Raw genomic sequence first — 57,671 nt, forward strand, 5'->3', positions numbered from 1 at the left:
CAGTACGTCGAACGGGGTGATCTGCCCCAGCGGGCGCTTGCCGCTGAGCCGGACCATGCCCAGCACCACGACATAGACCACCACCGCGCGCAGGATGAACTCCCACCACGGCATGGCCAGTGCGAACAGGTCGGGCATTGTCTTCCCCTGCGGAGCGGTGGCCCAGCGTGGCGCAGGCCACGGCATCTGGCAACGGCACAAATAAAAAGCCCCGCTGACCAGGGGGAGGTCAACGGGGCCGGGGAACGGGCACTTGGGGAGGAGTCCCCGTTCCGAGATCTGCTCCAGGGGATGGGAGAGATCCACAACAGGCGTTGCGCCTGTCGAGAGTTATAGAAGCACTCCGAACACTAACGGTTCGTGAAGGGGCCCAATTTAATGAACCTCCATCAGGGCAACATTCATGATCGAGTCAGAAACCTCTGACGAATGAACGAATTCACGTCGTTTTCGGCCTGAAACACCCTCAGTGCGCTTCGTCCCAGTTGTTGCCGATGCCGGTGTCGACCACCAGCGGCACCCGCAGTTTGGCCGCTTGCGACATGCGCTCGACCACCTGCAAACGCAACTCTTCAACGAAACTGCTTTCGGTTTCGAACACCAGTTCATCGTGCACCTGCAGGATCATCCTTGCCGGCGCGCCGCTGTCACGCAGCCACTGGTCCACGTCCACCATCGCGCGCTTGATGATGTCGGCGGCGGTGCCCTGCATCGGTGCGTTGATCGCGGCACGCTCGGCACCGGCGCGCAGGCCCTGGTTACGTGCATGAATGTCGTTCAGGTACAGGCGGCGGCCAAACAGGGTCTCCACATAGCCCTGGTCCCGGGCCTGCTGCCGCATCCGCTCCATGAAGTCTCGCACGCCCGGGTAGCGGCTGAAGTACAGCGCCACGTAATCCTGCGCCTGGCCACGGTCGATGCCCAGGTTGCGGGCCAGGCCGAAGGCGCTCATGCCGTACATCAGGCCGAAGTTGATCGCCTTGGCAGCGCGGCGCTCGTTCGGGGTCACTTCCTCCAGCGTACGCCCGAACACCTCGGCAGCGGTGGCACGGTGCACGTCGGCGCCCTGCTCGAAGGCACGCACCAGGCCCGGGTCCTCGGACAGGTGAGCCATGATCCGCAGCTCGATCTGCGAGTAGTCGGCCGCCAGCAGCTGGAAGCCCTCCGGAGCGATGAATGCGCGTCGGATGCGGCGGCCATCCTCGGTGCGGATCGGGATGTTCTGCAGGTTCGGGTCCGATGAGGACAGGCGGCCGGTAGCGGCACCGGACTGGTGGTAGCTGGTATGCACGCGGCCGGTATCCGGGTTGACCATCTCCGGCAGCTTGTCGGTGTAGGTGCTGCGCAGCTTGGCCAGCCCGCGATACTCCAGGATCACCCGCGGCAGCTCGTGCTGGTCGGCAATCGCCTCCAGTGCCTCTTCGTTGGTGCTGGGCTGGCCCTTCGGGGTCTTCACCACCGCCGGCAGCTTCAGCTCATCGAACAGCACCGCCTGCAACTGCTTGGGCGAATCCAGGTTGAAGCTGCGCCCGGCCAGTTCGGTGGCCTTCTGCTGCGCGGCCAGCATGCGCGAGGACAGGTCCTGGCTCTGCCGGCGCAGCTCGACGGTATCGATCCGCACGCCATTGGCTTCGATGCTCGTCAGCACCGGCACCAGCGGCATCTCGATGTCGCGGTACACGCTGTCCAGCGCCGGCTCGGCCAGCAACTGCGGTTGCAGCGCGCGGTGCAGGCGCAGGGTGATGTCGGCGTCCTCGGCCGCATAGCGGCTGGCTTCGTCGATGCCTACCTGCGAGAACGGAATCTGCTTGGCGCCCTTGCCGGCCACGTCCTCGAACTTGATGGTGTTGTAGCCCAGATAACGCAGGGCCAGCGAATCCATGTCGTGGCGGGTGGCGGTGGAATTGAGCACGAAGCTCTCGAGCATGGTGTCGTCGTGGTAGCCCTGCACGTGCACGCCGTGGCGGCGCAGCACATGCAGGTCGTACTTGCCGTGCTGGCCCAGCTTCTTCTTCGCCGGGTCCTGCAGCACCGGGCGCAGCGCATCCAGCACCTGCTGCATCGGCAGCTGGGCCGGCGCACCCGGGTAATCGTGGCCGACCGGAATGTAGGCGGCCTTGCCCGGCTCGACCGCCAGGCTGATACCCACCAGGCGCGCACGCATCGCGTCCAGCGCATCGGTTTCGGTATCGAAACTGATCAGGTCCGCCTGCTGCAGGCGCTCGACCCAGGCCTGCAGCTGCTCGGCGGTCAGCACGGTCTCGTATTCACCCGGCGCGGCCAGGGCCGGATCCAGCGTGCCGGCGGCCGGTGCCTCGGCGCTGCCACGGGCGAACCCGGCGGCGGTGCCACGCAGGCTCGGCGTTGCTTCGCTGGCGGCCGTCGGCGCCGGCAGCGGCGCACCCAGCTCCTTCAGCGCCTGGGTGAAGCCATAGCGCGCATACAGCTCGGTCAGCTCCGGCACGTCCTGCTCGCGCAGGGCAAGCGTGGTCGGGCGGGCGTCCAGCTCGACGTCGGTGCGGATGGTCACCAGTTCGCGGTTCAGCGGCAGGCGCTCCAGCGCCGCGCGCAGGTTCTCGCCGATCTTGCCCTTCATGGTCGGCGCGGCCGCCATCACCCCATCCAGGTGCTGGTACTCGGCCAGCCACTTGGCGGCGGTCTTCGGCCCGCACTTCTCCACGCCCGGCACGTTGTCGACGGTGTCGCCCATCAACGCCAGCAGGTCGACGATCTGGTCGGCGCGCACGCCGAACTTCTCCATCACCGCGGCATCGGAATCCATGCGGCTGCCGGTCATGGTGTTGACCAGTTCGATGCCTGGCCGCACCAGCTGGGCGAAGTCCTTGTCGCCGGTGGAAATGGTCACCTTCAGGTCCTGCGCCACGCCCTGCAGTGCCAGCGTGCCGATCACATCGTCGGCTTCCACGCCGGGGATGCGCAGGATGCTGATGCCCAGCGCTTCAACGATGCGGCACATCGGTTCAACCTGGCTGCGCAGCTCGTCGGGCATCGGCGGGCGGTTGGCCTTGTACTGCTCGTACAGGTCATCGCGGAAGGTCTTGCCGGGCGCATCGACCACGAATGCCACGTAGGCCGGGCGCTCCTTCAGCGTCGAGCGCAGCATGTTGACCACGCCGAACAGCGCGCCGGTGGGTTCGCCCTGTGCATTGGACAGGGGCGGCAGCGCGTGGAACGCGCGGTACAGGTAACTGGACCCGTCGATCAGGACTAATCTGCTCATGGGTCGATTCTACGCGCCCGTGCCTGCACTGCGACGACACGGCACAGCCCCGGCGATGGGGCATAATCAAGGCTCTTTCCAGGCAAAGGCCCCCGCCGATGAAGACCCTGATGCTGGCTTCCGTGCTCCTGCTTGCTGGCTGCGCCAGCATGGGTGGTGCCGGCGCTCCCCCGGTGGACGTCAAGGGCGCGGACATTTCCAAGCGCACCATGGACAACGGCGACACCATCGAGGAATACCGCGTGTCCGGCCAGCTGCGCATGGTCAAGGTGACCCCGTCGCGCGGCGCACCGTTCTACATGTACGACAAGAACGGCGATGGCCGTTTCGACAACGACAAGGACGGCGTGTCGCCGGTGTACTGGAAGCTGTACAGCTGGTGATGTGGCCGGGGGGGCAGAGCCCTTTCCTGCGGAAAGGGATCCGACCCCAACAAGGCAATCGCCACGGCCCACAAAAGATGACGCCGGCGCGCATCCTGCGGCCGGCGTCGGGTCCCCTCCCCGGGAACGCTTGTATCAGCGGATGACCAGCACCGGCAGCGTGCTGCGTGCCAGCACTTCGGCGGTCTGGCTGCCCAGCAGCACACGGGTCACGCCACGGCGGCCATGCGAGGTCATCACGATCAGGTCGCTGTTGCGCTCACCCGCCGTCTCGATGATGCCGTCAGCCGCGTAGCGGTCCAATACGTGCACCGGGTTGGCGGTGATGCCCTGCTCGGCCGCCTTGGCCAGCGCCGGCTGCAGCACCTTCTGTGCGCCTTCCTCGCGGTCGGCCTTGTACTCGGGGCTGTTCATGTAGCCCACGCTCCAGCCCATGGCGTCGTACATACCGACGGCCCACGGCTCGGAAACGGTCACGATATCGACCTCGGCATTGAGGTCCTTGGCCAGCTCCAGACCCTTGGCCAGGCCCTTGTCGGCCAGCTCGGATCCGTCGGTGGCAATCAGGATGCGCTTGTACATGGTGGGGCTCCGTGGCGGTCTGCCAGATGGGAACAACACCATTGCACACCGGATGTGCAGGGCGCGCCTTGAGCAGGATCAATCCGGCGCCGCGCAGCGGCGTGTGCGCACCGCCGGCTTGCGTACCCGGACACTGCAGCGCAAGCTGGGTGGGCGGCGCACCGCCGCGCCCAAGGACGACCGATATGCAGGACAACAAGCCGCCCGTCTGGAGTTCACAGAAATCCATCCTGGTCGCCGTGATCGTCGCCTTGGCGGTGCTTTTCGGCGGCTACCAGGTCGGCAAGGATATGGCCTTGCGTGACAATGCCCGCCAAGCAGCGGGCAAATAACACGCCCCTCTTCTGTTTCTGTAGAGCCGAGCATGGGTTATGCCGGTCGTCCTGACCGTTACCCCCACGGGCTGTCGCAGGAGACGTCGGCAGCGGCTCCTGCCGCTACCTTCGGCTCTACATCAAGCCTGCCCTCAGGCGATCTGCACCACGCGCGCGTTCTGGCACAACGGATAACTGCCGACGAATTCAGCGACCGCATCACGCATCGCCTCGAACGATTCGCCGTACATGTACAGCGCGGTCTCCGTCGGGCCCTGCCACCAGCTGCAGATCTCGCCCAGGCCATCGATGCGCTCGGACAGCTGCTCAAACACGTGGTTGGAATCGCACTGCTCGTAGACCTCGTCCGGCAGGGTCAGGCCATCCAGGTAGATGCCCAGGCCCTCGGTCACGCCGAAGCTGCGATCAGCCTCACCCGCACCCTGCAGCTGCGAGCCCTTCGGCGCGCCCAGCTGCTCCAGCAGGTCGATCAGCTTCGGCACGCCCGCAGCGTCCACCAGCGCCACTTCGATATCGCCGTACTCGACTTCGCCCTCGTCGGACATCGCGGTGCCACCGCCGGTGATCCCGCCGACCTCGGCCGCCTGCAGCAGCGCATCGAGCGGATCCTCGAACAGCTCATGGCGATGCTCGGGCTGCAGCTTGGCGTTCAACTTCACGGTGACGTGCAGCGTGGGTTCGGTCATCGGGGCGTTCCTGGAAGAAGTGCCGCCTATTGTAGAGCCGAGCCCATGCCCGGCTGCTCTTTCCCACCAGAAGCAGCCGAGCATGGGCTCGGCTCCACAACAGCCCGTCAACGCAGGAACGGCGCCACCTTGCGCTTGAGCAACTCCACCAGCACCGGGTCCATGTAGTCGTAGTCATCCGGGATATCCAGGCAGATCACCCGCTTGCCCTTCAGCCCTGCCTTATAGCGGCTGGACAGCCGATTGCGGTGGGTCTTCTCCATCACGAACACCAGGTCGGCCCACTGCAGCAGCTCGGGGCTGAGCACTTCCTCGGCGTCGGCCAGCAGCCCGGCCGAGGCTGTTTCGATGCCCGGCCAATCGGCAAACACCTGCTCGGCCGTCGGGCTGCGCAGGCGGTTCTGACTGCAGAGGAAGAGCACGTTGCGGGTCATGAGCGCAGCGTATCGGGGTCGGATCCCTTTTCCAACGGAGGCCGCGATTGCTGTAGAGCCGAGCCCATGCTCGGCTGGGTTTTCCCGCAATGGCGTCAGAGCCCTCCCCGCGGGAGGGATCCGACCCCGGCAGTGATCAGATCACCGTCAGGTTGGCGTAGGCCATCACCAGCCACTTGCTGCCGGCGTCGGCGAACTCGACCTGCACGCGGGCGTGGGCGCCGTTGCCTTCGTAGTCGGTCACCATGCCTTCGCCGAACTTGGGATGGGTGACCAACGCGCCGAGCTTCAGCGGCGGCGCCTCGATCGAGGCATGGCCCATTACCCGGCTCGCGCCCATCGAGGCCGGCCGCGAGACCTGCACCTTCGGGCGCACTTCGTGCAGCAGCTCGCGCGGAATCTCGCGCAGGAAGCGCGACGGCAGACTGTAGTTGTCCTGGCCGTGGATGCGGCGCGACTCGGCGTAGCTCAGCACCAGCTTCTGGCGCGCGCGGGTGATGCCCACGTAGGCCAGGCGGCGCTCTTCTTCCAGCCGCCCGCTTTCCTCCAGCGAACGTGCGCTGGGGAACAGGCCTTCTTCCAGGCCGGCCAGGAACACCAGCGGGAATTCCAGGCCCTTGGCCGAGTGCAGGGTCATCAGCTGCACGCCTTCCTCGCCGGCCTGCGCCTGGCCCTCACCGGCCTCCAGCGCGGCATAGGCCAGGAACGCGACCAGCTCGTCCATGTCCTCGCCCACTTCCTCGATATCGTCGGCGCGGCGCACGAAGCGCGAGGCCACCGAAACCAGTTCGTCGAGGTTGTCGGTGCGCGATTCCGAATCCAGCGCGTTGCGGCTTTCCTTGCTCCAGTGCTCGCGCAGCTGCGAGCGGGCCAGCACGTGGTCCACGCGCTCGGCCAAGGTCATGTGCAGGGTCTGCGCCTGCAGCTCGTTGACCAGCACCAGGAAGCCGGCCAGCGCGTTGCGCGCGCGTGCGGCCAGCGCGCTGCCCTGGGTGACCAGCATGGTCGCTTCCCACAGCGAGATACCCTGCGCGCGCGCCTCGCGGCGCACTTCGTCCAGCGTACGGTCGCCGATGCCACGGGTGGGCGTGTTGACCGCGCGTTCGAAGGCGGCGTCATCGTTGCGGTTGGACAGCAGGCGCAGGTAGGCCAGCGCGTCCTTGATTTCGGCACGCTCGAAGAAGCGCATGCCGCCATACACGCGGTACGGCACCTGCTCGCTCAGCAGTGCTTCTTCCAGCGCGCGCGACTGCGCGTTGCTGCGGTAGAGCACGGCCACTTCGGTGTAGCTGCCACCATCGCGCACCCACTGGCGGGCACGCTCGACGATGTAGCGCGCTTCGTCCATCTCGTTGTACGCCGCGTACAGGTCGATCGGCTCGCCGTCGCCGCTGTCGGTCCACAGTTCCTTGCCGATGCGGTCCGGGTTGTGCGCGATCACCGCGTTGGCGGCGCCTAGGATGTTGGCGGTGGAGCGGTAGTTCTGTTCCAGGCGGATGGTCTGCGCGCCTGGGAAATCGCGCAGGAAGCCCTGCACGTTCTCGACCTTGGCACCGCGCCAGCCGTAGATGGCCTGGTCATCGTCGCCGACCACGAACACGTGGCCGGAATCGCCGGCCAGCACGCGCACGAAGGCGTACTGGATGGCGTTGGTGTCCTGGAACTCGTCCACCAGGATCTCGCGGAAGCGCGCGCGGTAGTGCGACAGCAACGCCGGGTTGTCACGCAGCAGTTCGTGCGCGCGCAGCAGTAGTTCGGCGAAGTCGACCAGGCCGGCGCGGTCGCAACGCGCCTGGTACTCGATGTAGGCCTGACGCATGGTTTCCAGCCACGCATCGTGCGGTTCCGGCTGGATGTGCTGTGGGCGGCGGCCTTCGTCCTTCTGCGCGTTGATCCACCACGCGATCTGCTTGGCCGGGTACTTGCCGTCATCCAGTTCCAGCGCCTGCACCACGCGCTTGACCAGCCGCAGCTGGTCGTCCGAATCCATCACCTGGAAGCCTTCCGGCAGCTTCGCGTCCTGCCAGTGCAGGCGCAGCAGGCGGTTGGCCAGGCCGTGGAAGGTGCCGATCCACATGCCGCGGCTGCCGTTGGGCAACTGTGCGTCGATGCGGTGGCGCATTTCGCCGGCCGCCTTGTTGGTGAAGGTCACCGCGAAAATGCCGTGGGTCGGCACGCCATCGACTTCATGCAGCCAGGCGATGCGGTGGGTAAGTACGCGGGTCTTGCCGGAACCGGCACCGGCCAGCACCAGGTGGTGGCCGGGGGGAGCGGAGACGGCTTCGCGCTGGGCCGGGTTCAGGCCATCAAGCAGGTGGGAGACATCCATGCCCCCATTTTACGGCATCGCCGTCGCGGCTCCTGCGACCACCTGGGTTGCAAGTGCGTGTGCCTGCTGACGCAGTTCAGGCACCGCCAGGCTTTCCCACAGGCTGCCAATGCGCAGGCTGCCGAGCACGCCCAGCCGTGCCTGCGGCTGTCCACCAGCGGCACGCAGGCGGTCGCCCGGCACCGTGCTGTCCAGGCCGAGCCCATGTGGGCCGGGGCGTGCCATGCCGTCGGCCTGCAGCTGCTGCAGCAACGGATTACGCAGTGCGCTGGCGCGGGTTTCCACGCCGGTGGCGTTGATCACTCCGCCAATCGTCCACTGCTGCTCGTTGCCAGTGGCATCGCGGCCGGACAGCTGCAGTGCATCGCCTTCGCGCCAGACACGTTGCAGGCGGGACCGGTGGATACGCAGCTGGCCGCTGTCCTGCAGGGACTGCAGCTGTTCATCGACCTCTTCGGCGATGCGGTGGCGATGCACGTCCCAATAGCGCACCACATGGCGCAGGAAGCGACGCTGGTCGGCCTCATCAAGGCTGCACCACAGCGCCTGGCCGTTTGGGCGGATGCGGTCCATCACACCCTGCCACGGCAGGCCGTCGGCTTGGGCTTGGCGTGCGAACCCGCGCAATGCGCGCAGGCGCTGGCGCAGGTTCATCGGCAGCAACGTAGCCGGATCAAACGTGGGCAGACCCCCGTGCGCATGCGGCAACGGCAGCAGGCCATGGCGCGAGATCACATGCAGCGGGCCAGTGTGGCCGGCAGCGACCAGCGCCAGCACGGTGTCGGCCATGCTCAGGCCGGACCCGACAATGGCGACAGTCTGCTCGCCGGCCAGGGTGCGTACGCCGTCGTAGTCCCAGGCCTCGATCACGTCATCGGCGGGCAACGCCTCGGCACCGGCCACCGGCAGCGGGCGCATGCTGTTGCCGAGGGCCAGTACCGCCTGCGCGGCGTGCAGCGCAGCGCCATCACCCAGCTGCAGCCGGTAACCATGGTCATCCGGCTGCAGGCCCAGCACCGGCTGCGCGATCACCTGCAGCTGCGCGGGGCTGGCTGCGGCAGCTTCCTGCAGCCGCTGCTGCAGGTAGGCGGCAAAGAAGTGGCGGCACACATAGCGCTCGCCCAGCACCTCGCGCGCCTCGCCCGGGTAGGCGTTGGCAGCCATCAGGTAATCGAGGAAATCACCGGGCTGGTCGGCAAATGCACTCATCTTCGCCGCCGGCACGTTCAGCAGATGCTCCGGCCATGGCGTGGCATAGGCGATGCCCTGGGCCAGCTGCGAGGCCGGTTCGATAATGGCCAGCGCCAGCGGCGCGTGGGCCTGGCGCAATACCTGGATCGCCACCAGCACCCCGGCCGCACCACCACCGATGATTGCCAGGTCCAGTTCGCCATTACGCGGTGAATCAGTCATGTGCCGATTGTAGGCCATCGGCGATGACAGGCCGGATTGCCGAAATGGGCGGCCGGCATTGCCTTACATCAACGCATCGGCCAGCCGTGCGATGCCCTCGCGGCTGCGCCGCCACGTGGGGCGGCTGCGCCACTGCTGCAGATCCAGCTGCCGCGACTCACGCAGATAGCCATCCTCGATCTCGCACAACTGCTTCACCAGCGCGCGGTCGTAGCAGATCAGGCCGATTTCGGCGTTCAGCGCGAACGAGCGGATATCCATGTTGATCGAGCCGAGCACGGCGATGTCCTCGTCCACGCTCATGTGCTTGGCGTGCAGGAACTGCGGTTCGTACAGGGCGATGCGCACGCCACAGCGCAGCAGCTCGTCGTAGTACGCCTCCTGCGCCCACGAGGTCAGCCGCTGGTTGTTGCTGGCCGACAGGATCAGCTGCACCTGCACGCCGGACAAGGCCGCAATGCGCAGTGCGCTCAGCGTGGCTTCGTCCGGCACGAAGTACGGCGTGACCATCACCAGCCGCCGCCGCGCCAGGTGGATCAGTGCCGCTACCGCATCACGCGCGTTGCTATAGGGATATGCCGGGCCGCTGGGCAGCAGCTGGGTGGCGATGTCGTCGCTGCATTCGGGCACATCGGCGATCACGTCCAGGCGCTGGCCGGTTTCCATGTACCAGTCGCTGGCGAACACGGCTTCCAGATGCGCCACCGCCGGGCCGCGCACGCGCGCCACCAGCTCGCGGTTCGGGTGGCCGGGTACGAACCCGGGGCCGGCCAGGTTCTGCGAACCGACGTAGGCCACTTCGTTGTCGATCACCGCGATCTTGCGGTGGTTGCGCAGGTCCATGCGCCCGCTGCGCCGCCAGCGCAGGCCGCCGGGCAGCATCGCGCGCACCTCGATGTCACGCGCTTCCAGGCGCTTGCGATAGGCGCGCAGACCGCGCTTGGCACCCACCGCGTCGAGCAGCACGCGGCATTGCACGCCACGTGCTGCGGCACGCTGCAGTGCCTCGACCACCGCCTCGCCCACCGCGTCGTCAAACATCAGGTAGTACAGCAGGTGCACGCGGTCTTCAGCCTGGTCGATGTCTGCGATCAGCGTGTGCAGTGATTCGTCGTAGTCGGTCAGCAGGTCCACCGCGTTGCCGTGCACCGGCATGAAGTCGCCCTGGCGCTGCACCAGCGGTACGATCTCGGCACAGGCGGTATCCGGCCGCGGCGTCCAGCGCAGGCGATGCTGCAGCGCCTGTTCCTCGCGGATGACCTGCGAGGCCTCGGCCTGGCGGCGGATGCGCTCGCGCGACAGCCACGGGTGGCCGAACAGCAGGTACAGCGGCAGGCCCAGCAGCGGCACGAAGCCGACCAGCAGCAGCCAGCTGCGCGCCGCACCCGGCGTGGTGCGGGTGGGGATCCAGCACAGCGCGACCAGCCGGATGAGCCAGTCGATCAACAGCAGGTAGGAACCCAGCAGCCACTCGAACAGCATCGCGTCGCCCGTCGGGAGGTGATGGGTCATTCTGCCCAGCCTTCCGCCAACGTGCCAACCAAGGTTGGCACCTACCGTGTGTTGGAAGAGCGTGCCGACCAACGGTCGGCACCCACCACGGGAACACCGGGCATGAACACCGGGCATGAAAAAACCCGCCACAAGGGCGGGTTTCTTCGGAGGCGATCAGCAATCCTTGCGGATTACTTGATCTTGCCTTCCTTGTACGGGACGTGCTTGCGCACAACCGGATCGTACTTGGAGAATTCCATCTTCCCCGGGGTGTTCTTCTTGTTCTTGTCGGTCGTGTAGAAGTGACCGGTACCAGCGGTCGAAATCATACGGACCTTATCGCGCTTGCCTGCCATGATCGTCTACTCCTCAGACCTTTTCGCCGCGCGCACGCAGCTCAGCCAGAACGGAATCGATACCGTTCTTGTCGATGGTGCGCAGTGCATGCGCGGAAACACGAAGCTTCACCCAGCGGTTTTCGCTGGCAACCCAGAAGCGGCGCTCGTGCAGATTCGGCAGGAAACGACGACGGGTCTTGTTGTTGGCGTGCGAGACGTTGTTACCCGTCTGCACTCGCTTGCCGGAAACCTGGCATACGCGGGACATTGCGCACCTCGATAGTAAGTTGTGTCAGCCCGTAGCCCGGGAGACGGCGGCCTCGATGGTTGCCCACCACACGTCAAGAGAATCAAAGGGTTACGCTGGCGTTGGGCGGCCGGGGACGTGCTCCCGGGGGCGCCGCCCGGTAGAAAACCGGACACAGCGAGCCGCGCATTATGCACGGGTTCAAGCACTTGCGCAAGTTACCCACAGGCTGGGGCTGGACGCGACGGCCGCTCCCCCTGTAAAGCCGGGCCGGGCCGGCTCAGCGCAGGTGCGGAACCACCTGGGCAAGCAGGTGCGCGTCCTTCAACGCGCCATGCAGGCCCCGGTTGCTTGGGATGCGCAGGCGCACAAGCAGGTCGTCCAGCTTGTTGGGCATGCCGGGCCAACGACTACGCGCCAGCTTCAGGCTGCAGGTAATGCGGCAATGCTGGGCCAGACTGGCGGAGATACCGGCCAGGCGCAGCTCGTTGTCCAGGAAGCCCACATCGAAGGTGGCGTTGTGCGCGACCATCTCGCTGCCGCGCAGGAAATCCAGCAGTTCGGCGGCCTTGCTGGAGAACAGCGGCTTGCCCACCAGCATTGCGTCGCTGATGCCGTGAACGCGCTGCGCGCCCCAGTCCACCTTGCGCTGCGGCTGCAGATAGGTGTGGAACTGGCGACCGGTCAGCTGGCCATCGATCAGTTCGACGGCACCGATTTCGATGACCCGGTGCCCCAGGCGGTGGGAGATGCCGGTGGTTTCGGTATCCAGTGCGACGATGCGACTCATGAGTAGCGATGTTTCCTGTTGCGTGCCGTGATGATTTTCGCATGCCTGCCGCAGGAAGCCCCCTAAAGAGCCGAGCCCGCGCTCGGCTCACGCGCGAAGCGCGGGCCCTGAACGTTGCAGCCAGAAGCAGCCGAGCGTGGGCTCGGTTCTACAGATAAGCGGATTTCACCCCAATACCTCCACCACCCAATCGATGAACACCCGCATCCGCTGGCTCATGTGCCGGTTCGGCGGGAACATCACGTGCATCGGCATCGGCGGCAGCTGCCAGTCCTGCAACACCGGCATCAACTCGCCACGCGCCACGTGCGGATCGGCCATGTAGCTGGGCAGCGCGACCACGCCCAGCCCTGCCAATGCAGCCGCCAGATACGCATTGCCGTCGTCGAAACCGACCGTGTAGCGGCCCTGCACCTCGATGCGCTCATCGCCACGCTGGGCGTTGAACACCCGGGCGCGGCCACTGCGCGGGCTGAGGAAGCCGACCATGTGGTGATCCGGGCCTTCCAGCGCGCGCGGGTCGGTCGGCATGCCGAAGCACTGCACGTAGCCGGGGCTGGCATGAAAACCGATCGGCAGTACAGCCAACGGCCGCGCCACCAGCGCCGGATCGGCCGGCGTGCCACCACGAATCACGCAATCGACGTTGTCGGCGATGACATCCACCTCGCGGTCACTCACGCCGATGTCCAGCTGGATCTCCGGGTAGCGTGCCTGGAAGTCCGGCAGCGCCGGCACCAGCCGCAGCCGCGCGTAGGGTCCAGGCACGTCCACGCGCAGGCGCCCACGCGGCCGCGTGGCGGCATCGCCCAGCCCGCCCTCCACCTCTTCCAGCTCGGCCAGCAGGCGAGCGATGCGCGGGTAGTAGGCCGCGCCATCGGCGGTGACGCTGACCCGGCGCGTGGTGCGGTTGAGCAGGCGCAGCCGCAGATGCGCCTCCAGCTGCTGCACCAGCTGGGTGACCGTGGTGCGGCTGACCTGCAGGGTGTGCGCGGCATGGGTGAAGCTGCCGGTTTCCACTACCCGGGCAAACGCCCGCATCGCCTCGAAGCGGTCCATGGTGGGCCATGATTGTTTGGAATTTACAATCAATCTAGGCCGATCATCGCCGTTTATCCAGACAGCGTTGGCGCGGAGGATGGCATCCTCTCCCACGGGATCTTCTCCATGTCACAGCGTGATGTCGTTTTCCCCGCCGGCCGCCAGGCCCTGTACGAGCGCAACCGCTACTCGCCGGCGATCCGATCCAACGGCTTCCTGTTCGTCTCCGGCCAAGTGGGTAGCCGCGAGGACGGCTCGCCCGAGCCGGACTTCGAAGCGCAGGTGCGCCGCGCCTTCGACAACCTCAACGCGGTGTTGGCTACCGCCGGCTGCACGTTCGATGACGTGGTCGACGTGACCGTGTTCCTGGTCGATCCGGAAACCAACTTCGAGAAGGCCTGGGCGATCGTGCCTGAGTATTGGGGCGAGGCGCCGCACCCGACCCTGACCGGCATCGGCGTGACCTGGCTGTATGGGTTCCAGTTCGAGATCAAGGTGATCGCGAAGCTGCCTGCAGACCGGTAGTGCCGGCCGCTGGCCGGCAGCAATGTGCCGGGGTCAGAGCCCGTTCCAGAGGAACGGGATCCGACCCCACGCCCGGCCCACCTGAACGGGAGGTTCCGACGAATTCCCGAGGTAGCCATTGATATTGTATCCGGCGAAAACCGCTTGCTAGCCTCCCCTCCATGCGCCGGATCACCCGCCAACTGCGTACGTACCTGATGATGCTGCTGATGGCGGCATTCGTGGTCGTGCCGGTGGCCGACGCACTGGTGTGTGCGGTGGAACCGCATGCCAGCAGCGCCCATGTCGAATCCCTCGCGGACGACGCAGGCGGTGACAGCGACAGCAAGCACACCGGTGCCTGCACGCATAACCACTGCCACCACTCCACGCTGAGCCTGCCGGCGAACGATTTCGCCGCCTTCGGTACGCCGCTGCCGGCGCGCTGGATGAATGCCGGCGACGTGGCGACCTATGCGGTCGCCCAGGATGAATTGACGCGCCCCCCCCGGGCGTGAGTTGAGCGCGTCCCGCAATCGCGGGCTCCCGTTTCACTCACAACCGGAATCCCCCTATGTCGATCCTGACACCTCGGTCGCCGCGCGCGGCCGGGCTGGTCGTCGCTGTGTTGCTGGGCCTGGCCCCGGCGGCATCGGTGATGGCGCAAGCCGCCCCTTCCTACGACACCCTGCTTGAACGCCTCGACCAGCTGCCCGGCACCCGTGTCGGCGCGGCGCTGGCCGAAGCCGCCGACGCCCGTGCCGACCAGGCCCGTGCGTTGCCCAATCCTTCCCTCTCCTACTCCGCCGAGAACGCGTGGGGCACCGGCTCCTATGGCGGCATGGGCAAGGCCGACACCGTGCTCACCCTGTCCCAGCCCCTGGAGGTATGGGGCCAGCGTGGCGCGCGCGTCCGTGCCGCCCGCGCCGAGGCACAGGCGGCCAACCTGCGTGGCGCCCAAAGCCGCAGCGATGTGGCCAGCCAGTTGGCGGTGGTCTATGCACAGGCGGAAAGTGCACTGCGCCGCTACAGCCTGGCCGAAGAAGCGCTGACGCTCACCCGCGACGACGCCAACGCGGTCAATGCGATGGTCAAGCAGGGCCGCGAACCGCAGTTGCGCGCGGTGCAGGCGCAGAGCGAAGTGGCCAACGCCAGCGCCGCGCTGGATGAGGCGCAGGCGTTCCGCGACGCCGCGTTGGCCCGCCTGGCAGGTGCCGCGCTGCTGGATGCACCGGTGCAGTCGATCAACGACAGCCTGCTCGACCGTGCTCCGCCGCTGCCGCGTGGCACCACCGATGCTGCGCTGGCGGTGCGCATCGCCGAGGCCGAAGCCGATGCAGCAGGCAAGCTTGTCGACGTTGAGCGCAAGCGCGCCCTGCCCGACCTCAGCGTCACTGCCGCACAGACACGCTTCCGCGAAGGCGGCGAGCGCGCCTACAACCTCGGCGTCAGCCTCAGCATCCCGCTGTTCGACCGCAACCGCGGTGGCATCCGCGCCGCCAATGCCGACCAGCGCGCGGCCGAAGCCCGTCTGGACCAGCAACGCCGCGACAGCGAGGCCGCGCGCCTCTCCGCCGTGGCCGGATTGAAGGCGGCCGGCAGCCGCACCCGTGCCTCCGACGAAAGCGTGGTCGCCGCCGAGGAGGCCTATCGGCTTGCCCGGGTCGGCTTCGACGCAGGACGCATCTCGCAGCTGGAACTGCGCAGCACCCGCAGCGCCCTCATCGCCGCCCGCGGCACCGCCGTAGACGCGCGCCTCTCGCGCGTCGGCGCCGAAATCGATCTTGCGCGCCTTGAAGGACGCGCCCCCTTTGTGGAGGCCCCATGACTCTCTCTCGTACTTTTCCGCTGATCGGCGGTGTCCTGTTGGCCGTGTTCCTGGCCGGCTGCGCCGGCAACGCGCAGACGCCGGAAACGGCCGATGCGACCACCGCCAAGGCCGGCACCGACGATGGCCACGGCCATGCTGCCGACAGCAAGGAAGCCAAGGCGGAAACCGCCAAGGCTCCCGCCGACGCCGATGAAGGCGTGGTGCAGCTGACCCCGGAACAGATCAAGGCGTCCGGTATCGAGGTGGTCGCCATCGGCCGTGGTGGCGGTGGCTCCACGCGCCTGTCCGGCCGCGTTGAACCATCGGTGGGCGCACGCGCCTCGGTGGCCTCGACCGTGACCGGCCGCGTCGAACGCGTGCTGGTGGCACCGGGCACGGCGGTGAAGCAGAACCAGGCGCTGGCCATCGTGGTCAGTGGCGAGGCGGCAGTGTTCCGCGCCAATGCGCTGGCCGCATCGGCCGAAGCCGAGGCCGCACGCCTGGCCTACGGCCGCGACAAGGCGCTGGTCGACCAGGGTGTGGTTGCGCGCCAGGAGCTGGAAGCCTCACGCGCGCGTTCGCTGGCGGCACAGGCCCAGGCGGCCGCCGCGCAGGCCCAGGCCGCCGCCAACGGTGCGCCCGATGCCAGTGGCCGCGTGCGCATCACCAGCCCGGTGGCCGGCATCGTCGGCAACGTGCAGGTCACCCCGGGCGGCGTGGTCGCCGCCGGTAGTGCCGTGGCCGACGTCGCCGATCCGAGCATGAACGAACTGGTGTTCACCGCACCGCCAGCGCTGGCCGCGCAGGTCACGCCCGGCATGAAGCTGGAAGTGAGCGTGCCGGGTGGCAGCTTCACCGCCACCGTTACCGGTTCGGCCGCCGATGTCCGCCAGCAGGGCGGCGTCGCGGTGATCCGTGCCACGCCGGTGGACGCCTCCTTGCCGCCGGCCGGTTCACCGGTATCCGCCGTGGTGGTCACCGAAGGCCAGGATGGTTCGCTCAGCGTGCCGGCCGATGCGGTGCAGAACGTCGATGGCAGCAGTGCGGTGTTCATCGCCGTCGAAGGCGGCTTCAAGGCGCAGCCGGTCCTGGCCGGACGCCGTGCCGGTGACCGCATCGAGATCCTCGGTGGGCTGACCGGCAGCGAGCGCATCGTTGGCAGCAACGCCTTCCTGCTCAAGGCCGAACTGGCCAAGGGCGAAGCCGAGCACGGCCACTGAGGAGGCGACCATGTTCAAGCTGATCATTGAAACAGCGGTTCGGCACCGCTGGCTGGTGGTGTTCATGGCGGCACTGATCGCCGCGGTGGGCCTGTTCCAGCTGGGCAAGCTGCCGATCGACGCGGTGCCGGACATCACCAACCGCCAGGTGCAGATCAACACGGTGGCACCGGCGCTGACGCCGGAGCAGATCGAGCGGCAGGTGACCTACCCGCTGGAGACCGCGCTGGCCGGCATTCCCGGCCTGACCACCACCCGTTCGCTGTCGCGCAATGGCTTCTCGCAGGTCACCGCGATCTTCACCGATGCCACCGACATCTACTTCGCCCGCCAGCAGGTGGCCGAACGCATGCGCGAAGCATCGGAAGACCTGCCCGACGGTGCGTCGCCGATGCTGTCGCCGGTCACCACAGGCCTCGGCGAAGTGCTGATGTGGACGGTGGACTTCACCGCGTTCGATCCGGCCAAGCTGGCCAAGCCAGGTGAAGCCGGCTGGCAGGCCGGTGAGGTCTACCGCACGCCCGAAGGCAACCTGCTGCGCACGCCGGAAGAACGTGCGACCTACCTGCGCACCGTGCAGGACTGGATCATCGCGCCGCAGATGCGCTCCAGCCCCGGTCTGGCCGGCGTCGATACAGTCGGCGGCTACGTCAAGGAATACGGCGTACATCCGGACAGTGCAAGGCTGGCCGCGCACGGGCTCGGCCTGGCCGACCTGGTCACTGCCCTGCAACGTTCCAACGTGCAGGCCGGTGCCGGTTTCGTACAGCGTGCCGGCGAAGGCCTGGTGGTACGTGCCGATGGCCTGGCGCTGACCACCGACGATCTGGCGCAGGCCCCGGTGGCCACCCGCAATGGCGTGGTGGTGCGCGTGGCCGATGTGGCCGACGTTGACCTGAGCCGCGCACCGCGCCTGGGTGCGGCCAGCCGCAACGGCCACGAAGCCGTGCTCGGCACCGCGCTGATGATCGCCGGCGGCAACAGCCGCACCGTGGCGCAGGCAGCTGCGGCGCGCCTGGAACAGGTCAACAAGTCGCTGCCGGCGGACATCGTGGCAGCACCGGTGCTGGACCGCAGCGTGCTGGTCAATTCCACCATCAAGACCGTGGCCAAGAACCTCACCGAGGGTGCGCTGCTGGTGGTGGTGGTGCTGTTCCTGCTGCTGGGCAACCTGCGTGCAGCGACGATCACCGCGCTGGTGATTCCGCTGTCGTTCCTGTTTGCAGTGATCGGCATGAACCGCTTCGGCATCAGTGGCAACCTGATGAGCCTGGGTGCGCTGGACTTCGGCATCCTGGTGGATGGTGCGGTGATCGTGATCGAATCGACGCTGCTGATGCTGGGCCAGCGCCGCGCCGAACTGGGCCGTGCATTGACCGCGATGGAACGCCTGCGCGTGGCCGCCGATTCGGCGCGCAAGATGGCACGCCCGGCCGCATTCGGCCAGCTGATCATCCTGCTGGTGTTCGCGCCGATCCTTACCCTGGAAGGCGTGGAGGGCAAGACGTTCCACCCGATGGCGGCCACTTTCATGCTGGCCCTGATCGGTGCTTTCATCTTCTCCTTCACCTTCGTGCCGGCGATGGCCGCGCTGCTTGTGCGGGAACCGAAGCTGAAGGACGGCGATGCGCATGCCGATGATGGCGAGCACGAGACCAAGCTGATCCGCGTGCTGCGCGCGCGCATCGAACCGGTGATCCGCAAGGCCGTGGACCATCCGCGCACGGTGGTGGTAGGCGCGGTGATGATGGTGGTGGTGGGCATCGGTTCGTTCTCGCTGCTGGGCCGCGAGTTCATGCCGACGCTGGACGAAGGCAACGTGGCGATGCAGGCCCTGCGCGTACCGTCGACGTCGCTGGAGCAGTCGCTGGCGATGCAACTGGCGCTGGAAAAGGCGATTGCCAAGCAACCGGAAGTGGAGACCGTGTTCTCGCGCACCGGTACCGCCGAGGCGGCGATCGATCCGATGCCGACCAACATCTCCGACAGCGTGATCGTGCTCAAGCCACGCAAGGACTGGCCGGATCCGAAGCTGGGCAAGGATGCACTGGTGGCACGCTTCGAAAAGCTGGCCGGGCAGCAACTGGGCAACAGCTTCGAGTTCAGCCAGCCGATCGAGCTGCGCTTCAACGAGCTGATCTCCGGCGTGCGTACCGACCTGGCGGTGATGATCTTCGGCGATGATTTCAGCCAGCTGCAGAAGGTGGCCGACCAGGTGGCGCTGAAGCTGCGTGCGGTGAACGGCGCGGCCGACGTGCGGGTGGAACAGATCTCCGGCCTGCCCACGCTCAACGTGGCCATCGACCACGTGGCGGCGGCGCAGTACGGCCTGACCGCGGCCGATGTAAGTGACGCGCTGGCCACCGGCATCGGTGGTACCGCCGCCGGCAAGATCTTCGAAGGCGATCGTCGTTTCAACGTGGTGGTGCGCCTGGACGATGCCTCGCGCAACGATCCAGACCAGCTGGCCTCGCTGCCGATCGCCACGCCCGCGGGGCTGGTGATTCCGCTGTCGTCGGTCGCGCGCATCACAGTCAGCGAAGGACCCAACCAGATCAGCCGCAACAACGGTAGCCGCCGCGTGGTGGTGCAGGCCAACGTGCGTGGGCGTGACCTCGGCGGCTTCGTCGGCGAGGCGCAGGCAGCAGTGGCCGACGTGGCGCTGCCACCGGGTGCCTACCTGACCTGGGGTGGCCAGTTCGAGAACCTGCAGCGCGCGGAGAAGCGGCTGGCAACGGTGGTGCCGGTGGTGTTCCTGCTGATCGGCAGCCTGCTGTTCATGGCCCTGCGCAGCGGCAAGGAAGCCGTGCTGGTGTTCAGCTGCGTACCGTTGGCGCTGGTCGGCGGCATTCTCGCGCTGCTGCTGCGGGGCATGCCGTTCTCGGTGTCGGCGGCGGTCGGCTTCATCGCCGTCTCCGGCGTGGCCACGTTGAACGGCCTGGTGCTGATGCAGGCGATCCGCGAGCGCCTGGATGCCGGTGACCTACCGATGATGGCGGCGATCAACGGTGCGTCCAGCCGCATCCGCGCGGTGCTGACCACCGCACTGGTGGCGATCGTCGGCTTCATTCCGATGGCGATTGCCAGCGGTTCCGGCGCGGAGGTGCAGAAGCCGCTGGCCACGGTGGTGATCGGCGGGTTGATCACCGCCACCGTGCTGACTCTGCTGGTGCTGCCGACCTTCGCTGCGCGGGTGGCCAAGCCAAGGGCGGTGGGGTGAAACATGACGGGGTCGGATCCTGCGATCCGACCCCGTTTTCCGATCCCCGGTAGTGCCGGCCGCTGGCCGGCAATGTCGAACGATTGCAGTGCGTGCAGGTTGCCGGCCAGCGGCCGGCACTACCTTGGAACGGTCAGGCCTTCTTGCGTTCGGCGATGTAGGCCTGGATCTGCTGTTCCAGCACCGGCAGCGGCACCGAGCCCTGCTTGAGCAGGGTGTCGTGGAAGCCCTTGATGTCGAACTTGTCGCCCAGTTCCTTCTCGGCCTGCGCGCGTAGGCGCACGATGGCGATCTCACCCAGCTTGTAGCTCAGCGCCTGGCCCGGCCAGGAGATGTAGCGGTCCACTTCGGTGGTCACTTCATGCTCGCTCAGCGCGGTGTGGTCGCGCAGGTAGGCCAGCGCCTGCTCGCGGGTCCAGCCCTTGCTGTGCACGCCGGTGTCGATCACCAGACGCGTGGCGCGCCACATTTCGTAGGTCAAGCGGCCGAAATCCTCGTACGGGGTTTCGTAGATACCCATCTCCACGCCCAGCTTCTCGCAGTACAGCGCCCAGCCTTCGCCGTAGGCGGAGATGTAGGCGTTGCGGCGGAACTCGGGCAGGTTCTTCTGCTCGGCGGCGATGGCACCTTGCAGCGCGTGGCCCGGATCGGATTCATGAAGGGTCAGCGCCGGCAGGTTGTACAGCGGGCGCGACGGCAGGTTGTAGGTGTTGAGCCAATAGGTGCCCATGCCACCGCGGCCGGCGGTCCAGAACGGTGCGATGTCCGGCGGCACCGGCACGATGGTGAAGCGCGCGCGCGGTAGGGTCATGTACTTGCCCAGCTGACCGTCTGCCCGCTTGGAGATCCATGCGGCGCGCGACAGCAGTTCTTCCGGCGTCTTGGCATAGAACTGCGGGTCGGTACGCAGGAAGGTCAGGAACTCGGCAAAGCTGCCCTTGAACTTCACCTGTTTGATGATGTCGTTCATTTCCTTCTGGATGCGTGCCACTTCATCCAGGCCGATGCGGTGGATCTCGTCCGGCGACAGGTCCAGCGTGGTGTATTCGTGGATCTGCTGCTTGTAGTACGCCTTGCCGCCCGGCATCGCTTCGGCGGCCAGCGTGGTGCGCGCCTGCGGCACGTACTCGTTGACGAAGAAGGTGCGCAGCTGCTGGAAGGCCGGCACCACCTTGCCACTGATCGCTTCACGCGCCTGCGCCTGCAGCTTGGCCTGCTCGGTGGCCGGGATGCTGTTGGGCAGCTTCTTGAACGGCGCGTACAGCGGCGATTCGGTCGGGTCTTTCAGCTCGGCGACGGTGGCGATGGACACTTCGCGGCCATCGAGCACCGCGCGCGGCACGCTGAAACCGCGCTTCAGGCCGGCGCGCATGTTCTCGGTCTGCTGGCCGAAGTAGCGCGGCACATCATTCAGGCGGGCGATGTAGTTCTGGTAGTCCTGCACGGTCTTCATCTCGCGCCGGGCCATGAAGGACAGGTTGGACCAGAACGACGAGTCGGCGTTGAACGGCATCTCGTAGCCACGCAGACGCGTCTCTTCGGCCAGGTTGAACACCTGGTCACGGTAGATCGCGTAGTTGACCTGGTTGTCGGCCGACAGGGTCTTCGGGTCGATCTTCCTCAGCGCGGCGAGGGTCTCGTCCCACACCTTCAGGCGCGCCTGCTGCGCGGCCGGGCCGACGTCGGGCATGCGCGTGGCATTGGCCGGAGCGTCCTCGTCCTCACTGGCCTCGCCGCCGCCCTGCTGGCGCCACTTCCATTCCTTTTCGTACAACGCGCGGAAGGCGGCGTCAGCGGGCGATTCGGTGGCCACGCTGGCCGGAGCCATAGTGGCGGGAGGTGCGGCCAAGGCCACGGCGGGGGCGGACAGAGCGAGCAGCAGGGCGACGGCAAGACGGGTTTTCACGAGCACAGGTTCCCGGGAAGGCAGACCCCGATCATCGCACCGCCCATCGCCCGTGGCATGGGACGAAGGTCCTGCCTGAGCCGTGTCCTGGTAGCTGCCAACCTTGGTTGGCAGACGGGGAGACCCAGCGCCGAAGGCGCGTGGTAGCGCGGGGCCATGCCCCGCGAGCGCGCAGCGCGGCCGACGGATACAGCCGCCGGGCATGGCCCGGCGCTACCGATGCACGGCCGCTCTGGTAGCTGCCAACCTTGGTTGGCACCCGTAGAATCCCAGCGCCAACCAAGGTTGGCATCTACCGAAGACCTAGTGGCTGGCCTTGTCCCGCTTCCAGCCGCGGTGCTTGATGTCCAGCTGCAGGCTGTACAGCGCGGTGAACGCCGGGAACAGGTTCTGCAGCACGCCCACCGAGTCCTGCTTGGCCGAGAACAGGAAGTAGCTCAGCGTCATCAGGCTGCCGACCACGCTCATGTACCAGAACAGGCGCGGGATGACCGGCTTGCCGGCGCGCTTGGAGGCAACGAACTGGACCAGCCAGCGGCCGCCGAACATCAGCGCACCGGTGTAGCCGATCAGCTTCCAGCCGGTCACATGCAGGCCGGTCCAGTACAGCCAGGTCAGCGGCTGGTCGAGCCAGTGCAGTGCCAGTGCCATCATCGCTCTTCCACCGCGGTGCGCTTGCTGCGGGTGATCAGCCAGGCCACGCCACGCAGGTCACGGATGCCGACCAGCGCGCGGCCCAGGTTGTTGTACTTGGACACGCCGGCCGTACGGTGGCGATGGTTGACCGGCACGCTGGTGGTCTTCCAGCCGGCACGCTGCATCAGCGCCGGCAGGTAGCGATGCATGTGGTCGAAGTACGGCAGATCGAGGAAGGCGTTGCGCTCGAACAGCTTGATACCGCAGCCGGTATCGGGAGTGTCATCGCGCAGCATGCGTGCGCGGATGGCGTTGGCCCACTTGCTGGCCCAGCGCTTGCTGCCGCTGTCCTGGCGGTTGACGCGCCAGCCGGCGAACAGCTTTACCTGCGCCGCTGCGGCGTCACGGGCAGCCAGCAGCTTGGGAATGTCGGCCGGATCATTCTGGCCATCGCCATCGAGGGTGGCGATCCACGGCGCACGAGCGTGCTTGACGCCGGTGCGCACAGCCGTGCTCTGCCCACTCTGGTTCACGTGGTGCAGCACCCGCAGTTCCGGGGTGGTGGCCTTCAGGCCCTGCAGCACCGCCAGAGTGTCATCGCGCGAGTGGTCATCGATGTAGACGATCTCGAACGGCAACCGGCCACGCAGGGCAGCGGTGATCTCGGCCACCAGCGGTGCGACGTTGTCGCGCTCGTTGAATACCGGGACGACGACGGAAAGCTCGGGTTGGCTCATGGGGGACTCGGCCAAGAGGGAACAAAGACCGCGCATTCTCCGAAACCAAGGTTATCCGAAGATGAATCCGGTTGTGTGAGGATCCACTCTCAGGCGCGGTCGCCAAAATACTCGCGGCACCACTGCACGACGGGCGGCAGCCCCGCTTCGATCGGGGTCACCGCATCGAAGCCGAATGCGTCATGTGCACGCCGGGTATCCGCCATCGTGCGCACCATGTCGCCCGGCTGCATCGGCTTGTAGACCTTCTGCGCAGGGCGGCCGGCAGCCTGTTCGATCACGCTGATGAAGCGCTCCAGCTCGACCGGCGTATGGTTGCCGAGGTTGAACACCCGGTGCGGCACCGGACCATCGGCCGGATGCGCGAGCGCGCCGAGGATACCGGCCACGATGTCGGAGACATGTGTGAAATCGCGCTGCATGCGGCCTTCGTTGAACACATCGATCGGCCGTCCGGCCAACACCGCGCGCGAGAACAGCAGCGGTGCCATGTCCGGCCGGCCCCACGGCCCGTACACGGTGAAGAAGCGCAGGCCGGTGGCATGCAGACCGTAAAGCTGGGCGTAGGTGTAGGCCATCAGCTCGTTGGCCGCCTTGGTCGCCGCGTACAGCGAGCGCGGCTGGTCCACGCGCTGGTCTTCGGAAAACGGCGGCGTGGCCGAATCACCGTAGACCGAGCTGCTCGACGCATACACCAGGTGCTGCACGCCACGATGGCGGCACAGCTCGAGGATGTTGACGAAGCCGACCAGGTTGCTGTCGACGTAGGCCTGCGGGTTTTCCAGCGAATAGCGCACGCCCGCCTGTGCAGCCAGATGGATCACCGCCGTCGGCTTCACCTCGTCGAACAGCGCGGCCAGGCCCTGCTGGTCGGTCAGGTCGAGGGTGCGCAGGTCCAGCGTCGGGCACAGTGCGGCCACGCGGTCGCGCTTGATCTGCGGGTCGTAGTAGTCGTTGAAGTTGTCCAGGCCGACCACGGGCCGACCCGCCTCCAGCAGCGCGCGGGCGGTGTAGGCACCGATGAAGCCGGCAGCGCCGGTAAGCAGGATGGTCATGGCAGGAGCCCGGAAGCAGAAATTCAGACCCCTGATGTTACCGGTCTCAGAACAAACCGAAACGCTTCCTGGCCACGTTGACGCGCCCGGGCTCGATCACGTCCTGGATGTTCTTCGCATCGAAGCGGTCAAGCAGCGCTTCGGCGCCCTTCTTCAGCTTCAGGTCCATTTCTTCCGGATACAGCGGGATGATGGTCATGAAACTGATGACCTTGCCGTCCTCCAGCGCCAGCTCGGCGAAGTCTTCCGGGGGGGTTACCGGCGGCAGCACGATGGCGCCATCGAAACCCACGCCCGGTGCGTAGGGCTCGCTGGGATGGCCATTGGGAATGGTGTGGCCGAAACCCAGCCAGGTGTCGTACTCGTGCGGCAGCCGTGCCAGTCCCTTCAACAGGCGCACCGGCCAGTAGTTGCGCTCATCCTCGAAGGCGTCCTGCGAGATCGGCCAGTCGGCCGGCAGGGTCACCATCAGTTCCATGTAGCGCGGCACGTCCGCGTCCACCTCGTCGGGCACGGTCATCGGCAGGTCGCTCATGCCCGAGGTCACCAGCCGCAGATACGGAAACTGCTCAGTGGCCGGCACCACGTGCACGTCGATGTGCACCAGGTCGGAGATGATTTCGTGGAAGACACCGGACACCGGGCCGAGATGGCGCTCGATGTGCGCGCCGATCGCCTCGATGTGCTCTTCGCCCTGCGGCGGAGTGAAGTCCTTCTCGCGGCTGTGCACCATGATCGGGCTGCCGCCCGGGCTGACGTCGTCGAAGGCGTTGCTCATGTCCTGCTCCCTGGATGAGACCACGGGCCGGAGAGCAGTGCATCCCACGGCGCGCGCGGCGGTGCGTTCCCTGTCAATTGCAGGACGCGGCAGGAACAGGCCGCGCCCCCCCGTCGCGACGCCGGACTCAGGCCTGGCGGGCGCGCAGCTTTTCCAGCACGCCGTCCAGGGTATCCAGGTCGGTGTAATGGATGATCAGCTTGCCCTTGCCACCGCGGCCGTGGCTGATCGCCACCTTGGCACCCAGCGATTCGGACAGCTCGGTTTCCAGCGAAGCGATATCGGCCTGCTGCACCTTCGGCGTGGCCACCGGACGGTTGCTCGGCACCTTGCCGGCGGCGAAGGCCTGCGCACGGCGCTCGACCTCACGCACCGACCAGCCTTCATCGGCCGCTTCCTGCGCCAGCTTGCCGGCCAGTTCGGGGGCCAGGGTCAGCAGTGCACGGGCGTGGCCCATTTCCAGGCGGCGGGTTTCCAGCAGCAGGCGGATCGCCACCGGCAGCTCCAGCAGGCGCAGCAGGTTGGACACCGCCGCGCGCGAGCGGCCGACGGCCTCGGCGGCCTCGGCATGGGTCAGGGTGAATTCGCTGATCAGGCGCTGCAGCGCCTCGGCTTCTTCCAGCGGGTTGAGGTCTTCGCGCTGGATGTTCTCGATCAGCGCCATCGCGATGACGGTGCGGTCTTCCAGCTCGCGCACCACCACCGGCACTTCGTCCAGGCCGGCCAGCTGCGATGCACGCCAGCGGCGTTCACCGGCGACGATTTCGTAGTTGCCTGCCGGCAGCTGGCGCACCAGGATCGGCTGGATCACGCCCTGCGACTTGATCGAGTCGGCCAGCTCGGACAGCTTGCCCTCGTCCATCTCGCGGCGCGGCTGGTACTTGCCCGGCTGCAACTGGCCCACGGCCAGCTTGCGCAGCACTTCACCCGGCAACGGTTCGATCACCGCGGTGCTGGCCTGCACCTGGCTGACCGCACCCTTGGGACCCAGCAGGGCATCCAGGCCACGGCCGAGGCCTCGCTTCTTGGCTGCCGGCTTGCTGCTGGTCATCAGACGATCTCCACGGCCTTGCCGGCCTTGTTGCGTTCGTTGTTGCGGCGGATGATCTCGCCGGCCAGGCCCAGGTAGGCGACGCCACCGCGCGAGGCGCGGTCGTAGCCGACGATGCTCTGGCCATGGCTGGGCGCCTCGGCCAGGCGCACGTTGCGCGGCACGATGGTGCGGAACACGCGGTCGCCGAAGTGCTCGGTCAGCTCGGCCGAGACCGCGTTGGCCAGGTTGTTGCGCACATCGAACATGGTGCGCAGCACGCCTTCGATCTCCAGCGCCGGGTTGAGGTTGGCACGCAGCGCCTCGATGGTTTCCACCAGCGCGCTCAGGCCTTCCAGTGCGTAGTACTCGCACTGCATCGGCACGATCACCGAGTCGGCGGCGGCCAGCGCGTTGAGCGTCAGCAGCGACAGCGCCGGCGGGCAGTCGATCAGGATGTAGTCGTACTCGTCGCGGATCGGCGCCAGCGCACGCTTCAGGCGCTGCTCGCGCTCGCTCTGCGCCATCAGCTGGATCTCGGCCGCGGTCAGGTCGATGTTGCCCGGCAGCAGGTCGTAGCCTTCGGCGGTCTGCACGCGCACGTCGGCGGCGCTGGACTCGCCCAGCAGCAGGTCGTAGGTGGAGGAGACCAGCTCGCGCTTGTCCACGCCACTGCCCATGGTCGCGTTGCCCTGCGAATCCAGGTCGACCAATAGCACGCGCTTGGGTGCGTTGGCCAGGGAAGCGGCCAGGTTGACGGCGGTCGTGGTCTTGCCGACGCCACCCTTCTGGTTGGCGATGGCGATGATGCGGGCCATGCGGGTGTGCCTCGTCGACGTGTGCTGGGACCGGTCATTATGCGTACAACCGGCCCCTTGCGGAAATCGTGAATCGCCAACCCGTTGTTCCACAAGGGGCTGGCGACGGGAATCAGGGACCTGTAACGGTGACCAGGTGGCGTTCGCCGGCCAGGCCGGGCACGCTCAACGGGGTCACCTCACGCACCTGCCAGCCAGCCGGCAGGTCCGCGATCTCCTCATGCGGGTAGACGCCCTTCATGGCCAGCAGCACGCCACCGGGGCGCAGCAGGTGGCCACCAACGCGGACGATGCCGGCCAGGGTGTCCATCGCGCGCGCGGTCAGCTGGTCGTAGTGGCCAGCTTCGTCCAGCGCCTCGGCGCGCGATTCGGCCACGCGGGCATTGCCCAGACCGAGCTGGCGCACGGCCTCGCGCATGAAGCGCGCCTTCTTGCCGTTGCTCTCCACCAGGGTGACCTGCAGGCCCGGGCAGGCGATCGCCAGCGGGATGCCGGGCAAGCCGGGACCGGTACCGAGGTCGGCCAGGCTGCCATCAGCCACGAACGGCTGCATCGCCAGCGAGTCGAGCAGGTGGCGGGTGACCATCTCCTGCGGGTCGCGGATGGCGGTGAGGTTGTAGGTGCCGTTCCAGCGGTGCAGCAGGGCCAGGTATCGCAGCAGCGGCGGCGCCAGCGCGGCGTCCAGGCCCATGCTGGCCAGGCCCTGTTCCAGCGTGGCAGCCACGCTGGCGGGAAGTGGGTGTTCGCTCATGCCGACATTATCGCCGGTTTTGCGCGCTGATTCCCCGCTTCAGTGCGGATACCAGGCCAGAGCAGCGCGGAATTGCCCGGTGGCCTGCCATTCGTGCAGATGCCAGCGCGCGGCCACGCCCAGTTCCGGGTCGCACCAGCGCAGGTGCAGGGCGCCATCGGCCCCCGGGGCCAGCTGCAGGCGGTGCAGGCCGAACGAGATGCCCTGCCCGTGTGCCTTCAGCATGGCTTCCTTGGCGCACCACACGCGGAAGAACCAGTGCTCGCGCCCGGCCTCGTCCAGGCTTTCCAGCCAGGCCACTTCCTCGGGGTGGAAGAAGCGCTGCACGATCTCCAGCAGGCGGGCCCGCGGCCGCAGCAGCTCCAGGTCGACGCCCAACCGCACGCCCTCGCCCAGTGCCACCAGCAGCACCTCGCCACTGTGGCTCCAGCCAGTGCCGTAGTGGGCCAGCGCGCCGCTCAGCTCCGGCCGGCCCTTGTCATCGCGAACCAGTGGCAGCGTCTCCGGGTCGGTGCCCAGCGCCTGCGCCAGTACCTGTCGCGCCTGCGGTTCGCCGCGGTGGCCCGGCACGTGCGGGCGCCGCCAGACCGTTACCGGGCCGAAGCGCCACGGGCCGTCAAGGGTGGCTGGCAGGCTCATCCGCACGCGCCCATCACGCAATTGCACGACGGGTTCACAGCCATGCGCGTCAACTGGTCACAGTTCCCCACCGGAGGTTCGATCATGGGCATCATCGTTTGGCTGATCGTCGGCGGCATCGTAGGCTGGCTGGCCAGCATCATCATGAAGCGCGATGCCCAGCAGGGCATCATCCTCAACATCGTGGTCGGCATCGTCGGCGCGCTGATTTCCGGCTGGCTGTTCGGCGGCGGCATCAACGAAGCGATCACCATCCGCACCTTCCTGTTCTCGCTGATCGGTGCGGTGATCCTGCTGGCGATCGTCAACCTGTTCACCCGCAAGAGCATACGCTGACGCGGCGGTCGTGCCGGCCGCTGGCCGGCAGACGCACCACAACGGGCCCGGCATTTGTCGGGCCCCGTTCGTTCAACCGATCTGCACCCACGCTGGCGCATGATCGCTGGGGCGTTCCCAGGTACGCGGCTCGCGGTCGATGCCCGAAGCCACCGCACTGCCCTTCAGCGCGTCGGAGACCAGGGTCAGGTCGATGCGCAGGCCCAGGTCGCGGCGGAAACCGGCGGCACGGTAATCCCACCAGCTGAACACACCGGCCTCGTCGTTGTGCAGGCGGAAGCCATCGTGCAGGCCCAGCTGCAGCAGCTTGTTCAATGCACCGCGCTCGGCGGTGGAGGTGAGGATGTGGTTTTCGTTCCACACCTCCGGGTCGTGCACATCGCGCGCATCCGGGGCGATGTTGAAGTCGCCCATCACGATCAGTTTCGGGTGCCGCTGCAGTTCTTCGGCGATCCACGCATGCACCGCTTCCAGCCAGCGCAGCTTGTAGTCGTACTTGTCGGTGCCGATGTCCTGGCCGTTGACCACGTACAGGTTGATCACCCGCAGGTCGCCGAAGGTACCGGCGATGACCCGCTTCTGCTCGTCCTCGAAGCCGGGAATGCCGATCTGCACGTCCTGCGCCGGCTCACGCGACACCAGCGCGACGCCGTTGTAGGTCTTCTGCCCGGCGAACACGCTGCGGTAGCCCGCGGCGATCAGCGCCGAATCGGGGAACTTGTGGTCCTCCAGCTTGGTTTCCTGGATACCGACGATGTCCGGGCCGAAGTCCTTGAGCCACTGCTCCAGGTGCGGCAGGCGGACGTTGAGCGAATTGACGTTCCACGAGGCGATCTTCATGCGGGCATTCTACCCGGGTGGGCTTTGGTAGAGGCCGACCTTGGTCGGCACCATGCTTCCCGCTGTTGCCTTGGTAGAGGCCGACCTTGGTCGGCGCTTGGGGTTCACGCGTGCCAACCAAGGTTGGCACCTACCGGAACCGGCCGCGCGGGTTGGCCCCTACCGGTAGTGCCGGCCGCTGGCCGGCAACCCGATAACCCTTCCGGCAAGACCCTGCACCTGCCGGCCAGCGGCCGGCACTACCACTGGATGCACGCCCTGCCTGGATTCATCGCAGCAGCAGTTTCAACAACCCCGCAATCTTCGAATACGGCGGCCGCAGCCGGTCACTGGCCGCCCAGCGCGACTGCCACAGCACCGGCAGCCGCTTGCTCATCGCATCGAACCCGGCCCTGCCGTGGTACGCGCCCATGCCGCTGGCCCCTACCCCGCCAAACGGCAGGCCATCGGCCGCGAAGTGCAGCAGGGTGTCATTGACTGTCACCCCGCCGGCCACCACCTGGCCGAGGATGCGCTCCACCGTCGCCCTGTCGTGGCTGAAGGGATACAGCGCCAGCGGCCGGTCGCGGGACAGCACGTCGGCCAGCGCAGCATCCAGATCCGGGTACGCCCGCACCGGGAGGATCGGCCCGAAGATCTCCTCGCGCATCAGGTCCAGGTCGTCCGGCGGGTCCAGCACCACGGTGGGCACCAGCAGACGCTCGCGGTCGGCGCGCGCATCGTCCACCTGAGCCAAAGGAATCACCGGCACGCCGCGTTCGCGCGCCTGCGCCAGATAGCCCTGCAGGCGCCGGTACTGGGCCTCATTGATGATGCGCGTGTAATCGTCGGCATCGCTGAAATCGCCGTAGCGTTCGCGCACCTGCTGCTGCAGCGTCTGCACGAACTCGCGCTGGCGCGCGGTATCGATCAGCACGTAATCAGGCGCGATGCAGGTCTGGCCAGCGTTGAACCACTTGCCGGTGGCCAGCCGCGCTGCGGCTTTGTCCAGTGGGAAATCGCGGCAGACGATGGCCGGCGACTTGCCGCCCAGTTCCAGCGTGACCGGCACCAGATGCTCGGCGGCGGCCGCCATTACCTTGCGGCCCACCGCGGTGGAGCCGGTGAACAGCAGATGGTCCAGCGGCAGCGATGACACCGCCGCGGCCACGTCCGCCCCACCCTGCACCACCGCCACCCGATTGGGCGGGAACACGCTGGCCAGCAGATCGGCCAGGAATGCACTGGTGCGCGGCGTGTGTTCGGAGGGTTTGAGCAGCACGTGGTTGCCGGCGGCAATCGCGGTGGCCAGCGGTACCAGTGCCAACGTGACCGGGTAGTTCCAGGGCGAGATCACCCCGACCACGCCCAGCGGCGTCGGCCGCAGCTGCGCGCGCGCCGGCCACAGCCGCCAACCGGCGCCCACCCGCTGCGACTTCGACCAGCGCCGCAGGTGACGGCGCAGGTGGTCGATGGCCGACAGCACGCTCATGCCATCGGCCAGCTTGGATTCGACGTGGGCGCGATGGCCGAAGTCCTCGGCGATGGCCTGGGCCATTTCGTCCAGACGCGGCTTCAACGCATCGCGCAGGCGGCGCAGGTCAGCTTCGCGCTGATCGAGCGTGGGCCGCTGCGACTGCCAGGCGCTGCGCAGGGTGTGCAGGATGGCGGGAAGGTCGGCTGGGACGGTGGTGGTCATGGGCCGACTATACGGGTGCGACACGTCTCGATGGGGTCAGATCCCTTTCGCAAGCGAAAAGGATCTGACCCCAAAAACAGGGAAACAAAAAGGCCGCGGTCTGCACCGCGGCCCCTGAAACCCGGTGGGTGCCGACCGTTGGTCGGCACACCGGTTATTTGGTGATATCCACGTCCTTGGTTTCGCGCAGGAACAGGCCGCCGATCACCACCGACATCAGCGCGATGATGATGGGGTACCACAGGCCGTAGTACAGGTTGCCGGTGCCGGCCACCAGCGCGAACGAGATCGCCGGCAGGAAGCCACCGAACCAGCCGTTGCCGATGTGGTACGGCAGCGACATCGAGGTGTAGCGGATGCGGGTCGGGAACAGTTCGACCAGGTAGGCGGCGATCGGGCCGTAGACCATGGTCACGTACAGCACCAGCAGCCACAGCATGAAGATGGTGCCGGCGATGTTGATGCGTGCGCCGTCGGCCTTGGCCGGGTAACCAGCAGTGGCCAGGGCGGTCTTCAGCTCCGCACCGAACGCATCGGCCTTGGCTTTGCCGTCTTCCTTGGTCAGGCCGGCGGCTTCGTACGAGGTCACGCTGGCGCTGCCCACGTTCACCATCGCCAGCGAACCAGCGGCGGCGGGCTGCACGTCGTACGGCACACCGGCCTTGGTCAGCGCGGCGGTGGCCACGTCGCAGGAGCTGGTGAACTTGCGCAGGCCGACCGGATCGAACTGGAACGAACAGGTGTTCGGATCGGCAACCACCAGCGCCGGCGAATTGGTGCGGGCTTCTTCGATGGCCGGGTTGGCGAAGTGGGTCAGGCCCTTGAAGATCGGGATGTAGGTGACGGCGGCCAGCAGGCAGCCGGCCAGGATGATCTTCTTGCGGCCGATACGGTCGGACAGCCAGCCGAAGAAGATGAAGAACGGCACGCCCAGCGCCAGCGCGGCGGCGATCAGCAGGTAGGAAGTGGTGGCGTCGACCTTCAGCATGCTGCTGAGGAAGAACAGCGCGTAGAACTGACCGCCGTACCACACCACCGCCTGACCGGCCGCAGCACCCAGCAGAACCAGCAGCATCAGCTTCAGGTTGCCGCCCTTCAGGCTGTCACGGAACGGCGTCTTGGAACCCTTGCCCTCCGACTTCATCTGCTGGAACAGCGGCGACTCGCTCAGCTGCAGGCGGATCCACACCGACACGCCCAGCAGCACGATCGAGACCAGGAACGGAATGCGCCAGCCCCAGGCTTCGAAGGCTTCGTTGCCGAGGAAGTAGCGGCAGGCCAGGATGATCAGCAGCGACATGAACAGACCGAGCGTGGCCGTGCACTGGATGAAGCTGGTGTACAGGCCACGCTTGTCGTCCGGCGCATGCTCGGCCACGTAGGTGGCGGCACCGCCGTACTCGCCGCCCATCGCCAGGCCCTGGGCCAGGCGCAGGATGATCAGGATCACCGGTGCGGCGAAACCGATCGAAGCGTAGTTGGGCAGCACACCGACCAGGAAGGTCGAGATGCCCATGATCAGGATGGTGACCAGGAAGGTGTACTTGCGGCCGATGCGATCGCCGAGGCTGCCGAAGAAGGCCGCGCCGAACGGGCGCACGAAGAAGCCGGCCGCGAAGGCCAGCAGGGCAAAGATCATGCCCGTGGTTTCATTGACACCACTGAAGAACTGCTTGGCGATGATCGCCGCAAGCGAGCCGTACAGGAAGAAGTCATACCACTCGAACACCGTGCCGAGGCTCGACGCGAAAATGACCTTCTTGTGGCCCTGGGTCAGGGTGCCCGCTTTGTGTGCGGTGCTGGGTGTGCTGGACATGGGACGCTTTCCCTCTGTAGATGCCGACCGTTGGTCGACACGCAATTCGGTAGGTGCCGGCCGTTGGCCGGCACGCTCTTAGAAGCTGTACTTCGTGGTGAACTGCAACCGGGTGATGTCACCCTTGTTGCCGTTCTCCACTTCGCGACGGCCATACATCAGCTCTGCACCGATATCGACCTTGGGCAGCGGCGAGTAGAAGATGTTGCCGCGGATGCTCTGCACGCTCTTGGTCACCAGCGGGCCGAGGATGCTGTCGTTGTCGTAGTCGCTGCGCGCGTAGATCAGGTTGGTGCGCAGCTTCGGCGAGAACGCGTGCCGCCAGCCCACGTAGCCGGCAAGCACGCCGGTCGGGTTGAGCTCGTCGCGGGCCACGTCGTAGGCACTGTCGGCGGTGATGCCCAGGCCGATGTAGCGGGCGATGCCTTCGCCGCCGGTCAGCTGGTAGTGCAGCGAATCGCTGTCACCCATCACCCACTTGCCGCCCAGGGTCAGGCCGCCGGCCACCTTGTCGGCCTTGGCGCCGGTGGCCTGGTTGTCGACCTTCAGCTGACGGACGATGCCGCCGACGCCGAAGGTGCCCCAGTTGCCCTTCCAGCCGTAACGCATCGTCAGATCAGGCAGGCTGCCACGATCGGAGTTGGCGCTGGCATTGGTCCACGCACCGGTAACCGGGTTGCGGGTACCGGTGAGGGTGGTGGTTTCCGGGTTTTCCAGCGCGACGCTGAAGCCGCCCTGGGTGTAGCGCACCTGCGCCTGACGCACGAAGATCACGCCGTCGGTGGGGCCGACGAAGTCGACCGCTTCCGGCAGTGCGGCCGCGTCCATGAAGTTGGACCAGGTCTGGCCCGCCATCCAGTTGTTCCAGTACATGTAGGCGTGGCGCAGGGTCACACCGTAGGTATTGGTCGCGGTCTGGTTGCCCAGCGAATTGCCGAAGAAGTCCATCTCGAAGAACGCACCGGCCTTGTTGCCCGATTCGCTCACGTTGTCGATGCCCAGGTTGAAGCGCGAGAACTTGGCATGGGCGTTGAAGTCAGTGCCCGAACGCTTGCCGCTGCCGCCGGCGCCTTCCACCGGCGTCTGGCCCGGCAGATACAGCGAGCGGCCGGTGGCGTCGTCGGCCAGCTGGCCATCGCTGGTCTGGGTGGCGAGGAAGTCGGCCTTGATGAAGCCGCCGATCTTGACCGTGGTGCCCGGCGCGGCGCCTGGGGTGATGGTGGTGACCTGGATCGGCTGCTTGCCGGTCGGCACCGAGGCGACCGGCTTCTGCTCGGCCTGCACGGTGCGGACTTCGGTTACGGCCTGCTGGGTCTGGCTGATCTGGGTCTGCTGTTGCTGTTGCGAAGACAGCAGCGCCTGGACCTGGCGTTCCAGTTCGGCAACGCGTGCTTCCAGCGCTTTCTCTTTGGCGGTCTCTGCGAACGCCATGCCCGGTGCGACCAGGGCGACCAACAGGCAGGCCGCCAAAGGTTTGCGCACGGCTTTCAACGTACGGTGGCTCATGTTGCCCTCTCTCCCAAGTGGCAAGGTGATGCCGCGCGTGGGGCACGGTCGAGCCGAGACTGCGGGGCGTTCACGCACACCGGCTATTCGCCATTGGTCGAACCCGGCCCTGCAGGACGCTCACTTTCGACCATGGTCTAAGCAAGGTGGTGACGCGGGCGGGGGTGGATGGGGCAAACTGAGGGGGATCGGTCGCTGCGATGCTGCGACCGCACATACAAAGTCAACGTGCAAGTGAGGGTGCCATGGCTGATATCTACCCCGTCGATCCGCAGTTCGCCGCCAAGGCACGCATCGACAAGACGTCCTATGAACAGCAGTACCAGGCTTCGGTGACCGACCCGGATGGTTTCTGGGGCAAGGCCGCCGAGCGCCTGGAGTGGATGCGCAAGCCGACGAAGATCAAGAACGTCAACTACGACCTGTCCGACTTCCACATCAAGTGGTTCGAGGATGGCGAGCTCAATGCCAGCGTGAACTGCCTGGACCGCCAGCTGGAGAAGCGTGGCGACAAGACCGCCCTGCTGTTCGAGCCGGACGGTCCGGACGCACCGGCACAGCACGTGACCTATCGCGAGCTGTACGAGCGCACCTGCCGCCTCGGCAACGCGCTGCGCAACCTCGGCGTCAAGAAGGGCGACAGGGTCACCATCTACCTGCCGATGATCGTCGACGCCGCCGTGGCCATGCTGGCCTGCGCGCGCATCGGTGCAATCCACTCAGTGGTGTTCGGTGGCTTCGCACCGAACTCGATCGCCGACCGCGTCAGCGACTGCCAGAGCAAGCTGATCATCACCGCCGACGAGGGCCTGCGCGGTGGTCGCAGGATTCCGCTGAAGGCCAATGTTGATGCCGCGCTGAAGCTGCCCGGCACCAATACCGTCGAAACCGTGCTGGTGGTGCGTCACACCGGCGGCGCGGTGGACATGCAGGCACCGCGCGACCGCTGGTTCCACGACGTGGTGGACAGCCAGCCGGCCAGCTGCGAGCCGGAACGCATGAACGCGGAAGACCCGCTGTTCATCCTCTACACCTCCGGTTCCACCGGCAAGCCGAAAGGCGTTCTGCACACGACCGGTGGCTACCTGCTGTATGCGGCCTACACCCATGAAGCGGTGTTCGACCTGCGCGAGGACGACATCTACTGGTGCACCGCCGACGTCGGCTGGGTCACCGGCCACAGCTACATCGTGTACGGCCCGCTGGCCAACGGCGCGACCTCGCTGATGTTCGAAGGCGTGCCGAACTATCCGGATACCTCGCGCTTCTGGAACGTGATCGACAAGCACAAGGTGTCGATCTTCTACACCGCGCCGACCGCCATCCGTGCACTGATGCGCGAAGGCGAGGAGCCGGTGAAGAAGACTTCGCGTGCCTCGCTGCGCCTGCTGGGCAGCGTCGGCGAGCCGATCAACCCGGAAGCCTGGCGCTGGTACTACGAAGTGGTCGGCGACAGCCGCTGCCCGATCGTCGATACCTGGTGGCAGACCGAGACCGGCGGCATCCTGATTTCGCCGCTGGCCGGCGCGATGGACCTCAAGCCGGGTTCGGCCACCCTGCCCTTCTTCGGCGTGCAACCGGCGCTGGTCAATGCCGATGGCGAGATCAAGGACGGCCCGACCGAGGGCAACCTGATCATCCGTGATTCCTGGCCGGGCCAGATGCGCACGGTGTACGGCGACCACCAGCGTTTCATCGATACGTATTTCCGCACCTACCCGGGCAGCTACTTCACCGGTGACGGTTGCCGCCGCGATGAAGACGGCTACTACTGGATCACTGGCCGCGTGGACGATGTGATCAACGTCTCCGGCCACCGCATCGGTACTGCCGAAGTGGAAAGCGCGCTGGTCTCGCACCCGAAGGTGGCCGAAGCCGCCGTGGTCGGGTTCCCCCACGACGTGAAGGGCCAGGGCATCTATGCGTACGTGACGCTGGTGGCCGAAGAGGCGCCAACCGATGAGCTGCACAAGGAGCTGATTGCGTGGGTGCGCAAGGAAATCGGCCCGATCGCCACGCCGGACCACCTGCAGTGGGCGCCGGGCCTGCCCAAGACCCGCTCGGGCAAGATCATGCGCCGCATCCTGCGCAAGATCGCCGAGAACGCACCGGACCAGCTCGGCGACACCTCGACCCTGGCCGATCCGTCGGTGGTGGCGTCGCTGGTGGACGAGCGCAAGGTGCGATGATGCATCACCCGGGGTCAGAGCCCTTTCCGCCGGGAAAGGGCTCTGGCCCCATGTAGCTTCCCCCACGGTTCCCCCCGACCATGACCACCCTCCTGATTGCCGATGACCACCCGCTGTTCCGCGAAGCCCTGCGAGGGGCTGTACAGCGGGTCATCCCCGGCGTGCAGCTGTTCGAAGCCGACAGCGTGGAAGCGCTGTACGCGCTGGCCGACCAGCACAACGATGCCGACCTGGTCCTGATGGACCTCAACATGCCCGGTGCACAGGGTTTCAACGCACTGGTGCACATGCGCTCGTTGCATCCCCACCTGCCGGTGGTGGTGGTGTCCGCGCGCGAAGAAGCGACGGTGATGCGCCGCGCGCTCGACCACGGTGCGCTGGGCTTCATTCCGAAATCCGCCGATTCGGACACCATCGGCCATGCGCTCGGCACCATCCTCGATGGTGAGACCTGGGCACCGCCGGAAGCGCACAACGTGCCGCCCACCGGCAGCGAGGAACGCGAAGTCGGCCACCGCCTGCGCGAACTGACCCCTCAGCAGTTCCGCGTGCTGCAGATGCTCGGCGCCGGTCGCTTGAACAAGCAGATTGCCTACGACCTCAACGTCTCCGAGGCGACGATCAAGGCACATGTCACCGCGATCCTGCGCAAACTGGGCGTGACCAACCGCACCCAGGCCGTGCTGATGGCCGGCAAGCTGGCCATCGACGACGACGCTATCGTGCTGCCGCCGGAAGAAGACTGAAGGTAGTGCCGGCCGCTGGCCGGCAATCGCCTGAAACGCGTGAAATCGCTCTGGTAGGTGCCAAGCTTGCTTGGCGCGCTCTCGGCGTTGCGCATGCCGGCCAGCGGCCGGCACTACCAGGCACCGCTGCGCTCTCGATATAGCCATCGCTATACAAACCAGCCCTGCCTGCGCGTTTCGCTGGAAATGTGCCACGCGCGAATCGCGATGCTAAGCTTCGCGTCCCCTTGGGGAGTAGCCGGATTCCTTCGCAGGAATCGTCCACGTCAACATACTCGGCCAGTGCGCCGTGGCGTGGACAACCATGATGGTTGGCGAGACCAGCGGCCCGCGCGCGCAACGTCAGGTTGGGCGCGAGCGCAGGCCGTGCGTCCGCCCTAGCCCGACCTCAGCCGCCGCCCATGTCCCCCATTTCGATCCTCCTGATCGGCTTTGCCATGTCCACCGATGCCTTCGCCGCGGCGATCGGCAAGGGTGCGGCCATGCGCAAGCCGGTGTTCCGCGACGCACTGCGTGCCGGCATCATCTTCGGCGTCATCGAGGCGATCACGCCCATCATCGGCTGGCTGCTCGGCCGCGCCGCGCTGCAGTACGTCGAAGCCTTCGACCACTGGATCGCCTTCGGCCTGCTCGGCGCGCTGGGCATCCACATGATCTACAACGGCCTTCGCCCGGACAATGCCGAGGATGACGAAGACCCCTCGCAGCAGCACGGCTTCTGGAAGCTGGCGCTGACCGGTTTCGCCACCAGCATCGACGCAATGGCGGTGGGTATCGGCCTGGCCTTCATGGATGTGCATATCGGCGTGATGGCTGCGGTCATCGGCCTGTGCACGCTGACCATGGTCACCGTCGGCATCATGCTCGGCCGCGTGCTGGGCAGCATGGTCGGCAAGCGCGCCGAGATCATCGGCGGCGTGATCCTGGTGATCATCGGCGCGACGATCCTGTACGAACACCTGCATGGCGTGGGGTAACGCACCCGCGATTACGTGGTTGCCGGCCAGCGGCCGGCACTACCAGGCATCACATCCACGCATGGCGTGGATCTACTGCCAGGCCGATGAAGCTTTGGTAGATGCCAGGCTTGGCTGGCATGGTTTCACGTTACGGTTGCCGGCCAGCGGCCGGCATTACTGCGCATCACGCAGCGCGCCCAGGAAGGCGCGCAGCGAGGCCGGCTTGATCGGCTTGGTCAGCACGCGGTATCCCCGTTCGCGTGCCATCCGCTTCAGCTCGTCGCGACCATCGGCAGTCAGCAGCGCGCCGGGCAGTGGGTAGCCGGCCGCCTCGCGCAGCGCCACCAGCGCATCCAAGCCATCCATGCGGTCGTGCAGGTGGTAATCGACCAGCATCACCTGCGGGCGCTCGGCGATCTTCTCCAGTGCCTGGTCGACGGTGGCGGCGGTGATCACCTGCACCTGCCAACGGCCCAGCAACGCGCGCATGCCGTCGAGGATCTCTTCGTCGTTGTCCACGCACAGCACGCGCAGGCCCGCCAGCGAATCGCTGCGCACTGGCGCGGCTACGGTCTGTGCAGGTGTGGCCAGCTCGGTATAGCCCGGCAGCGGTGCCACCCGCGGCAGGATGATCGAGAACATCGAACCACTACCCACGCGGCTGCGTGCGTTCAACCGATGATCAAGCAGGCGCGAGATGCGCTGGCAGATCGACAGGCCCAACCCCAGCCCCTGCTCACCCCAGTCGAACGGTTGCTGGTAGCGATGGAACTCGTCGAAGATCTGCCGCATGTGGTGCTCGGGAATACCCGGGCCGGTGTCCCACACCTGCAGTTCCACTTCGTCGCCGCGGTGACGCACCGCCAGCACGATGCGTCCCTGGCGCGTGTAGCGCAGCGCATTGGCGAGGAAGTTCTGCAGCACGCGGCGCAGCAGGCGCCGGTCACTACGAACCCACGCCGGGCGTGCGAACAGGTCCAGGCGCAGGCCACGGCCAGCGGCGACCGGGGTGTACTGCGCGGCCAGCTCGCGCATCAGCGCGCTCACATCGAACTCGCCGATCACCGGGTGCAGGCCACCGGCATCCAGACGTGACACGTCCAGCAGGCCATCAAGCAGTTCCTCGGCCGCACGCAGCGAAGCATCCACGCGCTCGGCCAGATGCTTCTGCTCGTCACTCACATGGTCGCTGTCGCGTAGCGCCGACGCAAACAGCCGCGCGGCATTCAGCGGCTGCAGCACGTCATGGCTGATCGCGGCCAGGAAACGGGTCTTCGACTGCTGCGCGACCTCGGCTTCATGCGAACGCTCGGCCACGCGCTGTTCCAGCGTTTCATTGGCTTCCAGCAGCGCGCGCTCGGCATGCTTGTAGTCGGTGATGTCGTTGTAGCTGGTCACGTAACCGCCGCCGGGCAGCGCCTGGCCACGCATCTCGATCACCTTGCCGTCGCTGCGGGTGCGTTCGAACACGTGCGGTGAACCGGCCCGCATGTAGCCGATACGGCGGTTGATCTGGATTTCGATATCGCCCTCGCCCAGCTCACCACGTTCGGCGTTGTAGCGGATCAGGTCAGCCACCGGCCGGCCGACGTAGAGCATGCCGTCGGGGTAGCCGAACATGTCCTGGTAACGGCGGTTCCATGCAGTCAGGCGCATGTCCGGGTCGACCACGCTGACCCCGGCGCTGATGTTCTCCAGTGTGGTCGAGAGGATCTCGCGGTTGAAGCGCAGCTCCTGCCCGGCTTCATCCAGCACCGCCACCACTTCGCCCAGGTCCATGCCCGAACCACGCAGCAGGCTGGTCAGCAACAGGCGTGCCGATGCCGCGCCGATCGAGGCAGCCAGCAGGCGCTCGGTGAACTGCACCCACGGCCGGTCGGCCGGTGCCGAGGATTGCAGCTCACGGCCCAGTGACTGCGCCTGTTCGAAGAACGAGCGCCGTGCATGGCGTTCACCCACGACGCGCGAGGCCAGCGCCAGCAGGTCGCCCACATGCACGTGACCGGGCCAGCCACCGGCCACCGACGGGCGTTCGGCATACGGGTCGAGGAACGGTGCAGCGCGCAGGCGCTCGTCCACGCCGGGACGCCAGCGCGCGGACACCAGCATCATCGTCGCCGCGTTGACCAGCAGCGACCAGAACGTGCCGTGGGTCAGCGGATCCCAGCCGGTCATGCCGAACAACTGCTGCGGGCGCAGCCAGGCAATACCGAACGGGCCGTTCTGCACCCAGCCGTCGTCCATCCAGCCGGCGATGGTCATCGCCGGCAGCAGCAGGGTGTAGAGCCAGGTGGCGAAGCCCAGCAGCATGCCGGTCTCGACACCGCGACGGCTGGCACCGCGCCAGTACAGGCCACCGATCAGGCCCGGCGCGAACTGGGCCACCGCGGCGAAGGCCATCAGGCCGTACGAGGCCAGCGTGCTGTCGTTGCTGCTGCTGCGGTAGTAGCTGTAAGCCATCAACGCCAGCAGCAGGATCGCCAGGCGGCGGATCCACAACACCCGTGAAGCGACGTCGGCCGCTTCCTGGTGATCACCACTGCGGCGCAGCAGCACCGGCATCACCAGGTCGTTGCTGACCATGGTGGCCAGCGCGATCGAAGACACGATGACCATGCCGGTAGCGGCGGAGAATCCGCCGACGTAGGCGATCAGCGCCAGGGCGTTGCGCCCCTCGGCCAGCGGCAACGCCAGCACCATCGAATCATCGGCGACGCTGCTGCCGGTGCCGAACAGGCTGACACCCGCGGTAGCGATCGGCAGCACCATTGCCGAAATCAGCACCAGGTAACCACCAAACATCCAGCGCGCGCGGCGCACATCGCGCACGTCACCGCATTCAACCACGGCCACGTGGAACTGGCGCGGCAGGCAGATGATGGCGAGGAAACTGAGCAGGGTCTGCGAGATGAAGCCTACCGGCGGCAGCCCGGTGAACAGCGTATGCACCGACTCCACCACCGCCTCGTTGCGGTCGCTGAGCCACACATAGGCGAACACGCCCACCGCCACCATCGCCACCAGCTTGATCACCGATTCCAGCGCGATGGCCAGCATCATGCCGTGGTGGTGCTCGGTGGCATCGACCTGGCGGGTGCCGAACAGGGTGGCGAACAGCGCCATCAACAGCGCCACGTACAGCGCCGGATCGCTGAAGAACCCGGTCGGGCCGGTGTTGCCGGTCAGTACCTGCAGGCTCATTGCCACCGCTTTGTACTGCAGGGCCAGGTACGGAATGATGCCGATCAGCGCAATGATCGCCACCAGCGCCGCCAGCCGCCGTGAGCGGCCGAAACGCGAGGAGATGAAGTCGGCGATCGAGACCACGTTCTGGCTGCGCGCGATCAGCGCCAGGCGTTCGATGATGCGCCAGCCGAACAACAACAACAGCAACGGGCCGATATAGATCGGCAGATAACCCACGCCGTTGCGCACGGCGGTGCCGACTGCGCCGTAGAAGGTCCACGACGAGCAGTACACGGCCAGCGCAAGGCTGTAGACCACTGGCCGCAGCCAGGGTCTATCCGGATACATCGGCCGACGGTCGCCCCACCACGCCACGCCGAACAGCAGCGCAGCATAGGCAACCGAGACCAGCAGCAGGATCCAGCTGGAGACCACGCGCGCGTTTCCGTCGGAAGAACCCGCAGTGTAGGCCAGGCGTGGCCGGGTGTACGGGCTCGTTGGGGGCAACCACCCCCACCAAGGTGGGGGCTTACGCGGTGCGGGCCACAACCGTTGGTCGTGGCCGGCTTCTTATTGGGCCGGAACGCCCATTTCCTTCAGCAGTTCCGGCGCCGGGTAGACCTTGGCCAGCAGCCAGCGCAGGTAGCGCATGTCCACGTGCACGGCGCGCTTGTAGCGCGGGTCGAACCACCAGCTGGCGCTGACCGACTCCCAGTTGCTGTCGAAGTTCAGGCCGATCAGTTCGCCCTTGGCGTTGAGCACCGGCGAGCCGGAGTTGCCACCGGTGGTATCCAGGTTGGTCAGGAAATTGACGGTCTGGGTCTTCAGTGCCGGATCGGCGGTGCTGCCGAAGTCACCCTTGGCGATGGCCGCCAGCAGCGGCTTGGGTGCGTCGAACGGATAGGCGTTGGTGTTCTTCTCGACGATGCCGGCCACGGTGGTCACCGGCGAGTAGGTCACGCCATCGCGCGGGTGCAGCGCCTCGACCTTGCCGTAGCTGATGCGCAGGGTGCGGTTTGCATCCGGGTACACCGCGCGGCCCTGCTTGGCACGCCAGGCGAACAAGGCCTGCATGTAGGCCGGGCGCAGGCGCAGCTGCTCGCCTTCGCGGGTCTTGCTCTCGTTCTCGATGCGCAGCTGCGCGGCCACCAACGGGCCGGCCACGGCGATCAGCGGATCGGCGGCCAATGCCTTGCCTTCGCGCGCAGCAGCGAAGCGCGACAGGCGCTGCGCCTCGTCACCCAGCTGGGTGCCGGCGTACAGGGTGTCCAGTGCCTTGGCCAGCTGCTCCGGGGTACGGCCGAAAGCGGTGTCGAACTCTGCCACGCGCTGCGCGTCCGGCAGCTGCTGGTAGCGGGTCAGCAGGGTGGTCAGCAGCGCCTTCTCGACCTCGGGCGCGTAACGTCGCTGGACCTGCTTGAGCACGCCTTCGATCATCGCCTGGTCGCGCTGCTGGAAACCGCTCTCGCGCTGCGCGTCCGGCTTGGCCGATTCGATGCGCAGGCGTTCCAGCAGCAGCGCCGAGCGCAGCAGCTGGCTCTGTGCGGCCATCTGCTCCAGCAGCAGGTCACGCTCGCCCACCGCCGCGCCCTGCGACAGGTTGGTCAGCAGCGCCTTGATGTCGCCCTGGTACTTGCGGTCGGTGGCCGCCAGCATCGCCGTCTCGTCGGCGGCACGCTGGGCCTTGGCGTCGCTGCGCAGCAGGCCTTCCAGCTCACCCGCGGCGCGCTTGCGGTTGTTCTTCAGCGACTGCAGCTGCGAGGCGTAGCGGGTGCGCGCCTGCGCGTCCTTGGCGCTGGCGGCCTCGATGGTGTCGATCATCTGCTGGAACACCGACACGCGGCGCGGCAGCACGGTATCGATCTGGCCGGCGAATTCGGCGGCGGTGCGATGGCGATAGGTGATGCCCGGGTAACCGGCCAGCATCGCGTAGTCGCCCTCCTTCGGGCCTTCCACCGACATCTGCAGGTGCGCCGGGGCCTGGTAGGGCACGTTGTCCTTGCTGTAGGCGGCCGGCTTGCCGTCCTTGCCCACGTAGGCACGCAGCAGGGTGAAGTCGCCGGTGTGGCGCGGCCACATGAAGTTGTCGATCTCGTCGCCGTAGTTGCCGATCGCACGCGGTGGCGCATAGACCAGGCGCACGTCGCTCAGCTCAAGCTGGGCGATGCGGTAGAAGTCGGTGCCGTAGTACATGTTGGCCACCGAGCAGCGCACGCTGCCGTCCTTCTCGCACTCGGCCACGATCTGCTTGCTGGCCGCATCCACGGCATCGAAGTAGGCACGACCGGTCTTGCCCTTGGCCTGTGCCAGCACCTGGTCGGTCACCTTGTCGAAGCCGACGGTGACCAGTACGCGGAAGTCCGGGTTGGCCGGGCGCTCGTCGGCGCGGCCCTTGGCGATGAAGCCGCCGTTGATCAGGTCGTGCTCGGGCGAGCTGTTGTACTGGATCACGCCCATCGCCACGTGGTGGTTGGTCAGCAGCAGGCCGTCAGCAGACACGAACGAACCGGTGCCGCCACCGGCACGCACCACGGCGCTCAGCGGCGGCGCGGTGACGTTGGCCAGATCGGCCGGATTGCCCTTGAAACCTGCTGCCTGCAGCGGCTTGGCCAGTTCCGGCAGCTGCGTCGGCATCCACATGCCTTCATCGGCGTGGGCGCCGGCGGCGAGGGTCAGGCCCAGGGCCAGGGCGGTGGGAAGGGCTTTGCGTGGTGACATGTGGCAATCCGGTACGACAGAACAGCCCGGGACCATAGCCGCTGGGGGCGGATGGGGCAACGGCCGATGGTTGGGTCGACGTGCACGGTAGTGCCGGCCGCTGGCCGGCAACCCACGCAACTCCGGAGATACGGTGCAGTTGCCGGCCAGCGACCGGCACTACTGCATCGTTACTTCTCCCGCCGCCAGTTGATCGATCCACGGTTTTCCACCGTGCTCGATTCCACTTCCACGTCGAAGCCACGACGCAGCAGGTACTTCAGCGTGATCACCGAGCCGGCACCCACCAGCGACACGCCGTAGCCCACGTACAACTTGGGCGAAATGTACTTGCCCACACCGATCACCGAGCCACCCAGCGCGCGCGACTGGCTCACGCCGGCATCGTCCAGGCCCAGTTTGGCACCGAGCTGCGACGCCAACAGGCCACTGCCTGCCGACAGCGCCGCCGAGGCGGCGTTGACCTGCTGCGTCTGGTCACTGCTGGCGCCGGTCAGGCTGCGCCCCAGCACCAGGTAACCCAGTGCCTCGGACTGCGACATCGCCGGCTCGGACCACACATCCGCACGCGGCTGCTGCGCCCGCCCGGTCACGTCGATGCCCGCGGTGACATCACCGATCCGGCGCTCGGCGCGGATGTTGATGCGCGGGTCGGACACCGCGTTGTAGTTCCAGGTGAGGTTGCCGCGGGTGATGGTCAGATCCTGGCCATAGGCCTTGTAGCGACCGCTCACTTCCAGCCCGCCATTGGCGGTCATCTCGCGGCCGGGCTTGGCCCAGACCTGCATCTTGCCAGTCAGCGCGCCCTTCAGGCCGAAGCCCGTCATCTTCACCTTGTCGCCGAGGCTGACGGTCAGGTCCATGTCCAGCGGCGAGGTGCGCGACTCTTCCGGATCGGCCGGATCCAGCACCACCACGTCTTCAGACACCGAGGTGCCGCGGTCCAGGCGCTCCAGATCGATGTCGGCCTCGGGTACATGCACCGTTCCGCGCAGTTCCATCGCGGCCTTGGCCAGGGTGAAGTCGAGATTGGGATTGGCGACGATGCGCAGCTCGCTGGTGTTGGACAGCAGCACGTTGTCGCCGTGGATCTTCAGCTGCAGCGGCTGCGCATCGCCGAACCAGGACAGGCCGCCGTCGACATACAGCGTGCCCTTGCCCGAATTAGCCTGTGCGGTGATCTTGGCCGACCCATCGGGCTGGGCGACGAAGCTGCCCTTGCCCTGGTCGAAGGTCAGGCCCAGCGCCGGGAATTCGCCCTTGAAATTGCTCAGCTGTGCGTCGCCGCCCAACGACGGCTGGCCACGGGTGCCGCGCAGGCTGACGTGGCCTTCGATCAGGCCGGTCGGGCGCACGATGTCCGGCGAGAACAGCTCCAGCCAGTACAGCCGCGACATGTTGAGGTAGAGCTCGCCATTCAATGGCGCGCTGGCTTCCCAGCCGGTCTGCATCTTCGCATCGACGAAGCCGTTGCCCTGGAAGCCCATGCCCAGGTAGCCCTTGATGCTGGCCGGGGTCATGTCCAGCTTGAGCGAGAACTGGTCGTAGCGCACCAGTTCGCCACGCGTGGTGTCCCCCGCCGTGTTGCGGTTCTCGCCCAGGCGCACGCCGCCTTCCTTCGAGCGCACTTCCACATGGCCTTCCCAGGCGTTGCCGCGCGGTCGGATCTGCGCGTCCAGGCTGACATCGCCGCGCAGGTAGATGCGACGGCCGGACTGCGGCGGCAGCCACGGCTGCACCAGCGCCAGCGGCAGCGCATCACTGCGCACCACCAGGCCCTCGCGCGGCCAGTTGGCCTGTGCGCACAGTGCGCCGCTGCTGGCAGCAGCCAGGCAGGCTTCGCCCAGCGTGTAGGTGCTGCCGTTGATCGCAAACGCCGCCGGTGCACGCAACGACCAGGCATCGCCCTTCACCGGTGCGATGCGCAGCGATGCCAGCTCGCCACGCCACTGCGCGCCCTGCTGGCGGACGCTGCCCTGCAGTTCGACCGCGCCCAGCTCGTTGCGGGTCTGCGCGGCCAGGCGCAGGTTGGAGACACTGCCCTGCGCGTCGATGTTCAGCCGCTCCAGCAGCATGCCGGCATTGACCTGCTGGCCCTGGATCGCCAGCGTGCCGCTGTCGCCGCGCCACGGCAGGCGGCCCTTGATGCTCACGCTCTCGGCGCCGTAGCCATCCCAGTTGAGGTTGTTGCCGACCAGGTCGGCGGTGATGTCCGGCGCATCGCGCGGGCCCTTCACCTGTACCTGGCCACGCAGGCCACCATCGGCGCCCGGCAGCAGGTCACTCAGCTGCAGCGGTTCGAAGCGCGCGTCGATGTCGAGGCGATCGCCAACCTTGCCCGAAGCGGTCACCCGGCTGCTGCCCAGCGACAGTTTCAGGTCGCCCTGGCCCTGCTCACCCTGCAGCGCGAACTTGCCCTGCGCATCGAGATTGCGCTGGCGCAGGATGCCTTTCAGCGACGGCAGATCCACCGTGGCTTCCAGCGTGCCGGCGGTGCCCGGCGGCGCATTGGCCGGCGCCGGCAGCTGGCGGCCCTTGGAAGCCAGATTGCCCGACAGGCGCCCGTCCCAGCCTGGCGCGAAGTAGCCGGGATCGAAATCCTTCAACGTGGCCTTCGCGTCCCAGTCCAGCTGCGGTGCCCAGGCCACCTTGCCTTCCACCTGCAGCTGCCCGCCCGGGGTCTGCGCCTGCAGTTCGCGGATCTCAGCGGCCTGGTCATTGCCACGCACGTCGAAGCGCAGCTGCGCTTTCTGCTTTTCGCGCTCGACATCGGCACGGCCGATCGCCGCCCAGGCCTTCAGGGTACCGGCCAGGCCGAAGCGTGCTTCCTTCAGGGTCACCGGTACCGGCGCACTGCCGGCCGTGTTCGGATCCGCTGCCGGCACGTAGGTCAGGTCATGCGCGACCACCGAGAAGTTGAGCTTCTGCTGGTCTTCCTGGCTGAAATCGGCGGTGCCTTCCAGGCGCGCTTCGCCGCCGAAGCCCTTCACCAGCAGCGGCGAGACCTTCAGCACCTGGTCCTGCAGCGATACCACCGACGGCGCCAGCTCCAGTTCCTGGTCGCCCTGCTTCACCTTGCCGCGCAGGTTGGCATTGCCACCCTTGCCGGCGGCGGTGAAATCCAGCGCCAGCGGGGCGATTGCCGAGCTCGCCAGTGCCGGTGACAACAGCGCCAGATCCAGCTCGTCGCTGCGCACGCTGGCGCTCCAGCTCGGATCGGTGCGGCCATCGAACACCAGCATCGCGTGCAGCGGCTTCGGCGCACGCCCGGCCACCGCCACCTCCATGTGCGACAGGTCACCGCGCGCGACCAGGCCCAGGGTAGCGGCGGTGCGGCCACGTGGCGCCGGCAGCACCGCAGTGACGGTCACATCGGTGTCGTAGTCCTTGGCCGGGATGTAGCGGCCCTGGGCAGTGAAATTGCCCATGTCGCTGTCCACTACCAGCTTGTGTGCCTGGAACTCGCCATTGGCGATCTCGATGCCGCCGCGCACGCGGCTGATGTCGATCACCGGCTCGTTGGCCTGGCTGATGCGGAAACCGTCGATGGCGATGGCATCGGCCTGGATCGCCAGCGGCATTTCGATCTGCGGCAGCGAATCGGGCCACGACGGCAGCTTGAACGGCTCGTCGCTCTTGGCCAGGTTCAACGTCGCGTTGGTCAGTTCCAGCTTGTCCAGCAGCAGCTTGCGGCCCAGCAGCGGGCGCAGGTCCGGCTCCAGGTGTGCACGCTCGGCATGGAAATGGATGTCGTCGTAGCGGAAGTCGACGTTGTACAGGGTCAGCGGGCCGGCCACCGGACCGTCCACCTTGTCCCAGGTGAAGCTGGCGCCCACCGGCAGCCGTGCCACCACCTGTGCCAGCAGCACATCGCGTCCGGCCACGGTCTGCAGCAGCCAGTACACCGCCAGCAGGGCCAGCAGCACCAGGCCGACCACGCCGGCGCCGGACCACGCCCAGAAGCGGCGGCGGCGATAGAAGCGCACGCGCCGCGGCGGCGTGTTCGGGGTCGGTGCGGGCGTGCTCACAGGTCCGCTCCGATGTTCAGGTACAGCTGGAACTGCGAATCCGGGTTGTTCAGGCCATGCGCGATATCCACGCGCACCGGCCCCACCGGCGACTTCCAGCGCACGCCGAAGCCAACGCCGGTATGCAGGTCAATGGTGTTGTCGAACGCGCTGCCGGTGTCAACGAACACCGCCGCGCCCCACGGACCGCCATTGAAGTAGTGCTCGTACTCGGCCGAACCGATCACCAGGTTCTTGGCACCCAGCGCGTACTTGTCCGGCGCCGGGGTCCGCGGGCCGACCTCGCGATAGGCGTAGCCGCGGATGCTGCGGTCGCCACCGGCGAAGTAGCGCAGGCTGGGCGGCATCGCCACCAGATCGCTGGTCCAGGTGGTGCCGCCTTCGCCGCGCAGGATCAGGCGGTTGCTTTCACCCACCGGGATGTACCAGCGCAGCACGGCGTTGGCCTGCACGAAGCTGGTGTCCGAACCCACGCCTTCAATGCCGGTACGCATCGTCGCGGTGCCGCTGATGCCCTTGCGCGGGAACATCTCGTCGTCGACGTTGACGTAGTCGGCCACCAGCTGCGGGTAGACCAGCGTCGAGGTGTTGTAGACCGCGTCGGTGAACTCGGTACCCGAGGCATAGCGCCAGCGCTCACGCAGCGCGTTGATCGAGGCGATCGCGGTCCAGTGCTCGTTGATCTCGCCGCTGCGGCTGGCGATCAGCTTGAAGTTGCGCAGGTCGATGTAATCGGTCTGCTCGTCGTAGGCACTGGCGGCGAAGGTGTACCAGCCATCAAGCCACTTGAAGGCGGGAATACGGTAGCTGGTGACCAGGCTCTTGCGCCTCTGTGCATAGTCCAGCTGCGTGTTCATCTTGTGGCCGCGGTTGTTCAGCCACCGCCGCTCAATGCCACCGCGCACACCCGGGCCACTCTCGCTGCCGTAGCTCAGGCCGGCGGTGTAAATGGTGCGCTTGGCGCGGGTGAGCTTCACGTCCACCGGCACTTCGCCGTTCTCATCGGCCTGGTCCGGCCGCGGCTGGATGTCGATCACGCTGAAGTAATCCAGCTTGGTCAGCGACTCGCGCAGCCGGTCCAGCTTGCCCTCGTGGAAGTAGCTGCCCTGGTCCCAGTACACCAGCGGGTCGAACAGCTTGTCGACGAAGTAGTCCTGCTCGAAACGCACCGGGCCCATGTTGTAGCGGCGGCCGCTGTCCCAGGTCAGGTCGATGTCGGCAGCGTTGTCGGCGCGGGTGATCTGCACCTGGCGCTGGGTGTAGTCGGCGTCGAAGTAACCGCGCTCGGCCAGGCGGCGGGTGACGGTGATCTTGCTGGCCTCGTACTGGGTATGCACGAAGCGCTGGCCCTTGCGCGGCTTGAACTTGGCCAGGTCGTCCTGCAGGTACTGGTCGTACATCGCCGGGCCGGTGATGTCGATGTGCTCGCGGCGCACGGTCACCGGGGTGCCCTTGTCGACGTGGATCAGCACGCGCACGTGCTCGTCCTCGCGCGGCGCCTCGACCTTGATCACCGGGTTGTAGTACCCGAACGGCTCCAGCGCCTGGCGGGTCTGCCGCTCGGCCTGGGACAGCAGGTACTCCAGGCGCGATTCGCCCTGTTCCTTGCCGATCGTGTCGTACAGCGACAGCGATTCCTGGATGTTCTCGATGATTGCGGCGTCGTCGCCCTTGTCCAATCCCTTGATGTCCACCTTGTCGATGGTGCCGCGCGCATGGGCCACGGAGGTGGCGGCCAGCGTCAGGACCATCAGCGGCAGGGCGTATTTCTTTGGCTGCATGCGGCACAGCATACCGACCGGAGGTGACGATGCGAAATGCATCACGTCATTGGGGATCGGTTGTTAAGTGGCGGTCAAAATACGCGCCTTTGTGGCGATCATCGCAATTGAAGGCGAGGATGCCGGCATCGTGCGCGATGCCGGCAATGACCCCGATGGACATCCGCCGGCGATGTTCCAGTAGTGCCGGCCGCTGGCCGGCAACCCACACATCGATTCGAAACGCGGTGGCAACGCCGGCCAGCGGCCGGCACTACCGATACGGGCGTCAGCTCGACAGATGCTCGATCGCCGCGACCTTGCCCAGGCGCTCGCCCAGCATCGTCAGCAGCGCCAGGCGGTTGCCACGCAGGGCCGGATCTTCCGCATTGACCATCACGCCATCGAAGAAGGCATCGACCTGCGGGCGCAGGCGCGCCAGGCGCGCCAGCACGGCCACGTAGTCCTTCTGCTGCAGGCTGGTGCTGGTGTCGTCGATGGCCGCGGTGACCGCTTCGGCCAGCGCGCGCTCGGCGTCTTCCTGCAGCAGCGCCGGGTCGATCTGGCCCGGGATGGCGCCTTCTGCCTTGCGCAGGATGTTGCGGATGCGCTTGTTGGCCGCAGCCAGCGCCTCGGCTTCCGGCAGCGCGGCGAAGGTGCCGATCGCATCCAGTCGGCGGTCGAAGTCGTACAGCGAGGCCGGCTTCAGCTCGGCTACGGCGTTGAAGTGCGTGGCCGGCACGCCCTTGTCAGCGTAGTAGCCCTTCAGGCGGTCGAGGATGAAGTCGTACAGTTCGCCAACGTCGGCCTGCACGTTGCGCGCAGCCAGGCCGGCGTTGGCACTGGCCAGCAGCGCGCGCAGGTCCAGCTCGAAACCGCTTTCGATGATGGTACGGGCCAGGCCCAGCGCGTTGCGGCGCAGGGCGAACGGGTCCTTGTTGCCGGTCGGCTTCAGACCCGCGGCGAAACCACCGGCCAGCGTGTCCACGCGTTCAGCAATGGCCAGCACCTTGCCCAGCGGCGACAGTGCGATGTCATCGCCACCGAAGCGCGGCTGGTAGGCCTCGTCGATGGCCAGCGCCACATCCTCCGCTTCGCCACCGGCCACGGCGTAGTGGCGGCCGGCGATGCCCTGCAGTTCCGGGAACTCGTTGACCATGCGCGACTGCAGGTCGTTCTTGGCCAGCTCGGCGGCACGCCGGGCCTGTGCGGCGTCGGCGCCGACCTGCGGTGCGATCACCTCGGCCAGGGCCGCCACGCGCGCCACCTTGTCGGCCACGCTGCCCAGCTTGGCCTGGTAGGTCACTGTCTTCAGGCCGTCACCCATCGACACCAGGCCCTGCTTCAGGTCCTCGTCGAAGAAGAACTTGGCATCGGCGAAGCGCGGGCGGATCACGCGCTCGTAGCCCTTGGCCACTTCAGCCACGTCCTTCGATTCGATGTTGGCGATGCCGATGAACTTCTCGGTCAGCGTGCCACTGTCATCCAGCACCGGGAAGAACTTCTGGTTGATCTCCATCGTTTCGATCAGCGCTTCCTGCGGTACCGCCAGGAACGCGCGCTCGAAGCTGCACAGCACCGCCGACGGCCACTCGACCAGGTTCACCACCTGCTCCAGGTTGTCTTCGGTGATGCGCGCACTGCCACCGGCCTTGGCCGCGGCGGCCTCGACCTCGGCGACGATGCGCGCGCGGCGCTCACTCGGGTCGACCAGCACGAAGGCGGCGCGCAGGGCTTCAACATAGTCCTGCGGCTGTGCCAGCGACACCGCCTGGTCGTGGTGGAAGCGATGGCCACGGCTGACGCGGCCGGCCTGCAGGCCGAACAGCTCGGCTTCAACCACGTTGGCACCGTGCAGCAGCACCAGCCAGTGGGCCGGGCGCGCGAAGCCCCAGGCGTGATCGCCCCAGCGCATCGGCTTGGGAATCGGCATCGCCGCAATTGCCTCGCGCAGGATCTCCGGCAGCAGGCTGGCGGTGCTCGCGCCCGGCGTCACCGCGCGGTGCACGAAACGCTCACCCTTGTTGTCGGTGGTCTTCTCCAGCGCAGTCCAGTCGATCCCGGCCTTGGCGGCGAAGCCCTGCAGGGCCTTGGTCGGCTGGCCTTCGGCGTCCAGCGCGATGTTCAGGTACGGGCCCAGCACTTCGCTGTGCTGTTCCGGCTGCTCCAGGCCGACGCCCGGCAGCAGCACGGCCAGGCGGCGCGGGGTCGACAGCGGGCGTGCATCGCCCAGTTCCAGCGCGACGCCGCGCTTGCGCAGGCCGTCGACAACGCCATCGAAGAAGGCCTGGGCCAGGCCCGGCAGCGCCTTGACCGGTAGCTCTTCGGTGCCCAGTTCGATCAGCAGGGGGGACAATTGGCTCATCGTTTCAATCCTGTGGTGGGGGCGCAGCGCGCGACGCGTCCGGCGCCCCGGAGTAAGGGGGAGAGCGGCCGTCAGGCCTTCTTCGCGCCCGGGAAGCCCAGCTTCTCGCGCTGCTCGTAGTACGCCTTGGCCACCGCCTGGGCCAGCGCGCGCACGCGCAGGATGTAGCGCTGGCGCTCGGTCACGCTGATCGCGCGGCGTGCATCGAGCAGGTTGAAGGTATGGCTGGCCTTCATCACCTGTTCGTAGGCCGGCAGCGGCAGGTTCACTTCCACCAGCTTCTGCGCTTCACGCTCGCAGGCATCGAAGCGGTGGAACATTTCTTCCACGTCGGCGTATTCGAAGTTGTAGGTACTCTGCTCTACCTCGTTCTGGTGGTACACATCGCCGTAGGTCACCGGCTGGCCGTCCGGACCGTAGGTCCACACCAGGTCGTAGACGTTGTCGCAGTTCTGCAGGTACATGCACAGGCGTTCGAGACCATAGGTGATCTCGCCCAGCACCGGGCGGCACTCCAGGCCACCGGCCTGCTGGAAGTAGGTGAACTGGGTCACTTCCATGCCGTTGAGCCAGACTTCCCAGCCCAGACCCCAGGCGCCCAGCGTCGGCGATTCCCAGTTGTCCTCGACGAAGCGCAGGTCGTGCACCAGCGGATCGATGCCCAGCGCCTTCAGCGAATCCAGGTACAGCTGCTGGATGTTGTCCGGCGCCGGCTTCATCGCCACCTGGTACTGGTAATAGCGCTGCAGGCGGTTCGGGTTCTCGCCGTAGCGGCCGTCGGTCGGGCGGCGCGAGGGCTGCACGTAGGCCGCGTTCCAGCTTTCCGGACCGATCGCACGCAGGAAGGTGGCCGGGTGGAAGGTACCGGCGCCCACCTCCAGGTCGAGCGGCTGGATGAGCACGCAGCCCTGCTGGGCCCAGAACTGGTTCAGGGTCTGGATCAGGCCCTGGAAAGTGATCGGAACGGTCGGGGTCGCGGACATGCGGACGAGTCTTGGCCGGCAAGGGGGTGCGCTAGTATAACGGCCGACCTGCGGGGCATTCCGTACCCGGGAGGAGCAGGCAGATGGAACATCGGCTGCCGGTGGGCACGCCCGGCGAGGCTGGCGGCGTACCGCTGCCGTGGGGTCGCCTGCAGTTCGAACAGGTGGGCGCGGCCCTGATCGCCGATGGCCTGGTGGCCGAGCAGGACCGGGAACGCATGCGGTTTTCCGCACAGGGCGCGCGCAATGCCAGCGAAGTGCACCCGCTGGTGCTGCTGTCCAACCTCAAGCTGGCGGCCAGTGGCGGCGGCGAGCTGACCCTGGAGCGCCTCACCGAGTGGCTGGCGCGGCGCACCAGCAGCCGCTACCTGCGTATCGATCCGACCCGGGTCGACGTTGCCGCCGTCACCGCACTGGTCTCCCACGCCTACGCCCGCCGCCACCGCTTCCTGCCGCTGGCGGTGGATGCCGAGCGCGTACTGGTGGCCACCAGCGAGCCGCTGGTGCAGGAATGGCGCCGTGACCTGCAGCACCTGACCCGGCGCCGGATCGAGCTGGCGGTAGTCAATCCGCTGGACCTGCACCGCTACACCATGGAGTTCTACGGGGTGACCCGCTCGGTGCGCGGGGCCCGTGGCGACGTGCGCGGCGAGGCCAACACCACCCTGCCCAGCTTCGAGCAGCTGGTCGAGTTGGGCCGCACCGGCGACGTCAACGCCGACGACCAGCACATCGTGCATATCGTCGACTGGCTGCTGCAGTACGCCTACGAGCAGCGCGCGTCGGACATCCACCTGGAGCCGCGCCGCGAGATGGGGCGCATGCGCTTCCGCATCGACGGCGTGCTGCACAAGGTGTTCGAGGTGCCGCCGGCGGTGATGACCGCCGTGGTCAGCCGCATCAAGGTGCTTGGCCGCATGGATCTGGCCGAACGCCGGCGCCCGCAGGATGGTCGCATCAAGACCCGTTCGCCCGGCGGCCGCGAGGTCGAGATGCGCCTGTCGACCATGCCCACCGCCTTCGGCGAGAAGTGCGTGATGCGCATCTTCGACCCCGATGCCGCCTTCAAGAGCATCGACCAGCTCGGTTTCAGCCCGCAGGAGGCCGCTGGCTGGAATGCGCTGGTGGAGCGTCCGCACGGCATCGTGCTGGTCACCGGCCCGACCGGCTCGGGCAAGACCACCACCCTGTATTCGACGCTGAAGCGCCTGGCCACGCCGGACGTGAACGTGTGCACGGTGGAGGACCCGATCGAGATGATCGCGCCCGAGTTCAACCAGATGCAGGTGCAGACCAACATCGACCTGGACTTCGCCAGCGGCGTGCGCACCCTGCTGCGGCAGGACCCGGACATCATCATGATCGGTGAGATCCGCGACCTGGAAACCGCGCAGATGGCGGTGCAGGCTTCGTTGACCGGCCACCTGGTGCTGTCCACCCTGCACACCAACGACGCGCCCTCGGCGGTCACCCGCCTGCTCGACCTGGGCGTGCCGCACTACCTGCTGGCCAGCACCCTCAACGGCATCCTTGCCCAGCGCCTGGTACGCACGCTGTGCCCGCACTGCAAGCAGCCACACAGTCTCGGCGCGGCCGATTGGGCGGTTCTGGCTGATAGCCATGCTGCATATCCAGATGCCGCCACGCCCTGTCGGCCGGTCGGTTGCCTGGAGTGCCGGCGCACCGGATTCCTGGGCCGCATCGGCCTGTATGAGTTGCTGCCATTGGGCTCGCGGCTGCGCGGGCAGATCCGCGCCGACATGGATCTGGCCGGTTTCACCCGCGCCGCGCGGGCTGAAGGGCTGCGAACCCTGCGCCAGGCCGGGCTTGAAAAGGTGGCGCAGGGGCTGACTACAATCGAGGAAGTCCTGTCAGTCCTGCCGCCCCCGGATGAACCCAGCCCCATTCCTGATCCTTGAAACCGGCCGCCCGGTTCCGTCGCTGCGCCGCTACGGGCGCTTCCCGCACTGGATCCGCGTTGCCGCCGGGCTGGAAGATCACGAGACGGTGGTGGTCGATGTCGAACACGGTGGCGCCCTGCCCGACCCGCATGCCTTCGCCGGCGTGCTGGTGACCGGCTCGGCTGCCTTCGTCACCGACCATGCCGAATGGAGCGAACGCAGTGCGGCGTGGCTGCGCCAGACCGCCCACGACGACCTGCCGGTGTTCGGCATCTGCTACGGCCACCAGCTGCTGGCGCACGCGCTGGGTGGCGAGGTGGGCTACAACCCGGCCGGCCGTGAGTCCGGCACGATCGAGCTGGAACTGCAGCCGCAGGCCGCGCAGGACCCGTTGTTCCAGGGCCTGCCGCAGCATTTCGCCGCCCATGCCACTCACCTGCAGACGGTGCTGCGCGCGCCGGACGGTGCCGAGGTGCTGGCGCGCTCTCCGCTGGACGGCTGCCACGCCTTCCGCTGGGGGCGCCAGGCCTGGGGCGTGCAGTTCCATCCCGAGTTCGCCACCCACCACATGCGCGGCTACGTACGTGCCCGCGCCGACTGCATCGGCCGCCACGGCGGCTGCGCCCGCAGCATCGAGCGTGCTGTCAGTGCCGCGCCGCTGGCCCGCCAGCTGTTGCGCCGCTTCGTCCGCCAGGCGCGGCTGTCTTCAGCCCAGCCGGCGACAAAACAGGGATAATCGGCGGCACGGGTGACTGCCCGGCCCCCTTTCTGTCCCTCCCGGATGTCCATGAAAGAGATTCGCAAGCTGCCGGCCTCGGCGGGTGCTCAATGGTTGCTGGATACGTTCTCCCTGTACCGGCGTGCGCCGCTGCAGCTGGCCCGGATCGGCCTGACCTGGCTGCTGGTGAGCTGGGTGGTGACCCTGCTGTCGACGCTGATTCCCGGTGCCGCCGGCATGGCCGTGCAGCTGATGACCCTGGCCATTTCGCCGATCATGTTCGGCGGCATGCTGTATGCCGTGGGCGAGATCGACGAAGGCCGCCCGGGCCTGGCTTCGCACCTGCTGCAGCCGATCCGCGACCACCGCGTCAGCCACCTGCTGGTGCCGCTGGCGATCCAGGTGCTGGCGGTGCTGCTGCTGGGCGCGCTGCTGTTCATGATGATCGGCCGCGAGGGCTTCACCGCCTTCAGCGAGGTCATGACCAAGATGGAAGAGATCAGCCGTAGCGGCCAGCAGATCAAGCCGGATGACGCAGCCGCACTGGTCGCCAACCTGCCGGCCAAGCGCATCGCGCTGTGGATGCTGCTGGTGTTCCTGAGCGCGGTGGCGCTGTCGCTGGCGATGTTCACCCAGCCGGCGCTGGTGGTGTTCGACAAGCAGAGCGGCATGCATGCGCTGCGCCTGAGTCTGCAGGGCTGCATCGAGAACATCGGCGCGATGATCGTGTTCGCCGTACTCGGGCTGATCGCCGCGTTCTGCATGTACATCCTGTTCGTGATCGTGATCCAGATCGCGATGCTGATCGGTGGCCCGCTGGCGGCGGCCTTCATCGCCCAGCTGGTACTGACCACGGTACTGATGCCGCTGTATGTCGGCGCGGTCTATGCCGCGTGGAAGCAGATGTTCGTGCACCGCGGCAGCCGCGCGGCCCCGCCGATTCCGAGCACGCCGACCTCGAGCGACGTGTTCCACGCCTGACCGGCGCTCAACGGTAGCGCCGGGCCATGCCCGGCGGCCGACATCGCATCGAGAACCAAGACACGCCGGGCATGGCCCGGCGCTACCGCATCATGCGGCGGGTTTCTTCACCACCGACGACGGCACCAGCCAGCGTGCGGCGTGGATGCCCAGCTCGTACAGCAGGCACATCGGGATCGCCAGCATCAGCTGCGAGACTACATCCGGCGGGGTCAGCACCGCCGCCACCACGAAGATGCCGACGATCGCGTAACCGCGGCCTTCCTTGAACTGCTGCGGCGTCACCCAGCCCAGCAGCACCAGGATCACCATCGCCACTGGCAGTTCGAAACTGCCGCCGAAAGCGAAGAAGATCGCCAGCACGAAGTCCAGGTAGGCGTTCGCATCCGGGGTGATCGCGATCACGTCCGGGCTGAAGGTGGTGAGGAAGTGGAACACCGCCGGCAGCACCAGGAAGTAGGCGAAGGCGCAGCCGGCGTAGAACAGCAGCACCGACGACACCAGCAACGGCACCGCCAGGCGCTTCTCGCGCGCATACAGGCCC

Annotated in this window: 46 protein-coding genes and 1 riboswitch (2 of these 47 only partly in view); of the genes, 14 read left to right on the forward strand and 32 right to left on the reverse strand. The window is 67.1% G+C overall.

Going from position 1 to position 57,671, the window contains the following annotated elements:
* Together V9K93_RS08635 and polA are read right to left on the reverse strand one after the other, a co-directional pair.
* Positions 1 to 138, reverse strand: partial view of a DUF421 domain-containing protein gene (locus V9K93_RS08635; protein ID WP_046983458.1) — the beginning only. It extends 342 nt beyond the left edge of the window; only the first 138 of its 480 coding nucleotides appear in the window; its start codon is at positions 136 to 138; the stop codon falls past the left edge of the window.
* 328 nt (positions 139 to 466) lie between these two features.
* A complete protein-coding gene (polA, locus tag V9K93_RS08640; protein WP_136639783.1) occupies positions 467 to 3,241 on the reverse strand; it encodes a DNA polymerase I in 2,775 nt (924 codons plus the stop codon).
* Between the two features lie 98 nt (positions 3,242 to 3,339).
* On the opposite strand from polA, the gene V9K93_RS08645 reads away from it, so the two are divergent.
* Positions 3,340 to 3,624, forward strand: coding sequence for a DUF2782 domain-containing protein (locus V9K93_RS08645; protein WP_046983456.1), 285 nt, complete (start codon positions 3,340 to 3,342; stop codon positions 3,622 to 3,624).
* A gap of 135 nt (positions 3,625 to 3,759) precedes the next feature.
* On the opposite strand, the gene V9K93_RS08650 is transcribed toward V9K93_RS08645, so the two are convergent.
* A complete protein-coding gene (locus tag V9K93_RS08650) occupies positions 3,760 to 4,206 on the reverse strand; it encodes a universal stress protein (protein WP_005411629.1) in 447 nt (148 codons plus the stop codon).
* A gap of 185 nt (positions 4,207 to 4,391) precedes the next feature.
* Here V9K93_RS08650 and V9K93_RS08655 point away from each other — a divergent pair, with 185 nt between their 5' ends.
* The gene (locus tag V9K93_RS08655; RefSeq protein WP_253078564.1) at positions 4,392 to 4,538 is read left to right on the forward strand and encodes a hypothetical protein; all 147 of its coding nucleotides are present in this window, start codon (positions 4,392 to 4,394) and stop codon (positions 4,536 to 4,538) included.
* A gap of 134 nt (positions 4,539 to 4,672) precedes the next feature.
* Here V9K93_RS08655 and V9K93_RS08660 read toward each other — a convergent pair whose 3' ends face one another.
* The 9 genes from V9K93_RS08660 to V9K93_RS08700 all read right to left on the reverse strand — a co-directional run bounded on the left by V9K93_RS08660 (position 4,673) and on the right by V9K93_RS08700 (position 13,331).
* Positions 4,673 to 5,227, reverse strand: a complete 555-nt coding sequence (locus V9K93_RS08660) for a hypothetical protein (RefSeq protein WP_337302388.1) — start codon at positions 5,225 to 5,227, stop codon at positions 4,673 to 4,675.
* 107 nt (positions 5,228 to 5,334) lie between these two features.
* On the reverse strand, positions 5,335 to 5,661 hold the full coding sequence (locus V9K93_RS08665) for a low molecular weight protein tyrosine phosphatase family protein (protein ID WP_046983454.1): 327 nt from the start codon (positions 5,659 to 5,661) through the stop codon (positions 5,335 to 5,337).
* 136 nt (positions 5,662 to 5,797) lie between these two features.
* Positions 5,798 to 7,990 carry a DNA helicase II gene (uvrD, locus tag V9K93_RS08670; RefSeq protein ID WP_006402493.1) on the reverse strand — a complete coding sequence of 731 codons (2,193 nt, stop codon included), beginning with the start codon at positions 7,988 to 7,990 and terminating at the stop codon, positions 5,798 to 5,800.
* 9 nt (positions 7,991 to 7,999) lie between these two features.
* Positions 8,000 to 9,421, reverse strand: coding sequence for an FAD/NAD(P)-binding protein (locus tag V9K93_RS08675; protein WP_337302389.1), 1,422 nt, complete (start codon positions 9,419 to 9,421; stop codon positions 8,000 to 8,002).
* Between the two features lie 45 nt (positions 9,422 to 9,466).
* On the reverse strand, positions 9,467 to 10,885 hold the full coding sequence (cls, locus tag V9K93_RS08680) for a cardiolipin synthase (protein ID WP_337302405.1): 1,419 nt from the start codon (positions 10,883 to 10,885) through the stop codon (positions 9,467 to 9,469).
* 203 nt (positions 10,886 to 11,088) lie between these two features.
* Positions 11,089 to 11,256: a 50S ribosomal protein L33 gene (gene rpmG / locus V9K93_RS08685; RefSeq protein ID WP_170272460.1), complete on the reverse strand. Its 168-nt coding sequence runs from the start codon at positions 11,254 to 11,256 to the stop codon at positions 11,089 to 11,091.
* Between the two features lie 10 nt (positions 11,257 to 11,266).
* Positions 11,267 to 11,503 carry a 50S ribosomal protein L28 gene (gene rpmB / locus V9K93_RS08690; RefSeq protein WP_005411638.1) on the reverse strand — a complete coding sequence of 79 codons (237 nt, stop codon included), beginning with the start codon at positions 11,501 to 11,503 and terminating at the stop codon, positions 11,267 to 11,269.
* Positions 11,504 to 11,762: 259 nt separating this feature from the next.
* Complete coding sequence (gene dnaQ, locus V9K93_RS08695) at positions 11,763 to 12,272, reverse strand: DNA polymerase III subunit epsilon (RefSeq protein WP_046983451.1); 510 nt, start codon at positions 12,270 to 12,272, stop codon at positions 11,763 to 11,765.
* 165 nt (positions 12,273 to 12,437) lie between these two features.
* Positions 12,438 to 13,331, reverse strand: a complete 894-nt coding sequence (locus tag V9K93_RS08700) for a LysR family transcriptional regulator (protein ID WP_337302390.1) — start codon at positions 13,329 to 13,331, stop codon at positions 12,438 to 12,440.
* Between the two features lie 108 nt (positions 13,332 to 13,439).
* Here V9K93_RS08700 and V9K93_RS08705 point away from each other — a divergent pair, with 108 nt between their 5' ends.
* The 5 genes from V9K93_RS08705 to V9K93_RS08725 all read left to right on the forward strand — a co-directional run bounded on the left by V9K93_RS08705 (position 13,440) and on the right by V9K93_RS08725 (position 20,067).
* Positions 13,440 to 13,838, forward strand: a complete 399-nt coding sequence (locus tag V9K93_RS08705; protein ID WP_046983449.1) for a RidA family protein — start codon at positions 13,440 to 13,442, stop codon at positions 13,836 to 13,838.
* A 161-nt stretch (positions 13,839 to 13,999) separates the two neighbouring features.
* On the forward strand, positions 14,000 to 14,335 hold the full coding sequence (locus V9K93_RS08710; protein ID WP_006402574.1) for a hypothetical protein: 336 nt from the start codon (positions 14,000 to 14,002) through the stop codon (positions 14,333 to 14,335).
* A gap of 56 nt (positions 14,336 to 14,391) precedes the next feature.
* Positions 14,392 to 15,645: a TolC family protein gene (locus V9K93_RS08715; protein WP_337302391.1), complete on the forward strand. Its 1,254-nt coding sequence runs from the start codon at positions 14,392 to 14,394 to the stop codon at positions 15,643 to 15,645.
* On the forward strand, positions 15,642 to 16,847 hold the full coding sequence (locus V9K93_RS08720; protein ID WP_046983447.1) for an efflux RND transporter periplasmic adaptor subunit: 1,206 nt from the start codon (positions 15,642 to 15,644) through the stop codon (positions 16,845 to 16,847). The genes V9K93_RS08715 and V9K93_RS08720 overlap by 4 nt, the downstream gene beginning before the upstream one ends.
* A gap of 10 nt (positions 16,848 to 16,857) precedes the next feature.
* Positions 16,858 to 20,067: an efflux RND transporter permease subunit gene (locus V9K93_RS08725; RefSeq protein ID WP_136639430.1), complete on the forward strand. Its 3,210-nt coding sequence runs from the start codon at positions 16,858 to 16,860 to the stop codon at positions 20,065 to 20,067.
* A gap of 133 nt (positions 20,068 to 20,200) precedes the next feature.
* Here the strand turns inward: V9K93_RS08725 and V9K93_RS08730 are convergent, their stop codons facing one another.
* From V9K93_RS08730 to V9K93_RS08770, 9 genes are all read right to left on the reverse strand, one after another.
* Positions 20,201 to 21,973: a DUF885 domain-containing protein gene (locus tag V9K93_RS08730; protein ID WP_337302392.1), complete on the reverse strand. Its 1,773-nt coding sequence runs from the start codon at positions 21,971 to 21,973 to the stop codon at positions 20,201 to 20,203.
* Between the two features lie 303 nt (positions 21,974 to 22,276).
* Complete coding sequence (locus V9K93_RS08735; RefSeq protein WP_046983511.1) at positions 22,277 to 22,624, reverse strand: lipid-A-disaccharide synthase N-terminal domain-containing protein; 348 nt, start codon at positions 22,622 to 22,624, stop codon at positions 22,277 to 22,279.
* Positions 22,624 to 23,346 carry a glycosyltransferase family 2 protein gene (locus V9K93_RS08740; protein ID WP_046983445.1) on the reverse strand — a complete coding sequence of 241 codons (723 nt, stop codon included), beginning with the start codon at positions 23,344 to 23,346 and terminating at the stop codon, positions 22,624 to 22,626. Before V9K93_RS08740 ends, V9K93_RS08735 begins: the two co-directional genes overlap by 1 nt.
* 89 nt (positions 23,347 to 23,435) lie before the next feature.
* Entirely contained in the window at positions 23,436 to 24,401 is a 966-nt protein-coding gene (locus V9K93_RS08745; protein WP_046983444.1) for an NAD-dependent epimerase/dehydratase family protein, read from the reverse strand.
* Positions 24,402 to 24,447: 46 nt separating this feature from the next.
* On the reverse strand, positions 24,448 to 25,179 hold the full coding sequence (locus V9K93_RS08750; protein WP_046983443.1) for a suppressor of fused domain protein: 732 nt from the start codon (positions 25,177 to 25,179) through the stop codon (positions 24,448 to 24,450).
* A 127-nt stretch (positions 25,180 to 25,306) separates the two neighbouring features.
* Entirely contained in the window at positions 25,307 to 26,230 is a 924-nt protein-coding gene (locus V9K93_RS08755) for a ParB/RepB/Spo0J family partition protein (RefSeq protein ID WP_046983442.1), read from the reverse strand.
* On the reverse strand, positions 26,230 to 27,027 hold the full coding sequence (locus V9K93_RS08760; RefSeq protein ID WP_046983441.1) for a ParA family protein: 798 nt from the start codon (positions 27,025 to 27,027) through the stop codon (positions 26,230 to 26,232). The genes V9K93_RS08755 and V9K93_RS08760 overlap by 1 nt, the downstream gene beginning before the upstream one ends.
* 112 nt (positions 27,028 to 27,139) lie before the next feature.
* Positions 27,140 to 27,778 (reverse strand): 16S rRNA (guanine(527)-N(7))-methyltransferase RsmG, encoded by a 639-nt coding sequence (gene rsmG / locus V9K93_RS08765; RefSeq protein ID WP_032128471.1) that lies wholly within the window; start codon positions 27,776 to 27,778, stop codon positions 27,140 to 27,142.
* A 39-nt stretch (positions 27,779 to 27,817) separates the two neighbouring features.
* Complete coding sequence (locus tag V9K93_RS08770; protein ID WP_046983440.1) at positions 27,818 to 28,417, reverse strand: 4'-phosphopantetheinyl transferase family protein; 600 nt, start codon at positions 28,415 to 28,417, stop codon at positions 27,818 to 27,820.
* Positions 28,418 to 28,501: 84 nt separating this feature from the next.
* Here V9K93_RS08770 and V9K93_RS08775 point away from each other — a divergent pair, with 84 nt between their 5' ends.
* The gene (locus tag V9K93_RS08775) at positions 28,502 to 28,753 is read left to right on the forward strand and encodes a GlsB/YeaQ/YmgE family stress response membrane protein (protein WP_012512507.1); all 252 of its coding nucleotides are present in this window, start codon (positions 28,502 to 28,504) and stop codon (positions 28,751 to 28,753) included.
* A gap of 72 nt (positions 28,754 to 28,825) precedes the next feature.
* Here V9K93_RS08775 and xth read toward each other — a convergent pair whose 3' ends face one another.
* The 4 genes from xth to V9K93_RS08795 all read right to left on the reverse strand — a co-directional run bounded on the left by xth (position 28,826) and on the right by V9K93_RS08795 (position 34,593).
* Positions 28,826 to 29,593: an exodeoxyribonuclease III gene (gene xth, locus V9K93_RS08780; protein WP_253078555.1), complete on the reverse strand. Its 768-nt coding sequence runs from the start codon at positions 29,591 to 29,593 to the stop codon at positions 28,826 to 28,828.
* Positions 29,594 to 29,861: 268 nt separating this feature from the next.
* Entirely contained in the window at positions 29,862 to 31,271 is a 1,410-nt protein-coding gene (locus tag V9K93_RS08785) for a coniferyl aldehyde dehydrogenase (protein WP_337302393.1), read from the reverse strand.
* 154 nt (positions 31,272 to 31,425) lie between these two features.
* Positions 31,426 to 33,087 carry an MFS transporter gene (locus V9K93_RS08790; RefSeq protein WP_253078553.1) on the reverse strand — a complete coding sequence of 554 codons (1,662 nt, stop codon included), beginning with the start codon at positions 33,085 to 33,087 and terminating at the stop codon, positions 31,426 to 31,428.
* 78 nt (positions 33,088 to 33,165) lie between these two features.
* A complete protein-coding gene (locus V9K93_RS08795; RefSeq protein WP_046983432.1) occupies positions 33,166 to 34,593 on the reverse strand; it encodes a DcaP family trimeric outer membrane transporter in 1,428 nt (475 codons plus the stop codon).
* Between the two features lie 245 nt (positions 34,594 to 34,838).
* Between V9K93_RS08795 and acs the strand changes: the two genes are divergently transcribed.
* The 3 genes from acs (at position 34,839) to V9K93_RS08810 (ending at position 38,505) form a co-directional block, all read left to right on the forward strand.
* Positions 34,839 to 36,782 (forward strand): acetate--CoA ligase, encoded by a 1,944-nt coding sequence (acs, locus tag V9K93_RS08800; protein WP_100469970.1) that lies wholly within the window; start codon positions 34,839 to 34,841, stop codon positions 36,780 to 36,782.
* Positions 36,783 to 36,862: 80 nt separating this feature from the next.
* Positions 36,863 to 37,528: a response regulator transcription factor gene (locus V9K93_RS08805; RefSeq protein ID WP_046982592.1), complete on the forward strand. Its 666-nt coding sequence runs from the start codon at positions 36,863 to 36,865 to the stop codon at positions 37,526 to 37,528.
* Between the two features lie 223 nt (positions 37,529 to 37,751).
* Positions 37,752 to 37,841: riboswitch (yybP-ykoY riboswitch) on the forward strand.
* An 88-nt stretch (positions 37,842 to 37,929) separates the two neighbouring features.
* Positions 37,930 to 38,505 (forward strand): manganese efflux pump MntP, encoded by a 576-nt coding sequence (locus V9K93_RS08810; RefSeq protein WP_337302394.1) that lies wholly within the window; start codon positions 37,930 to 37,932, stop codon positions 38,503 to 38,505.
* A 156-nt stretch (positions 38,506 to 38,661) separates the two neighbouring features.
* Here V9K93_RS08810 and V9K93_RS08815 read toward each other — a convergent pair whose 3' ends face one another.
* The 6 genes from V9K93_RS08815 to glyQ all read right to left on the reverse strand — a co-directional run bounded on the left by V9K93_RS08815 (position 38,662) and on the right by glyQ (position 53,527).
* The gene (locus tag V9K93_RS08815; protein WP_046982590.1) at positions 38,662 to 42,108 is read right to left on the reverse strand and encodes a hybrid sensor histidine kinase/response regulator; all 3,447 of its coding nucleotides are present in this window, start codon (positions 42,106 to 42,108) and stop codon (positions 38,662 to 38,664) included.
* A 135-nt stretch (positions 42,109 to 42,243) separates the two neighbouring features.
* A complete protein-coding gene (locus tag V9K93_RS08820; protein WP_337302395.1) occupies positions 42,244 to 44,391 on the reverse strand; it encodes a S46 family peptidase in 2,148 nt (715 codons plus the stop codon).
* Positions 44,392 to 44,561: 170 nt separating this feature from the next.
* A complete protein-coding gene (locus V9K93_RS08825; RefSeq protein WP_337302396.1) occupies positions 44,562 to 48,419 on the reverse strand; it encodes a translocation/assembly module TamB domain-containing protein in 3,858 nt (1,285 codons plus the stop codon).
* Positions 48,416 to 50,212, reverse strand: a complete 1,797-nt coding sequence (locus tag V9K93_RS08830) for an autotransporter assembly complex protein TamA (RefSeq protein WP_136639445.1) — start codon at positions 50,210 to 50,212, stop codon at positions 48,416 to 48,418. The genes V9K93_RS08825 and V9K93_RS08830 overlap by 4 nt, the downstream gene beginning before the upstream one ends.
* Before the next feature lie 256 nt (positions 50,213 to 50,468).
* Positions 50,469 to 52,544 (reverse strand): glycine--tRNA ligase subunit beta, encoded by a 2,076-nt coding sequence (gene glyS / locus V9K93_RS08835; RefSeq protein ID WP_337302397.1) that lies wholly within the window; start codon positions 52,542 to 52,544, stop codon positions 50,469 to 50,471.
* A gap of 71 nt (positions 52,545 to 52,615) precedes the next feature.
* Positions 52,616 to 53,527, reverse strand: a complete 912-nt coding sequence (glyQ, locus tag V9K93_RS08840; protein WP_006403404.1) for a glycine--tRNA ligase subunit alpha — start codon at positions 53,525 to 53,527, stop codon at positions 52,616 to 52,618.
* A gap of 83 nt (positions 53,528 to 53,610) precedes the next feature.
* Between glyQ and V9K93_RS08845 the strand changes: the two genes are divergently transcribed.
* The 3 genes from V9K93_RS08845 to V9K93_RS08855 are packed head-to-tail and all read left to right on the forward strand — an operon-like array spanning position 53,611 to position 57,127.
* Entirely contained in the window at positions 53,611 to 55,446 is a 1,836-nt protein-coding gene (locus V9K93_RS08845) for a GspE/PulE family protein (protein ID WP_136639438.1), read from the forward strand.
* Positions 55,418 to 56,164 (forward strand): glutamine amidotransferase, encoded by a 747-nt coding sequence (locus V9K93_RS08850; RefSeq protein ID WP_337302398.1) that lies wholly within the window; start codon positions 55,418 to 55,420, stop codon positions 56,162 to 56,164. The genes V9K93_RS08845 and V9K93_RS08850 overlap by 29 nt, the downstream gene beginning before the upstream one ends.
* A gap of 51 nt (positions 56,165 to 56,215) precedes the next feature.
* Complete coding sequence (locus V9K93_RS08855; protein WP_046982583.1) at positions 56,216 to 57,127, forward strand: BPSS1780 family membrane protein; 912 nt, start codon at positions 56,216 to 56,218, stop codon at positions 57,125 to 57,127.
* A 90-nt stretch (positions 57,128 to 57,217) separates the two neighbouring features.
* Here V9K93_RS08855 and tatC read toward each other — a convergent pair whose 3' ends face one another.
* Positions 57,218 to 57,671: the 3' portion of a twin-arginine translocase subunit TatC gene (tatC, locus tag V9K93_RS08860; protein WP_006403544.1), read on the reverse strand. It continues 296 nt past the right edge of the window; 454 of the gene's 750 nt are visible here — the last part of the coding sequence; its start codon lies off the right edge, out of view; its stop codon occupies positions 57,218 to 57,220.

The organism is Stenotrophomonas sp. CCNWLW162, assembly GCF_037203745.1.
GTDB classification, from domain to species: Bacteria; Pseudomonadota; Gammaproteobacteria; order Xanthomonadales; family Xanthomonadaceae; genus Stenotrophomonas; species Stenotrophomonas maltophilia_AQ.

Bases quoted from the DNA above. Each gene is read 5' to 3' on its own strand.
- polA (WP_136639783.1), bottom strand. From the start codon at position 3,241: ATGAGCAGATTAGTCCTGATCGACGGGTCCAGTTACCTGTACCGCGCG.
- V9K93_RS08645 (WP_046983456.1), top strand. From the start codon at position 3,340: ATGAAGACCCTGATGCTGGCTTCCGTGCTCCTGCTTGCTGGCTGCGCC.
- V9K93_RS08650 (WP_005411629.1), bottom strand. From the start codon at position 4,206: ATGTACAAGCGCATCCTGATTGCCACCGACGGATCCGAGCTGGCCGAC.
- V9K93_RS08655 (WP_253078564.1), top strand. From the start codon at position 4,392: ATGCAGGACAACAAGCCGCCCGTCTGGAGTTCACAGAAATCCATCCTG.
- V9K93_RS08660 (WP_337302388.1), bottom strand. From the start codon at position 5,227: ATGACCGAACCCACGCTGCACGTCACCGTGAAGTTGAACGCCAAGCTG.
- V9K93_RS08665 (WP_046983454.1), bottom strand. From the start codon at position 5,661: ATGACCCGCAACGTGCTCTTCCTCTGCAGTCAGAACCGCCTGCGCAGC.
- uvrD (WP_006402493.1), bottom strand. From the start codon at position 7,990: ATGGATGTCTCCCACCTGCTTGATGGCCTGAACCCGGCCCAGCGCGAA.
- V9K93_RS08675 (WP_337302389.1), bottom strand. From the start codon at position 9,421: ATGGCCTACAATCGGCACATGACTGATTCACCGCGTAATGGCGAACTG.
- cls (WP_337302405.1), bottom strand. From the start codon at position 10,885: ATGCTGTTCGAGTGGCTGCTGGGTTCCTACCTGCTGTTGATCGACTGG.
- rpmB (WP_005411638.1), bottom strand. From the start codon at position 11,503: ATGTCCCGCGTATGCCAGGTTTCCGGCAAGCGAGTGCAGACGGGTAAC.
- dnaQ (WP_046983451.1), bottom strand. From the start codon at position 12,272: ATGAGTCGCATCGTCGCACTGGATACCGAAACCACCGGCATCTCCCAC.
- V9K93_RS08700 (WP_337302390.1), bottom strand. From the start codon at position 13,331: ATGGACCGCTTCGAGGCGATGCGGGCGTTTGCCCGGGTAGTGGAAACC.
- V9K93_RS08705 (WP_046983449.1), top strand. From the start codon at position 13,440: ATGTCACAGCGTGATGTCGTTTTCCCCGCCGGCCGCCAGGCCCTGTAC.
- V9K93_RS08710 (WP_006402574.1), top strand. From the start codon at position 14,000: ATGCGCCGGATCACCCGCCAACTGCGTACGTACCTGATGATGCTGCTG.
- V9K93_RS08715 (WP_337302391.1), top strand. From the start codon at position 14,392: ATGTCGATCCTGACACCTCGGTCGCCGCGCGCGGCCGGGCTGGTCGTC.
- V9K93_RS08720 (WP_046983447.1), top strand. From the start codon at position 15,642: ATGACTCTCTCTCGTACTTTTCCGCTGATCGGCGGTGTCCTGTTGGCC.
- V9K93_RS08725 (WP_136639430.1), top strand. From the start codon at position 16,858: ATGTTCAAGCTGATCATTGAAACAGCGGTTCGGCACCGCTGGCTGGTG.
- V9K93_RS08735 (WP_046983511.1), bottom strand. From the start codon at position 22,624: ATGGCACTGGCACTGCACTGGCTCGACCAGCCGCTGACCTGGCTGTAC.
- V9K93_RS08740 (WP_046983445.1), bottom strand. From the start codon at position 23,346: ATGAGCCAACCCGAGCTTTCCGTCGTCGTCCCGGTATTCAACGAGCGC.
- V9K93_RS08745 (WP_046983444.1), bottom strand. From the start codon at position 24,401: ATGACCATCCTGCTTACCGGCGCTGCCGGCTTCATCGGTGCCTACACC.
- V9K93_RS08750 (WP_046983443.1), bottom strand. From the start codon at position 25,179: ATGAGCAACGCCTTCGACGACGTCAGCCCGGGCGGCAGCCCGATCATG.
- V9K93_RS08755 (WP_046983442.1), bottom strand. From the start codon at position 26,230: ATGACCAGCAGCAAGCCGGCAGCCAAGAAGCGAGGCCTCGGCCGTGGC.
- V9K93_RS08760 (WP_046983441.1), bottom strand. From the start codon at position 27,027: ATGGCCCGCATCATCGCCATCGCCAACCAGAAGGGTGGCGTCGGCAAG.
- rsmG (WP_032128471.1), bottom strand. From the start codon at position 27,778: ATGAGCGAACACCCACTTCCCGCCAGCGTGGCTGCCACGCTGGAACAG.
- V9K93_RS08770 (WP_046983440.1), bottom strand. From the start codon at position 28,417: ATGAGCCTGCCAGCCACCCTTGACGGCCCGTGGCGCTTCGGCCCGGTA.
- V9K93_RS08775 (WP_012512507.1), top strand. From the start codon at position 28,502: ATGGGCATCATCGTTTGGCTGATCGTCGGCGGCATCGTAGGCTGGCTG.
- xth (WP_253078555.1), bottom strand. From the start codon at position 29,593: ATGAAGATCGCCTCGTGGAACGTCAATTCGCTCAACGTCCGCCTGCCG.
- V9K93_RS08785 (WP_337302393.1), bottom strand. From the start codon at position 31,271: ATGACCACCACCGTCCCAGCCGACCTTCCCGCCATCCTGCACACCCTG.
- V9K93_RS08790 (WP_253078553.1), bottom strand. From the start codon at position 33,087: ATGTCCAGCACACCCAGCACCGCACACAAAGCGGGCACCCTGACCCAG.
- V9K93_RS08795 (WP_046983432.1), bottom strand. From the start codon at position 34,593: ATGAGCCACCGTACGTTGAAAGCCGTGCGCAAACCTTTGGCGGCCTGC.
- acs (WP_100469970.1), top strand. From the start codon at position 34,839: ATGGCTGATATCTACCCCGTCGATCCGCAGTTCGCCGCCAAGGCACGC.
- V9K93_RS08805 (WP_046982592.1), top strand. From the start codon at position 36,863: ATGACCACCCTCCTGATTGCCGATGACCACCCGCTGTTCCGCGAAGCC.
- V9K93_RS08810 (WP_337302394.1), top strand. From the start codon at position 37,930: ATGTCCCCCATTTCGATCCTCCTGATCGGCTTTGCCATGTCCACCGAT.
- V9K93_RS08820 (WP_337302395.1), bottom strand. From the start codon at position 44,391: ATGTCACCACGCAAAGCCCTTCCCACCGCCCTGGCCCTGGGCCTGACC.
- V9K93_RS08830 (WP_136639445.1), bottom strand. From the start codon at position 50,212: ATGCTGTGCCGCATGCAGCCAAAGAAATACGCCCTGCCGCTGATGGTC.
- glyS (WP_337302397.1), bottom strand. From the start codon at position 52,544: ATGAGCCAATTGTCCCCCCTGCTGATCGAACTGGGCACCGAAGAGCTA.
- glyQ (WP_006403404.1), bottom strand. From the start codon at position 53,527: ATGTCCGCGACCCCGACCGTTCCGATCACTTTCCAGGGCCTGATCCAG.
- V9K93_RS08845 (WP_136639438.1), top strand. From the start codon at position 53,611: ATGGAACATCGGCTGCCGGTGGGCACGCCCGGCGAGGCTGGCGGCGTA.
- V9K93_RS08850 (WP_337302398.1), top strand. From the start codon at position 55,418: ATGAACCCAGCCCCATTCCTGATCCTTGAAACCGGCCGCCCGGTTCCG.
- V9K93_RS08855 (WP_046982583.1), top strand. From the start codon at position 56,216: ATGAAAGAGATTCGCAAGCTGCCGGCCTCGGCGGGTGCTCAATGGTTG.